This is a genomic window from Ralstonia pickettii, assembly GCF_001699815.1.
GTDB lineage: Bacteria > Pseudomonadota > Gammaproteobacteria > Burkholderiales > Burkholderiaceae > Ralstonia > Ralstonia thomasii.
Genome location: NZ_MCGB01000072.1, coordinates 1 through 56341, shown reverse-complemented (window position 1 = coordinate 56341; position 56341 = coordinate 1). Strand labels below are relative to the sequence as shown.

The 56341-nt window shown below is 63.4% G+C and carries 53 protein-coding genes (1 of these 53 cut by a window edge); 18 read left to right on the top strand and 35 right to left on the bottom strand.

Annotation, left to right across the window (positions count from 1 at the left end):
* The 4 genes from prmC to hemA form a co-directional block, all read right to left on the bottom strand.
* On the bottom strand, positions 1-329 hold the 5' portion of the coding sequence (prmC, locus tag BEK68_RS14630; protein ID WP_012436505.1) for a peptide chain release factor N(5)-glutamine methyltransferase. It extends 574 nt beyond the left edge of the window; only the first 329 of its 903 coding nucleotides appear in the window; the start codon lies at positions 327-329; its stop codon lies beyond the left edge, outside the window.
* Positions 330-426: 97 nt separating this feature from the next.
* Positions 427-795: a hypothetical protein gene (locus tag BEK68_RS14625; RefSeq protein ID WP_004634695.1), complete on the bottom strand. Its 369-nt coding sequence runs from the start codon at positions 793-795 to the stop codon at positions 427-429.
* A gap of 181 nt (positions 796-976) precedes the next feature.
* Positions 977-2059 (bottom strand): peptide chain release factor 1, encoded by a 1083-nt coding sequence (gene prfA, locus BEK68_RS14620; protein WP_012436504.1) that lies wholly within the window; start codon positions 2057-2059, stop codon positions 977-979.
* A 109-nt stretch (positions 2060-2168) separates the two neighbouring features.
* Positions 2169-3476 (bottom strand): glutamyl-tRNA reductase, encoded by a 1308-nt coding sequence (gene hemA / locus BEK68_RS14615; RefSeq protein ID WP_004634699.1) that lies wholly within the window; start codon positions 3474-3476, stop codon positions 2169-2171.
* Positions 3477-3696: 220 nt separating this feature from the next.
* On the opposite strand from hemA, the gene BEK68_RS14610 reads away from it, so the two are divergent.
* Entirely contained in the window at positions 3697-3939 is a 243-nt protein-coding gene (locus BEK68_RS14610; RefSeq protein WP_004634701.1) for a GlsB/YeaQ/YmgE family stress response membrane protein, read from the top strand.
* A 30-nt stretch (positions 3940-3969) separates the two neighbouring features.
* Here the strand turns inward: BEK68_RS14610 and BEK68_RS14605 are convergent, their stop codons facing one another.
* The 5 genes from BEK68_RS14605 to BEK68_RS14585 form a co-directional block, all read right to left on the bottom strand.
* Complete coding sequence (locus BEK68_RS14605) at positions 3970-5928, bottom strand: hybrid sensor histidine kinase/response regulator (RefSeq protein WP_012436503.1); 1959 nt, start codon at positions 5926-5928, stop codon at positions 3970-3972.
* A gap of 25 nt (positions 5929-5953) precedes the next feature.
* Positions 5954-6421 (bottom strand): response regulator, encoded by a 468-nt coding sequence (locus BEK68_RS14600; protein ID WP_024542170.1) that lies wholly within the window; start codon positions 6419-6421, stop codon positions 5954-5956.
* Positions 6422-6447: 26 nt separating this feature from the next.
* A complete protein-coding gene (locus tag BEK68_RS14595) occupies positions 6448-8712 on the bottom strand; it encodes an ATP-binding protein (protein ID WP_249262925.1) in 2265 nt (754 codons plus the stop codon).
* A 625-nt stretch (positions 8713-9337) separates the two neighbouring features.
* A complete protein-coding gene (locus tag BEK68_RS14590) occupies positions 9338-11095 on the bottom strand; it encodes a UvrD-helicase domain-containing protein (RefSeq protein WP_004637242.1) in 1758 nt (585 codons plus the stop codon).
* Positions 11077-13110, bottom strand: coding sequence for an ATP-dependent nuclease (locus tag BEK68_RS14585; protein ID WP_004637239.1), 2034 nt, complete (start codon positions 13108-13110; stop codon positions 11077-11079). Before BEK68_RS14585 ends, BEK68_RS14590 begins: the two co-directional genes overlap by 19 nt.
* 287 nt (positions 13111-13397) lie before the next feature.
* On the opposite strand from BEK68_RS14585, the gene BEK68_RS25770 reads away from it, so the two are divergent.
* Genes BEK68_RS25770 through BEK68_RS14575 form a run of 3 tightly spaced genes read left to right on the top strand, consistent with a single transcriptional unit; the run spans position 13398 to position 14597 of the window.
* Positions 13398-13547, top strand: coding sequence for a hypothetical protein (locus BEK68_RS25770; RefSeq protein ID WP_004637232.1), 150 nt, complete (start codon positions 13398-13400; stop codon positions 13545-13547).
* Between the two features lie 20 nt (positions 13548-13567).
* Positions 13568-14074 carry a superinfection exclusion B family protein gene (locus tag BEK68_RS14580; RefSeq protein WP_004637231.1) on the top strand — a complete coding sequence of 169 codons (507 nt, stop codon included), beginning with the start codon at positions 13568-13570 and terminating at the stop codon, positions 14072-14074.
* Between the two features lie 10 nt (positions 14075-14084).
* The gene (locus BEK68_RS14575) at positions 14085-14597 is read left to right on the top strand and encodes a hypothetical protein (RefSeq protein ID WP_004637229.1); all 513 of its coding nucleotides are present in this window, start codon (positions 14085-14087) and stop codon (positions 14595-14597) included.
* 407 nt (positions 14598-15004) lie between these two features.
* On the opposite strand, the gene BEK68_RS14570 is transcribed toward BEK68_RS14575, so the two are convergent.
* The gene (locus tag BEK68_RS14570) at positions 15005-15502 is read right to left on the bottom strand and encodes a bacteriohemerythrin (RefSeq protein ID WP_004637226.1); all 498 of its coding nucleotides are present in this window, start codon (positions 15500-15502) and stop codon (positions 15005-15007) included.
* Positions 15503-15545: 43 nt separating this feature from the next.
* The gene (locus tag BEK68_RS14565; RefSeq protein ID WP_004637224.1) at positions 15546-16508 is read right to left on the bottom strand and encodes a PDR/VanB family oxidoreductase; all 963 of its coding nucleotides are present in this window, start codon (positions 16506-16508) and stop codon (positions 15546-15548) included.
* 265 nt (positions 16509-16773) lie between these two features.
* Between BEK68_RS14565 and BEK68_RS14560 the strand changes: the two genes are divergently transcribed.
* The 5 genes from BEK68_RS14560 to nadC all read left to right on the top strand — a co-directional run bounded on the left by BEK68_RS14560 (position 16774) and on the right by nadC (position 21971).
* Positions 16774-18120 (top strand): MFS transporter, encoded by a 1347-nt coding sequence (locus tag BEK68_RS14560; protein WP_004637223.1) that lies wholly within the window; start codon positions 16774-16776, stop codon positions 18118-18120.
* A gap of 45 nt (positions 18121-18165) precedes the next feature.
* Positions 18166-19158: a PhnD/SsuA/transferrin family substrate-binding protein gene (locus BEK68_RS14555; RefSeq protein ID WP_004637222.1), complete on the top strand. Its 993-nt coding sequence runs from the start codon at positions 18166-18168 to the stop codon at positions 19156-19158.
* Positions 19159-19263: 105 nt separating this feature from the next.
* Positions 19264-20328, top strand: a complete 1065-nt coding sequence (locus tag BEK68_RS14550; RefSeq protein WP_009241986.1) for a porin — start codon at positions 19264-19266, stop codon at positions 20326-20328.
* 95 nt (positions 20329-20423) lie between these two features.
* Entirely contained in the window at positions 20424-21002 is a 579-nt protein-coding gene (locus tag BEK68_RS14545) for a MarR family winged helix-turn-helix transcriptional regulator (protein WP_004637197.1), read from the top strand.
* A gap of 123 nt (positions 21003-21125) precedes the next feature.
* Positions 21126-21971, top strand: coding sequence for a carboxylating nicotinate-nucleotide diphosphorylase (gene nadC / locus BEK68_RS14540; protein WP_004637196.1), 846 nt, complete (start codon positions 21126-21128; stop codon positions 21969-21971).
* A gap of 90 nt (positions 21972-22061) precedes the next feature.
* Here nadC and BEK68_RS14535 read toward each other — a convergent pair whose 3' ends face one another.
* From BEK68_RS14535 to ychF, 7 genes are all read right to left on the bottom strand, one after another.
* Positions 22062-23237 (bottom strand): Gfo/Idh/MocA family protein, encoded by a 1176-nt coding sequence (locus BEK68_RS14535; protein ID WP_037031343.1) that lies wholly within the window; start codon positions 23235-23237, stop codon positions 22062-22064.
* Between the two features lie 15 nt (positions 23238-23252).
* Entirely contained in the window at positions 23253-24584 is a 1332-nt protein-coding gene (locus tag BEK68_RS14530) for a Rieske 2Fe-2S domain-containing protein (protein WP_004637188.1), read from the bottom strand.
* A 733-nt stretch (positions 24585-25317) separates the two neighbouring features.
* Positions 25318-25695: a hypothetical protein gene (locus tag BEK68_RS14525; RefSeq protein ID WP_004637186.1), complete on the bottom strand. Its 378-nt coding sequence runs from the start codon at positions 25693-25695 to the stop codon at positions 25318-25320.
* Complete coding sequence (locus BEK68_RS14520; protein ID WP_009241987.1) at positions 25692-27287, bottom strand: hypothetical protein; 1596 nt, start codon at positions 27285-27287, stop codon at positions 25692-25694. The genes BEK68_RS14525 and BEK68_RS14520 overlap by 4 nt, the downstream gene beginning before the upstream one ends.
* Before the next feature lie 480 nt (positions 27288-27767).
* Positions 27768-29504, bottom strand: a complete 1737-nt coding sequence (locus tag BEK68_RS14515; protein ID WP_009277673.1) for a hypothetical protein — start codon at positions 29502-29504, stop codon at positions 27768-27770.
* 128 nt (positions 29505-29632) lie between these two features.
* Positions 29633-31054, bottom strand: coding sequence for a hypothetical protein (locus BEK68_RS14510; protein WP_004637182.1), 1422 nt, complete (start codon positions 31052-31054; stop codon positions 29633-29635).
* 79 nt (positions 31055-31133) lie between these two features.
* A complete protein-coding gene (gene ychF, locus BEK68_RS14505) occupies positions 31134-32225 on the bottom strand; it encodes a redox-regulated ATPase YchF (protein ID WP_065851754.1) in 1092 nt (363 codons plus the stop codon).
* 411 nt (positions 32226-32636) lie between these two features.
* Between ychF and BEK68_RS14500 the strand changes: the two genes are divergently transcribed.
* Positions 32637-33014 (top strand): flagellar protein FliT, encoded by a 378-nt coding sequence (locus BEK68_RS14500; RefSeq protein ID WP_004636652.1) that lies wholly within the window; start codon positions 32637-32639, stop codon positions 33012-33014.
* Positions 33015-33045: 31 nt separating this feature from the next.
* Here BEK68_RS14500 and BEK68_RS14495 read toward each other — a convergent pair whose 3' ends face one another.
* The 3 genes from BEK68_RS14495 to BEK68_RS14485 are packed head-to-tail and all read right to left on the bottom strand — an operon-like array spanning position 33046 to position 34282.
* Complete coding sequence (locus BEK68_RS14495; protein WP_012436499.1) at positions 33046-33519, bottom strand: lytic transglycosylase domain-containing protein; 474 nt, start codon at positions 33517-33519, stop codon at positions 33046-33048.
* A gap of 24 nt (positions 33520-33543) precedes the next feature.
* A complete protein-coding gene (locus BEK68_RS14490) occupies positions 33544-33882 on the bottom strand; it encodes a hypothetical protein (protein WP_004636654.1) in 339 nt (112 codons plus the stop codon).
* A 10-nt stretch (positions 33883-33892) separates the two neighbouring features.
* Positions 33893-34282, bottom strand: a complete 390-nt coding sequence (locus BEK68_RS14485; RefSeq protein WP_012436498.1) for a hypothetical protein — start codon at positions 34280-34282, stop codon at positions 33893-33895.
* 365 nt (positions 34283-34647) lie between these two features.
* On the opposite strand from BEK68_RS14485, the gene BEK68_RS14480 reads away from it, so the two are divergent.
* From BEK68_RS14480 to BEK68_RS14460, 5 genes are all read left to right on the top strand, one after another.
* Positions 34648-35943: a UbiH/UbiF family hydroxylase gene (locus BEK68_RS14480; protein WP_012436497.1), complete on the top strand. Its 1296-nt coding sequence runs from the start codon at positions 34648-34650 to the stop codon at positions 35941-35943.
* A 46-nt stretch (positions 35944-35989) separates the two neighbouring features.
* Positions 35990-36736, top strand: a complete 747-nt coding sequence (locus tag BEK68_RS14475; RefSeq protein ID WP_009241994.1) for a DsbC family protein — start codon at positions 35990-35992, stop codon at positions 36734-36736.
* A gap of 78 nt (positions 36737-36814) precedes the next feature.
* On the top strand, positions 36815-37831 hold the full coding sequence (locus BEK68_RS14470) for an MDR family oxidoreductase (RefSeq protein ID WP_004636658.1): 1017 nt from the start codon (positions 36815-36817) through the stop codon (positions 37829-37831).
* A 67-nt stretch (positions 37832-37898) separates the two neighbouring features.
* The gene (locus BEK68_RS14465; RefSeq protein WP_024542169.1) at positions 37899-39761 is read left to right on the top strand and encodes a M61 family metallopeptidase; all 1863 of its coding nucleotides are present in this window, start codon (positions 37899-37901) and stop codon (positions 39759-39761) included.
* A gap of 11 nt (positions 39762-39772) precedes the next feature.
* On the top strand, positions 39773-41989 hold the full coding sequence (locus BEK68_RS14460) for an FUSC family protein (protein ID WP_004636660.1): 2217 nt from the start codon (positions 39773-39775) through the stop codon (positions 41987-41989).
* Between the two features lie 354 nt (positions 41990-42343).
* Here the strand turns inward: BEK68_RS14460 and BEK68_RS14455 are convergent, their stop codons facing one another.
* From BEK68_RS14455 to rpe, 9 genes are all read right to left on the bottom strand, one after another.
* Complete coding sequence (locus BEK68_RS14455; protein ID WP_004636661.1) at positions 42344-43135, bottom strand: uracil-DNA glycosylase; 792 nt, start codon at positions 43133-43135, stop codon at positions 42344-42346.
* Positions 43132-43791 carry a CYTH domain-containing protein gene (locus BEK68_RS14450; RefSeq protein WP_009241997.1) on the bottom strand — a complete coding sequence of 220 codons (660 nt, stop codon included), beginning with the start codon at positions 43789-43791 and terminating at the stop codon, positions 43132-43134. The genes BEK68_RS14455 and BEK68_RS14450 overlap by 4 nt, the downstream gene beginning before the upstream one ends.
* 12 nt (positions 43792-43803) lie before the next feature.
* Positions 43804-44607, bottom strand: coding sequence for an indole-3-glycerol phosphate synthase TrpC (gene trpC, locus BEK68_RS14445; protein WP_004636663.1), 804 nt, complete (start codon positions 44605-44607; stop codon positions 43804-43806).
* A gap of 1 nt (position 44608) precedes the next feature.
* Complete coding sequence (gene trpD / locus BEK68_RS14440; protein WP_012436495.1) at positions 44609-45646, bottom strand: anthranilate phosphoribosyltransferase; 1038 nt, start codon at positions 45644-45646, stop codon at positions 44609-44611.
* Positions 45647-45659: 13 nt separating this feature from the next.
* Complete coding sequence (locus BEK68_RS14435; RefSeq protein WP_004636665.1) at positions 45660-46091, bottom strand: lysozyme inhibitor LprI family protein; 432 nt, start codon at positions 46089-46091, stop codon at positions 45660-45662.
* The gene (locus BEK68_RS14430; RefSeq protein WP_004636666.1) at positions 46091-46660 is read right to left on the bottom strand and encodes an aminodeoxychorismate/anthranilate synthase component II; all 570 of its coding nucleotides are present in this window, start codon (positions 46658-46660) and stop codon (positions 46091-46093) included. Before BEK68_RS14430 ends, BEK68_RS14435 begins: the two co-directional genes overlap by 1 nt.
* 16 nt (positions 46661-46676) lie before the next feature.
* Positions 46677-48209, bottom strand: a complete 1533-nt coding sequence (gene trpE, locus BEK68_RS14425) for an anthranilate synthase component I (RefSeq protein WP_012436494.1) — start codon at positions 48207-48209, stop codon at positions 46677-46679.
* Between the two features lie 386 nt (positions 48210-48595).
* Complete coding sequence (locus BEK68_RS14420; protein ID WP_024542168.1) at positions 48596-49339, bottom strand: phosphoglycolate phosphatase; 744 nt, start codon at positions 49337-49339, stop codon at positions 48596-48598.
* Positions 49339-50064, bottom strand: a complete 726-nt coding sequence (gene rpe / locus BEK68_RS14415; RefSeq protein ID WP_004636669.1) for a ribulose-phosphate 3-epimerase — start codon at positions 50062-50064, stop codon at positions 49339-49341. Before rpe ends, BEK68_RS14420 begins: the two co-directional genes overlap by 1 nt.
* 142 nt (positions 50065-50206) lie before the next feature.
* Here rpe and apaG point away from each other — a divergent pair, with 142 nt between their 5' ends.
* On the top strand, positions 50207-50581 hold the full coding sequence (gene apaG / locus BEK68_RS14410; RefSeq protein WP_012436492.1) for a Co2+/Mg2+ efflux protein ApaG: 375 nt from the start codon (positions 50207-50209) through the stop codon (positions 50579-50581).
* A 7-nt stretch (positions 50582-50588) separates the two neighbouring features.
* Here the strand turns inward: apaG and BEK68_RS14405 are convergent, their stop codons facing one another.
* Positions 50589-50822: a hypothetical protein gene (locus BEK68_RS14405; protein WP_012436491.1), complete on the bottom strand. Its 234-nt coding sequence runs from the start codon at positions 50820-50822 to the stop codon at positions 50589-50591.
* A gap of 74 nt (positions 50823-50896) precedes the next feature.
* On the opposite strand from BEK68_RS14405, the gene mltA reads away from it, so the two are divergent.
* On the top strand, positions 50897-52039 hold the full coding sequence (mltA, locus tag BEK68_RS14400) for a murein transglycosylase A (protein ID WP_012436490.1): 1143 nt from the start codon (positions 50897-50899) through the stop codon (positions 52037-52039).
* A gap of 14 nt (positions 52040-52053) precedes the next feature.
* Here the strand turns inward: mltA and paaK are convergent, their stop codons facing one another.
* From paaK to paaG, 3 genes are all read right to left on the bottom strand, one after another.
* Positions 52054-53358, bottom strand: coding sequence for a phenylacetate--CoA ligase PaaK (gene paaK, locus BEK68_RS14395; protein ID WP_012436489.1), 1305 nt, complete (start codon positions 53356-53358; stop codon positions 52054-52056).
* Positions 53359-53562: 204 nt separating this feature from the next.
* Entirely contained in the window at positions 53563-54030 is a 468-nt protein-coding gene (gene paaI / locus BEK68_RS14390) for a hydroxyphenylacetyl-CoA thioesterase PaaI (protein WP_024542167.1), read from the bottom strand.
* Between the two features lie 4 nt (positions 54031-54034).
* Positions 54035-54823: a 2-(1,2-epoxy-1,2-dihydrophenyl)acetyl-CoA isomerase PaaG gene (gene paaG, locus BEK68_RS14385; protein WP_012436487.1), complete on the bottom strand. Its 789-nt coding sequence runs from the start codon at positions 54821-54823 to the stop codon at positions 54035-54037.
* Positions 54824-54906: 83 nt separating this feature from the next.
* Here paaG and BEK68_RS14380 point away from each other — a divergent pair, with 83 nt between their 5' ends.
* The gene (locus tag BEK68_RS14380) at positions 54907-55683 is read left to right on the top strand and encodes an enoyl-CoA hydratase (protein WP_012436486.1); all 777 of its coding nucleotides are present in this window, start codon (positions 54907-54909) and stop codon (positions 55681-55683) included.
* A 179-nt stretch (positions 55684-55862) separates the two neighbouring features.
* Here BEK68_RS14380 and BEK68_RS25765 read toward each other — a convergent pair.
* Positions 55863-56341: hypothetical protein (locus BEK68_RS25765; protein WP_170816390.1), on the bottom strand; the 479-nt coding region annotated here is incomplete at its 5' end.

The following is a 56341-nucleotide window of genomic DNA, read 5'->3' as shown; positions in this document are numbered from 1 at the left end:
GCCTGTTCGACCAGCAATTCGGTATCAGGGCGCGGGATCAGCACGGCGGGCGTCACCTTGAAGGTGCGGCCGAAGAATTCTCGTTCGCCGAGCAGATACGCCATCGGCTCGCCGGCCAAGCGGCGCGCCGCGAGTTCGCTGATACGCGCGCGCGCGGCCACGTCGATGGCGCAGGTGTCTTGCGTGATGAGTTGCACGCGCGACAGGCCCGTCACGTGCGAGACCAGCATGCGTGCTTCCAGTGCGGGCAGGCCGGCACGGGCCAGCGCTGTCAGCGCATCGGCCACACGAGCCAGGGTTTCGGGCGAAATGACGGGAACAGACGACACGGCAACAGACTGGCAGCGGAGATCGGGCGCACAAAATAACACGGGCCCGGCCGATGTGGCGCGGGCCCGCGAGCGGGGCTGTGCGGTTGAGCGGCGCTTACTGCTTGGTCGCGTCCTTGACCTTGTTGGCCGCTTCCTTGGTGGCGTCAGCGGTTTTGTCTGCTGCAACCTTGGCCGCGTCGGCCGTCTTGTCGGCCGCGGTCTTGGCGGCCTCCTTGGCCTGCGCCAGCGCGCCCGAGGCGGAGACTTGCGCGTCCGAAGCCGCTTGCGACAGTTCCACCTTGGCGGCGTCCGCGGCCTTGGTCACGGCGGTGCCGGCGTTGTCGAGCGCCTGTTTGGCGGCGTCCTTCGATTGCTCCATCGCGCTCTTGGCCGCCTGGTCGGTGGCCTCGTCTTTCTTGCCGCAGGCGGCCAGGCCGAGTGCGAGGGTGGTGGCGACGGTAATAGCCAGCAGTTGGGTACGCATTGCGATTCTCCTAATCGTGATGTTGCCGCGCTTGTTGGTGAGTGCGTGCCGGATGCGACCGGCGATGCACTCGGCGTGATCGAGATCGATTATAGGAACGCGGGACCGTCTCGCCATCGCGCAAAGCTGTATCAAACGCAAGCGGATGTTACGGAGAGCGCGCTTTTTAACGATTGGGCGATCAGGCGTCTTCGCCCAGCGCCGCGAGCTGTTCCGCCTGGTGCTCAGCAGCCAACGCGCCCACGAGTTCATCGATGTCGCCGTCCATGATCGCGTCGATTTTGTACAGCGTCAGGTTGATGCGGTGATCGGTCACGCGGCCTTGCGGGAAGTTGTACGTGCGGATGCGGTCGGACCGGTCGCCCGAGCCGATCAGGCTCTTGCGCGCGCTGGCTTCCTTGGCTTGCGCCTCGCGCTCCTGGCGATCCTTCAGGCGCGCGGCAAGGACTTGCATGGCGCGGTCCTTGTTGCGGTGCTGGCTGCGGTCGTCCTGGCATTCCACCACCAGGCCGGTCGGCAGGTGGGTGATGCGCACGGCGGAATCCGTCTTGTTGATGTGCTGGCCGCCTGCGCCCGACGCGCGGAACGTATCGATGCGCAGATCGGCCGGGTTGATCTGGATGTCGGCCAGCGCATCGGCTTCCGGCATGACCGCCACGGTGCAGGCCGACGTATGGATGCGCCCCTGCGCCTCGGTGGCCGGCACGCGCTGCACGCGGTGGCCGCCAGATTCGAACTTCAGGCGCGAGTACGCGCCTTCGCCCACCAGCCGCGCAATCACTTCCTTGTAGCCGCCAAGGTCTGATGGCGATTCGCTCACGATCTCCACCTGCCAGCGCTGCCGTTCGGCGTAGCGCGTGTACATGCGCAGCAGGTCGCCGGCAAAGAGCGCGGATTCATCGCCGCCCGTGCCTGCGCGGATTTCCACGAAGATGTTGCGGTGGTCGTTCGGGTCTTTTGGCAGCAGCAGACGTTGCAGTTCGCCTTCGAGGGATTCCATCCGCTCGCGCGCGGCACGCAGTTCGTCTTCCGCAAACGCCTTCATGTCCGGATCGGCCGCCAGCTCCTGCGCGGTGGCGATGTCTTCCTCCGCCTGCTTCCATGCGGCAAATTGCGCGACCACGGGCTCCAGCTCGGCGTGTTCGCGCGTGAGCTTGCGATATTGGTCGAGGTTGGCGGTGGCGTCTTCACGCGCAAGCAGCGCGTTGATTTCGACGATGCGCTCGGCCAGTTGGTCGAGCTTGGACAGCATGCTGGGCTTCATTCGGGCAGTCGCGGAGGGAAACGCTGGAAGCGGAGGCGGCGCATGATACCGCGCCAGATGTTGCGCGCCGGGCGTGAAACCATGCGGCGCACGTGCGATGCGCTGGCCGCTAGCGCTCGGAGTGGCTGGACTGGCGGAATAGCGCCGGCAGCAGGTCGATGAGCTGTTCGCGGCCTTCGCCCTGCGCGTGGTTGAGCGCATGCGTCGGGCCGTGGAGGAATTTCTTGGTGAGCGCCTGAGACAGCGCTTCGAGCACCAGCGCCGGATCGTCGCCGCGGGCGAGCATGCGCTGGGCGCGTTCCAGTTCACCTTGGCGCAGCGTTTCAGCCTGGGCGTGCAGATCGCGAATGATCGGCACCACGCTGCGCGCATCGAGCCAGTGCATGAAGTTCAGCACGCGCGTTTCGATGATGGCCTCGGCCTGCGCCACGGCGGCCTGCCGCAGCGCGTTGCCTTCGCGCACGATAGCGCCCAGGTCGTCCACGGTGTAGAGGAACACGTCGGACAGACGTGCGACTTCGGGTTCGATGTCGCGCGGCACCGCCAGGTCGACCATGAACATTGGGCGGTGGCGGCGCTGCTTGATGGCGCGCTCAACGGCGCCCAGGCCGATGATGGGCAGCGTGCTGGCGGTGCACGAGACAACGATGTCGAACTCGGCAAGCTTGGTCGGCAGTTCGGCCAGACGCACGGCGCGGGCGTTCAGGCCCTGGTTCGACAGCGATTCGGCCAGCTTCTCGCCGCGTTCCAGCGTGCGGTTGGCGATCACCACTTCGCGCGGCGTCTGCGCGGCGAAGTGGGTGGCGCACAGCTCGATCATCTCGCCGGCGCCGATGAACAGGACGCGCTGATCAGCGATCGACTCAAAGATGCGCTGCGCCAGGCGAACGGCGGCGGCGGCCATCGACACGGAATGCGCGCCGATCTCTGTCGTGCCGCGCACTTCCTTGGCCACGGCAAAGGTGCGCTGGAACAGCTGATTCAGGTACGTGCCCAAGGCGCCCGCCTCGGTGGCGGTGCGCACGGCGTCTTTCATCTGCCCGAGGATCTGGGTCTCGCCCAGCACCATCGAATCGAGCCCGCTGGCCACGCGAAATGCGTGGCGTACGGCCAGCGACTGGCCGAGCGAATACACATGGGGCGCAAGTTCGCCGGCGTCGATGTTGTGGTGCTGCGCCAGCCAGCGAATGGCATGTTCGTGCGCGGTCTGTTCAGGCAGGTTGCCGTCGGTGGCGCAGTAGATTTCGGTGCGATTGCAGGTGGAGAGAATGGCGGCTTCTGCCGTGCTTCTGAGGTGGGGCAGATGCTGGCGCAGCGTGCCCAGCGCGGGCTTGAGCTGCTCGAGCGGAAACGCCACCTTCTCGCGCAGGGAAAGCGGCGCAGTGTGGTGGTTGATTCCGAGCGTCAGCAACTGCATGTGGGGCGGCCGGTTAAAGAAACGGCACGAATTTTGAGCACTCTGGATTATAACGCCCGGCCCCCGGATCAGCAGGACACAGGTCAAATCTGGTGACGTGTATGGATGAATGTCGGTTATTCGTCACGCGCCGCGCGGGGCACCGCCGTGGCCTTCCGCTGCGTCCTGCGCTAAGGTACGCGTCCAGTTGAATCGCTCAAGGGCAATACGGAGAACAGGCATGGGGTGGATCGGGCCGCTGTGGATCGGGTTGGCGGTGGGCGTGGCGGCGCGTTGGCTGCATCCCGCAGGCAAACGCCTGGGATGGGCGGCTGCGCTGGCGACGGGCGGAATTGGAGCGTTGGTCGGCTACTACAGCGGCCAGTTCGCTCACCTGTATGCCGATGGGCAGATCATGGCGTGGACGGCCGCCGTGGTAGGCGCCATGCTGCTATCTGCAGCATGGGGCCTGTTGCGCCGCTAGGGTGACTGTCCTGCGGCATTCTGGCGCGGCTTATCCCGCGCCCACGCCGGTGGTGCGCGCGTCGCGCGCGGCCAGATAGCCGGCCATCAGCGTTTCCAGCCGCTTGAAGTCCACCGGTTTGGTCAGGTGATCCGTAAAGCCCGCGTCACGACAGCGGGCGATGTCTTCTTCCATGCCGTAACCCGTAATCGCGATCGACGGGGCGGCTTGCCGCTCGGCAAAAACGCGCACCACGTCCAGGCCGCTGCCGTCCGGCAGGCCGATATCGCTGATCAGCAGATCGAACGTGCCGGATTCAGCGGCTTGCATGGCCGTGCGCGCGCCATTGGCCACGGCGACGCTGTGGCCGAGGATCTCCAGCATCTGCGACATGGCTTCGGCCGTATCGGCGTTGTCTTCCACCAGCAGCACGTGCAGGCCGCGCGTCGGTTGGGCGCGTGGCGAGGGCGGCGACGGCGGCGTCTCGGGCTGCACCATCTCGGTGGCCAGCGGCAGCGTGAGCGTGAACGTGGCGCCCTCGTGGCGGCCGGCGCTCTCAGCGATCAATGAACCCTCATGCTTCTGCACCAGCGCATAGGCAATCGCCAGGCCCAGGCCAAGCCCGCCAAAGCGCTGTGTGATCGATGCATCGGCCTGCTCGAACGCCGAGAAGATACGCGGCAGCGCGTCGGGTTCGATGCCGATGCCGTTGTCCTTCACGGCCACGGCCACGGTGGAGGGCGAGGGGTTCCAGACGCGCACCCCGATGGCGCCGCCTTCGGGCGTGAACTTGACGGCGTTGCGCACTAGGTTCCAGATCACCTGCTGGATGCGCGCGCCGTCGGCATACAGCCGACTGCGGCCCGCCTCGAAGCGCGTCTTGAGCGACAGCCGCTTGGCCTGCATGTCGTTGCGCGACATCTCCAGCGTGCTCTCCAGCAGCGGATACAGGTCGACCAGCGCAAAGCTCACGGCCAGCTTGCCGCGCGCAATGCCGGTGATGTCGAGCAGGTCGTCGATCAGGCGTGCTTCCAGTTCGGCGTTGCGGCGCACGACTTCGAGCTGCGCGACCACATAAGCAGGCAGATCCTGGCGCAGTTCCAGCAGATGCACGGCGGTCAGAATTGGCGTGAGCGGCGTGCGCAGCTCGTGCGAGAGCACGGCCAGGAAGTGGTCCTTGGCGTGGTTGGCGGTCTCGGCTTCTTCCTTGGCACGGCGCAGGGCGTCTGCGGCGATGCGCTCTTCCGTGGAGTCGCGGATGATCTTGGAGAAGCCGACCAGTTGCCCCGTCTCGTTGTGGATGGCGGTGACCACGCTGGATGCGTAGAACGGCGTGCCGTCCTTGCGCAGCATCCAGCGGTCGTCGGTGAGGCTGCCTTCGCGGCGCACGCGTTCGAGCTTGCGCTGGAATTCACCTGCCTCGCGCGCGGCCTGCGGATACAGAATCTCCGCCGATTTGCCGAGGATGTCTTCGCGCGCATAACCAAGAATGCTGCGCGACGCCGCATTCCAGGTGCGCACGATGCCCTGCGGGTCGAGCGAGAGCACGGCGTGCTCCTTGAGCGCGTTGATCAGCAGGCGGAAGTGCGTTTCCGCTTCGCGCAGGGCAGCTTCTGCGGCGATGCGCTGGCGGCGTTCGGCTGCTTCGGCCAGCGCCCGCAGCAGCACCACGGGCAGGCGCTGCAGGCGCTGCTTGATGACGTAATCGGTGGCGCCGCGTTTGAGCATGTCCACCGCATGCTCTTCGCCCAGCGCACCCGACACGAAGATGAACGGCGTTTGCGGTGCCATGCGGCGCGCAATGTCGAGCGCCTCCGCCCCCGTGAACTGCGGCAGCATGTAGTCGGCCAGGATGGCGTCGAAGGTTCGCGCGCTCAGTTGGGCGATGAAGTCGGTCTCGTTGTCGACCAGCGTGGTGTCAGCCTGCAGGTTGGCGGTTTCCAGCCGTGCGCGCGTAAGTTCTGCGTCGAGCGGATTGTCTTCGACCAGCAGCAGTTGAAGATTGGGCATGGGGGCGAATGCTCCGGATGGGCCGCTAGCTTACCGGCAGCAACGTGCGGCGTGCCCGGGTGGAGCCGGGCGGCGGTTCATTGAGCACCGCCCAGAATACGCCCAGGTCGGCAATCGCATCGACAAACGCCCGGAACTCCACCGGTTTGACCACGTAGGCGTTGACGCCCAGTTCGTAGCTGCGCAGCAGATCGGTTTCTTCGCGCGACGACGTGAGCATGACCACGGGCAGGCTCTTGAGCGCGGGCGTGGCACGGATCTCGGCCAGCACTTCCAGCCCGTCGACCTTGGGCAGCTTCAAGTCGAGCAGCACCACGGCAGGGTTGCCCGGCACGCGTTGCGCGTACAGGTTGCGCGCGTGCAGGTAGTCCAGCGCTTCAGCGCCGTCGCGGGTGACGACCACATCGTTGGCAAGCTGGCTGCGCTCCAGCGCCAGCAGGGTCAGCTCGAGGTCGTTCGGATTGTCTTCAACGAGCAGGATGGGTTTGAGCATGGTGGCAATGAGCGTGGAAAGAACCATCAGGCATCGCGAGTCACGGGTGTGCGGAGGCCCGCTGCGGATGCCGCCTGCGGGTCCGGCGTGCGCGGCAGCGCGAAGTAGAACGTCGCGCCGCGATCAAGCTCGCCCTCGGCCCAGGTGCGGCCGCCGTGGCGATCGATGATGCGCCGCACATTAGCCAGGCCGATGCCGGTGCCCTCGAACTCGTCCATGCGATGCAGCCGCTGGAACACGCCGAACAGCTTGGCCACGTATTCCATCGAGAAGCCCACGCCGTTGTCGGCAATGCGCACGATGGTTTCGGCGTCGGTCTGTTCGGCGTCGATATGGATGCGCGCCGGGTCACGGCCGCGCGTGTATTTGACTGCGTTGGAGAGCAGGTTGCGCATCGCCAGTTGCAGGAATGCCGGGTCGGCGCGCACCACCGGCAAGGTGGCGATGTCCCATTCAATATGGCGACGTCCCTGATCTGGCGTCAGATCGCGCACGACGCCGCGCACGAGCTGTGCGAGATCGACGTCGGTCAGATGAAGCGCGCCGCGGCCCATCTGCGAAAAGGTCAGCAGATCGTCGACCAGCTTGCCCGCAAAGCGCGACGACTCTGAGATCGTCTGCAGAAAGTGCCGCCCGCGTGCCGAGACGTGCTGGCCCTCCATCTCGTCCAGTAGTTCGGCATAGCCGGCGATGTGGCGCAGCGGCGCGCGCAAGTCGTGCGATACGGAATACGAAAACGCTTCCAGTTCGTGGTTGGCGCGGCGCAGTTCGCTGGCCAACTCCGCGGCTTCTTCCGCGCGGCGCAGCACGATGTTCAGGACGGCGTAGCGGAACTCCGCGGCGGTTTCCACTTCGCTTGTGCGCCACGGGCGCGAAGTGTGCGCGATGCGCTCCTGCCAATGGCGGGTGCGGCCCAGCACGTGCTGGCTGTCGTGGGCGATGGCCGCGTCCGGTGCGTCGCCCGCCCAGCGCACGGTGTGCGGGGTTTCGGGGCGGAACCACAGCACGTAGTGGCGATGCAGTTGCGAAACCTGCACGGCCAGCACGCCACTGGCCTGGGGCAGCAGCGCTGCGCTGTCCGGGTAGGTGGCGGCCACACGGTCGGTGTGGAAGACCTCCCCGGGGTGCGCATTGGCCAGCCATTCGGTCAGGCGCAGGATGCTGGCTTCGTCAGGCGCGGCACCGATGCGCACGCACTCGCCCTGGCGAACGATGGCGGCGCCGCTGGCCGAGGCAAAGCGCAGCAGATCGGCGGGATGTTCGAGCAGGCCTTCGTGGAAATGGTCACGGTCGGCCATCGCGGCCAGCAGGCGCACAAGGATGCGTCGCAGTTCCAGCCGGTGGGCGATCTCGGCGCGATCTTCCTTCGCTTCGATCTGCAGCGACAGAATCTGCGCCAGGTGTTCGCATGCCGTGCGCACTTCAAACGACAACGAACAGGGCGTCGCATGGTGGCGGGCGATCAAGCCCCACAGGTTCCCGCGCACCGTAAGCGCCAGCGTGAGCGACGCCTTCGCGCCCATGCGGCGCATGGTTTCGCGCTGCGCATCGGAAGCCGCGCGCAAGGCCGCGTAGGTCAGATCGGTCGTCCGCCCGGTGGACGGATGCAGCGGGGGCACCAGCCCCACCGGCGTGTCGTCGACGTCTGCCACCAGGCGCAAGGGGTTGTGGCTATACAGATTGCGCAGTTCGGGCGTTATGCCGGCGCCAGACAGGTGCGTACCGACCAGCGTGTCATAGGCCTCGTTGCGCGCTTCAGCGAGCGCTTGCAAGGAGCCATCGCGCTCAATGCGGTAGATCGTGACGCGGCCAAAGTGGGTGAGGTGGTGGACTTCGCGCGCGGCGAGGTCCGTCAGCGCATCGATCGTGCCTACGGCTTGCAGGCTGGCGACAAAGGTGCGCACCAGCGGATACATCGACGCAAACGCGCCGTCGGCCGCATGCATGGCGGGTTCCACCTCCAGGATGAGCGTGCCCTTGTGCCGATGCACCACCGCGTCGAGTGCGTGCCCGTGCGGCGTCAGGAGTGTGCCGATATACAAGGGGTGTCCGTCGATGCTGTGCGTGCCCAGGGCGCGCTCCAGCACCTCGCGCCCCGCCGTGCCGATGACATGGTCAACAGGCGCCTGCAGCGCGGTGGCCAGTGGCGTACCCAGCGCGGCCTCCAGGTTTTCACTCACCTGATGGATGCGCAGATCGGGTTCGGACAGGCACAGCAACACCCCGCGCGACTGGATGGCAGCGTTGCTGCCGATACCGGTCGAGGCGTCGATGTCGTCAATTGCAGACAAGGGCGGAGGCGATTGCGAACTCATGGCGTTGGGCGAGTGCGCCGTCCGAACGGTCCTGGCTGAATGCCAGTCGGGGCGGCGGGCTGCCCCGGGCGGAAGCGGCCTGCCGGGGTTCAGCGTATCTGCCGCGTTTCACGCAACCGGCGTGCCAGCGACGTGAAAATGGCGCAGCGATGGGCCTTGCCGAGCATCGAAGCCGTCTTGTTCACTTGCCCGCGTGTAAAAAAGTGATGCTGGGCCGCCTCAACGTTACAAGGGTGGGGACGGCATTCGTCTGGCGGGCCACCGCTGCGTGCTTGCGCCTCGCCCATGAAAAAAGCCCCGCAATCACTGCGGGGCTTTCTCGTTGGACGTGCGCGGGGTCAGACGTTGAACAACATTAGCAAGTCTACGGGTATATGGACACATCGAATGGCTGAGCAATCAACAACTTAGGTGATTCCTTGTGTCGCTCGTGTGGCCAGTAGATATGGACACTACAAAGCCTGAAGTGTACATCGAGCAGAGGCTTCTCAGAGCCCTTGCGTGGGCCAACCGCGCAGCCGCGGTAGAGCAGGTACATGGGCGGACCTTCGTCGGCGTCAGTGGTGGCCCTCCCTGCCGGTCACGGATCTGCGCCGTGCTGCTATACCTCATAGCAGCGGTCCAGTCCGAACAGCGTGCGCATTCGCTCGTCCTTCGCCGCGGAAGCACCGGTGAGATCGATCACCGCCAGCCTCTGCCGGGCCCTAGAGCAGCAGACGTAGAAGACATTGCGAGACCGCTTTGCGCGCTCTGGTTTCGCCGTCTCATCCGCACCGGACAGGTACTTGTCGAACGAATAGAAGGTCCACGCGGCGCCGGAGTCGTCCAGCACGACCAGCACGGTATCGAACTCGTCTCCCTTCACGCCATGCTTGGTAGCAAACGGCGTGCTGGTCATGAAGAACCGGGCGAAGGCGGCGACCTGCTGGTAGGGAAGCGCGAAGAAGGCCCCGTACAGCGTCGCCTCCAGTTGCTCGCGCTCTTTCGCGGCATCATCCATCTCCGCAGTGAGGATGGGCTGCGTGTTTACAAGCCGGAGGGCCAAGTCATCGGTCAGTGGGAATAGCTGGCGGTCGCGGATCGTCTCAAGCACTTCACGGACTGTGCCGGCAGCTCGCTTTGCCGTCAGGGCATTAAGCGCATCGCGCACGCCAGACTTTGCTGTGCGACTGGCTAGTCGGTGCCCCGCGCCATGGAGCCGGCCCAGCGTCTCGCCGATCTGCCCCTTCTCCCAGGCCAGGGCCAGCGGTTCAACCTTCTCCAAGAAGAACGCAATCCGCCGATCAGAGCCGTCGGTGAGGGCATCCTTGGCAAAGGACCCACGATCCGTGAAGGCCTGAAGCAAGTCAGCAAAACCAGCCTTGCGGGCAATCAGCCGATGGGTGAGGTAAAGCTCGCGTGTTCCTTGGCTTGCCAGGTCCCAGTTCAAGGTGTCGGTCAGCAGGTCGCGTGCGCGTTGAAGACCCGCTTCATCGGCACCAGCCGCAACGCGGATGTACGCTACGTCGCCTTGCGCGTTGTTGCTCCCAGGTATCTGCGTGATGTCGGTCCGGATGTTGTTCAACACATCCATGACGCGCAGCGAGCAACGACGGTTCTCGCGCTTGACGATGACCTCAAGTGGCGCTGCCAGCTCAGCTGGAAGTTCGCCGATCCCCTTGTGTTCTCCATGGTGATAGATGTTCTGCATCTTGTCACCGAAAAATCCGAGCACGAGCTTGTTGCCAGCCAGCGGTAGCATCCGGCAAAGCAGGATGTCGATCACTGCTTCGCTGGTGTCCTGGTACTCGTCGATGAAGATGTAGGGGTAGCGGCTCGCCACGATGCGCGCCAGCTTGTCGTATCTGGTGTAGGCGATGCGCGCGATCGAAAGCAGGTCGTCGTGATAGATCCGACCCTCGAGGAACTTGGAGCCCCGGTCCGAGTACTTCACCTCAAGCCGGGCGGCGACCCTTGCTGCTAGTTCCGCTTGATCAACCCGACGCGAGCTCCCCGTGGGGAGTGCAGCATTGAAATCGAGCAGAGCCTGCCGAAGGGCTTGCTGGTGGGGCTGCAACGTGCTCCATAGGAAGTCATGGATAGTCGAGACACGCACCAAAGAGTTGCCCTGGATGCGGTCAATCACCTGGTCCTTGGCCACATTGGTATAGGTGATGCAGGCGATCTGCTGCCCGTCACGCCTGAGCCGGTCGGCGACCGTCGGTGCACAGAGCTTCTTCAGACCCTCGACGAGAGAGTAAGTCTTGCCCGCGCCGGCACCAGCGTCGAGAACGAAACTGCGACCCTCGGCGAGGCATTCGGCGATGCGCTCGTCCGCTGTCTTTTCGGGCGCGGCCGCGGCTACTGCTTCGCCAACCATTCGAGCCCCTCGCGGATGTACATCGGTGTGGCCCAGCCTTCGTTGGCCAGCAGATCAAGCGCAAAGTCGACCTTCGGCAGACTTACGTTGTAGGCGTCCGCGGTCAGGGCTGCGGCGTCAGCATGAGTGAATGTTTCTCCGGTGGCCAACATCTTGGCTTTGTTGGCGGTCAGCCATGCCGCGTTCGCGTAGACAAAGGCTTCCTCGAAGCTGCGAGCGCACGGTTGGCCGACTGCTTCCGGGACTTGATAGGCAACCCGGACACGTCCAGAGGTCTTTTGTGCTTCGCCAGCCGCCATCAGCACAGGCAAATCAGAACTTCCTGGAAGCCACTGAGACAGGGTTGCATTACTGCTGACATGCCCGTTTGCGACGGGCGCCTTCTTCTTGGTTGTGCCATCGATCGAATCCAAATCGGTGATGACCAGAGCCGGCAACTGCAAGAACTCGATCAGCTTGCGGAAGAGATGTGCGTACGCGCCGCCCACTTCTACCGTGCAGACATAAGTCGAGGTTAGCTTGTCGCGCAGTGCGATATCCAGGGCGGCGATTAGGCGAGGCAGAAGCATGCGCTCGACTTGCCCTTCGATGAACACGAGCTTGTCCGCGAAGAACATGTCGCATCGAGTGGTCGTCAAGTACTTCCGCAGGAACTCCATCGCGGCCTTTTCGGGGTCGGTCGTTGCAGAGCACTCGAAGGACAGCAGGTCCTTGATCTCGACCGTTCCCTTGTTTCGCCGGAAGTAGCGAATCGGCGCGAAGCCGCAGTTGGCCGCCATGTGCGATGAGTGCGTCGTCAGCAGCAGTTGCACGCCGGTCTCACCCGCAGCGGGTGTGAGGAACTCGCTGACCTTCTGGACGAAGACCGCCTGCATCTGAGGATGCATGTGCACCTCGGGCTCCTCAACGACGACCAAGTGGACACGGGGACGATGCTCGAGGTCAGACTCCACGTCCTCACGGAAGGACTTGAGGCACAGAACAATGTAGATGAGGTTCTTGAACCCGAGTCCGTTGTATCGCTCGGGAAGCTCGAAGGCCTGATCAAGCGCTGCCGCGGGTCCCTCGGCTGGTGGCGTCGTTGCGCTGGCCGCCGAGTAGTAGACGCGCGTCGTGTCCTTGAAAAGGCCATCGGCGCTGAGCTCAGCGCGCACAGTTAGCTTGGGGGATTCCGGATGGCCGAACTTCGCCAACCCCTTCATCAGGCCGTCGAAAGCCTTGACGTACTGAGGGCCAAGGATGGTGGACTGGTCCCGCAGCGTCTTCTCGAGTGCCTTGAAATCGTTGGGAGCATCGACTTTGTAGCGGCGCTCGTAGTGCGTGTGGAGCAATGTCGAGAGGCGCGTGGCCTTGCTGCCTTCTTCACGGTCGTCGATGTGGCGCTGAGCGCTGACGACGTCGATGCGGATCAGCCGCTGCAAGATGCCTCGGTCGGGCAGGCGCTCGGCTTCGCTGCCGTCAGGGCTCAACTTGAATTGGTCGAGCTTGTAGTGGTCATGCAGGGTGGCCGCAAGATAATCGAAAAGCGACTGATCGTCGTCCCGGTCCTTCAGGTAGGCCTGCGCCAGTTGCTCGGGATTCGCAGGCGCGAAGCGGATTTCGACCATCACCGAGGCGGACGCATCCTCCAGATCCATCAGCAACTCCCCTGCAATCGCCAAATCTGGGCCCGTGTCGTCGTAGTCGAACTTGAGGCGCAACGACAAGACCGGCAAGTCGGGGAGGGGCGGTGGCGCGGCTACTGCAGCTTCGCCCCCCGCGGGTGCGGCCGCCGCAGGCGGCGCTAGGACGTGCTGCTCAAACTTCTTTAGGGCATCGCGACACCCCAGAGAAAAATCATTGATCGACAGCTGCTTGATCGGCCTTTGCAGGAAGGTCAGCATGGCCTCGATGGCCGAAGTCTTGCCGCTATTGTTGGGGCCGACGAGGATCGTGGTGATGCCTGTCGTGTCCAGCCGCATACGGGCGTACTGCAGCAGCCGGAAGTTCATGATGGCAATTTCGGACAGCTTCACGTCCGGTCTCCCTTTCCCTGCCCAGGCGCCTTTGTCTTGATGCTATTGCCTGGGGGCCCGCGTGGCGGTCCTGCGAAATTGTACGTTCGATCTGCCGCTTGGCAATGCTGTAAGCCTGAATAGGTCCGCAACAGGTTCGCCGCCATCGGCGGCAAAGGACTAGTGCGCAGGGTTGCATTTGTCTGATTTTCTGAGGACGCGGCGTGGACATTGGACTAGCGTCCCATTTTTGACCGGCAGCTCACGTACCATCTCGTAACTAAAACGAAAATGGGGAGAACGCCTCAATGGAACTGCTGATGACCGTTCTGATAGCAAGTCTGTGCGGCTATGCGGGTGCGCACTTTGCCGGGCGGGGCGGTAAACGTGCTGTCATCATTAGCACTGACACAAAAGCAAGTGCATACAGAGAGCTTCTGGATGCGCTGCTAAGGTAATTGACCAGGAAAACGCTGACATGGGCATGATTGGGGACATTGCTGAGGGCATTAAGGCAGTTGGGCAGATTGCCGTAAAGCCACTACTTGCCATCGCACTCGCTAGCGGGGCACTTTTATACGCTCCGGCACACGCTATTGCTGCAACAGGTCTCGCGGACTTTCTCGCGAAGTATCGAATGTGGATTGGATTCGCGTTACTGGCTTCCTGTGCCTATCTGCTCGCGCACGGGCTCGCATGGGTTTTCAATGTAATCGGCTCGTTGCTAGACGATGCGCGGATGCGTAAGGTCAGACGAAAGTGGCTGACAACGCTTACACCGGACGAGAAGGCAGTTCTGATTCCCTACATCCGCGACCAGGCCGCGTCGGTCACTTACAGCCTAAACGACGGCGCCGTGCGAGGGTTGGAGGGAAAGAGGGTACTGTATAGAGCATCATCCGTTTCATATGGACTTGGGTTTCCGTTCAACATGCAACCATGGGCTCGTGAAATTCTCTCGGCGGAGCCTGAGCTTCTGCTGTAGGAAAAATTCGATGAAACGCACAGTTCTGTTCGCGGCAACCGTTCTCGTTGCCACTGTTGCGCAGGCAGCAGACAACGGACTCCCCGCTGACTTCGACCCCGCCAGGCTTATCACCTATGGACGGGCAACTGGCCAACTCCCGAGCGTCCCGACAGCGAAGCCAGGCGATCCGAAACTGGAAGACCTAATTGTCATGCCCGGTTCGCAGGAGAAGGAAGACTCGACGCTGGTTCTCGCACACGGCCTCTCAGCCGGGGCCGCGCCCACGCACGCTACGGTTTTGGATAGCTGCCGGGAGTGGGTCGCACAGTCGAACACCGACCAAGGCCGCTTGGTTGAAATGGGATACGCCACGGGCTTTATGAATGCTGTTGAGGTGTACGGGCCGAAGATCAGGACTGTCACCATCGGAGAGATCGCGGATTCTTTCACGCGCGTTTGTCGTGAACACCCGGAAGTGCCGCCGCAACTCGCAGCGCTTGGCGTCATCATCGAGTTTCAGGCCGACAAGCCGACGAGGTAAGCACAAGCCGCTGCTGTCCAGCTGAACAACCCACATTCGGAAAGCCAATGAAGATGTCGGTGACCTCGACCTAGCCCTTTTGCAACGTGCGTCAGGAAGCCGTGAAGGTGGATTTGTTGGACCTGATCACTAGTGCTGGTCAGGCCGCAACGTACCTACTTTTGAAGGGTATCCGCATTTCGTGGTTGATTTCGCCTTGTGCGGTGCAATGTATCGTGCGACATGGGCGAATGAGGGTCGCCGAACGGCCAGAAGCAGCCAACCATACGCATTTGCCGAACGGCCGAAGTAGCATTACGTTCGGCCGCTGGCACCACTTAAATGTATCGCCGGCCGACGAAGGACTAAACAGCTCCACGTCCGCGCAGTGCGCTGCCCTCGAAGTGGGGGTGAGCCCGTGAGCCAATTCAGGCGAGCGTGCGGCGCAACACGATGGGCTTTCCGCCCATGGTCTGTTTTGTCATCCAGGCTGCCAGCGCGGAATCCAGGTAGTCGGCATGAATCGGGAACCAGTCAAAGAGAGCCATCCCCAAGCTTCGAACCACGTCGGCGCCGGCCTCTCCTAGCGCCACGGCTTGCTTGACGTCACCGACCGATTTGAGCACAGCCGCATGCTCGGCGAGGTGGCAGTCCCGCGGAGGGAAGTTGGTGGAGCGCATCCATTCATCTTCCTGCTCAAAATGGCTGATCGCGTGCTGCTCGAATCGTTCGATTGCATCGGCGGCGCTCGCATCCGAGCAGGTCACCAGTTTCAGTGCAAGCGTGTGAAACTCCTCGTGCACGTCGTCCATGGGCGTGAACCCGAGGAGACGCATATCGGACCAGGCGAGACTGTTGTCGCTGGCCGGCGTCGGCGCACTGGTATCCCGTGTGGTTGGGGCGCGGGAGGGAGTCTGGTCGCTCATGGTCAAGTCCTCGTGTTGGGTTCGTGCGTTGCGGCGGGATGTATCAGAGGTCCAGAACCAGTTCGCCCGATTTTGCACGCGATACGCAGACCATGATCTGCGTGGCTTTCTCGTCGTCCCGCAGCACCATGTCTCGATGATCCGCCTCGCCCGAGCACAGCGCGGTCCGGCAGGATCCGCAGGTGCCGCTTTCGCATGAGCTTGCAACGTGCACATTTTCTGCGCGCAGCACATCAAGGATCGATCGATCAGCCGGGATGTCCAGCGGCGTACCGGTGCGCTTGAGCCGAACGATGAACGGCGTGTTCACTTGCGCGTTCGCGTTATTGGCGCCAAAGCTCTCAAAGTGAACCGTGCCAGGCGGCCAGTGCCCCGTCATGTCGCGCACCGTGTCCATTAGCATCTGCGGCCCGCAGCAGTAGATGTGTGCGGCCTTGGGGCGCTCGAACAGGGTCCAGAAGTCGAATGATTTGGTGGGGTCGCCGAGATCGTGGTGAATTTTCACCCTCGAGCGCCATTGGTCGCTGCTGAGTTCGTCCAGGAACGCTGTACCTTCCGGGTCGCGAGCCAGGTAGTACAGCTTGAAATCCCGCAATCCTTCCGCCTTCAGTTGGCGCGCCATCGAGAGCATCGGCGTGATGCCAATGCCACCCGCGACAAGAATGAACGATTTCGCGCGCTCGTCGAGCGGAAATTCGTTTCGCGGCAGGGATACGTCAATCAGATCACCGGTGGACGTGCCGTCGATCAGGCTCATGGAGCCGCCGCGACCATTGCTGTCGCGCTTGACCGCGATGACGTAGCGATGACTTTCCTGCGAATCGTTGCAGAGGGAATAGCTGCGGCGCATGCCATTGGGCACCACGACGGTCAGATTCGATCCGGCTTCGAATGGCGGAAGAGGCGCGCCCTGCGGATCGGTCAGTTCAAAGCGCCAGATGTCGCGCGCAATCTTTTCCTTCTCCGCGATCGTCAGCCGCAGAAAACCGGTGTCCTGGGTAGTCATGCCTGTCTCCGTCTACTTGTCTACTTGTTTCGTTTTCATTTCAGCGGGTGGTTCGTATCATATTACTAGAGATCTAATTTGGCAAGCGACGTAATCGCCGGTTGAATTTCCGGGTTCGGTATAAACCCTCACTTGTCAGAGGCACCAAGGCCTCGTAGTCTCATAACTAGACGTCTAATTAAATAGTCGGCAACGAGAAGCAGACACCGTCCAGCGCGGGGGTCTGACTGATCGAGTCGACAAAACGCCCCCAAGAGACAACGAAATGAATGACTCCACGTTGAGCTACGCGGATGCGCCCCCGCATCTGAGCGACGATTCCGTAGCCGTAGAGGCGACCTATCGAAAGATCACACTCAGGCTGATGAGTTTCCTGTTCCTCTGCTGGGTGCTGAACTATCTCGATCGCGTCAATATCAGCTTCGCGCAACTGCAGTTGAAGCAGGACCTGGGACTCAGCGATGCCGCATACGGGCTCGGCGTGAGCCTGTTCTTCATCGGCTACATCCTGCTCGAAGTGCCGAGCACGTTGCTACTCAGGCGCATCGGCGCACGCAAGACCGTAACGCGGATCATGCTGTTGTGGGGCACCATTTCCACAGCAATGGCCTTCATGAATGCCCCCTGGCAGTTCTATCTCGCCCGGACGCTGCTTGGCGCGGCGGAGGCGGGCTTCTGGCCGGGGATCATTCTCTATCTCTCGTTCTGGTATCCCGCGCAGCGTCGCGCTCGTATCACGTCGCGATTCCTGCTGGCGATTGCCGTCGCCGGCATCATCGGCGGCCCGCTTTCTGGCCTGATTCTCCAGAATTTCACGGATGTCTGGGGCTTCCGCAACTGGCAGTGGCTGTTGTTCATTGAGGGCCTGCCGGCTGTGCTTGCAGGTGTTTTTGCCTGGTTCTATTTGGTCGATAAACCGCAGGATGCGAAGTGGCTGACTGCCGCACAGAAGCGCATTATCGTGGCCGCCCTGGAGGAAGAACACCGCCAGAAACCAGACAGCGCGCCGAGCCGCCTGATGGTTGCGCTGCGCGACCCACGCGTCTATGTGATCGCAGCAGGCTGGGCCACGGTACCCATCTGCGGCACGATCCTGAACTATTGGACGCCAACCATCATCAAGCAGACGGGCATCTCCAACATGCTGGAGATCGGCTTCCTGTCGGCGTTGCCTTACATCGTCGGCGCCGTTGCCATGCTGCTGATTGCACGCAGCTCCGATATGCGGCTTGAGCGTCGCTGGCACTTCTTTCTGTCCACGACGGCGGGTGCCGCGGGCGCAACGCTGTTGACGATGCTGACCCACAACCCGGCCGCTGCGATCGTGTGCCTGAGCCTCGTTTCGGTGAGCTACTTCGCCGCCGCGGCCATCATCTGGACCATTCCGCCGAACTACCTCAAGGGCGAGGCGGCCGCGGGCGGGATCGGCGTCATCAGCAGTCTCGGCCAGGTCGGTGCCTTCTTCGCCCCGATCGTGCTCGGCTGGGTAAAGACCGTGACGGGCAGTTTCTCGGCCGGCATCCTGCTGGTTGCCGTGCTCGTCTTCGCTGGCGGTATTGCGGTCCTCTTCGGCGTGCCACGTCAGCAACAGGCGCCGAAATCCGGTGTGTGAGAACGCACGCAACGGATTGATTTCGATTGTTTGAAAGGAACATCAATGAGCAAGCTTAAACTCTCCATCGCCGTGGGCAACTATGACCGGATGCGTCCGCTGATCGACGGCGGCGTCCAGATTGACGGCGTGGATCCCGTGTTCATGCTGCAGGACCCGGAAGAAATTTTCTTCCGTGCTTTCCGCCACGCAGACTACGACATTTGCGAGCTCTCGCTCAGTAGCTATTCGGTCAAGACGGCCGCAGGTACCTCGCCGTACATCGCCGTGCCGGTGTTCCCGTCGCGCGCGTTCCGCCACAGCTCGATTTACGTGCGTGCCGATCGTGGCATCAACCGGCCGGAAGACCTGAAAGGCAAGCGCATCGGCGTGCCGGAATACCAGCTCACGGCCAACGTGTGGGTCCGCATGTTCCTCGAAGAGGAGTATGGCGTGAAAGCGTCGGACATTCGCTGGGTGCGCGGCGGTTACGAAGATCCGACGCGCGTGGAGAAGATCTCGCTGAAGCTGCCGGAGGGCGTCATACTTGAAAACGCACCGGAAGGGAAGACGATCTCGAACCTGCTGGCCGAGGGGGAGATCGACGGTGTGATCGGGCCGCGTGCACCGTCGTGTTTCGACCGTGGGCATCCGCAGGTCAAGTACCTCTTCGACGACCCGCAAAAGAGCGCGGCGGAATGGTACGAGCGCCGCAAGCTGTTCCCGATCATGCACACGCTCGGCATCCGGAAGACGCTGGCCGAGCAGCATCCGTGGCTGCCCGGCGCCATGGCGAAGGCGTTCGAGCATTCGAAGGAAGTGGCGCTCGCGCGTTTGAGCGATACGTCGGCCACCAAGGTCACGCTTCCGTTCATCGAAGACCAGCTGCGCAATGCGCGCCGCCTGATGGGCCACGATTTCTGGTCATATGGATTCGCTAACAACGAGCACGTGATCGACCGTTTCCTGGCGCAGCATCACGCTGAAGGGCTGTCGAGCCGGCGTCTTCAGCCGGCTGAGTTGTTTCATCCAGCCAGCCTGGAAAGCTTCAAGATCTGATTCCCGCAGCGGGCATTGATGCCCGTCGCGCATCTGCCTCCCGCCAGATGCGCGGGGAACACCAGGAAGCGGGACAGCCCCTCTTAGAACTACGAAATCAAAATAATGACGAGACAAATCATCGCGCGTGCCGGTGGCGCGCTTCTGGCGCTCGCCGGTACGGCAGCCCATGCACAAAGTTCGGTCACCCTTTACGGCATCGTTGATACGGGTGTGGAGTACGTCAACCGGGTGGCGCAAGGTGCCAGCAAGGGCTCGGTGGTACGCGAGCAGTCTGGCAATCTCGCCGGATCGCGCTGGGGGCTGAAGGGATCGGAGGATCTTGGCGGCGGCTACAAGGCAATGATGACGCTGGAGGGCGGATTCAACTCGGATACAGGCACGCTCGGACAGAGCGGGCGGCTCTTCGGCCGCAAGGCCTTCGTTGGTCTCGCCACGCCAAGCGGCACGCTGACGCTGGGGCGTCACCAGAACCTGCTCTATGAGTTGATGTTCAAGTATGACCCGCTGACGTTCAACCCAAGCTACTCCGCACAGAGCATGGACAGCCAGTTCGTGAATCGCGCGGACAATTCGGTGCGCTATGGCTTGAATCTGGGCGGTGTGACGTTTGCAGCGTTGTACAGTGCGGGCTTCGACGCGGCCATTCAGAATGGCGGCGAGGTGCCGGGTGCTTCGAAGGTGGGGCGCGAAATGAGCGCTGCGATCCTGTACGACCAGGGTCCGTTTAGCGTCGGCGTGACCTATGATCAATTGCAGGGCACGTCGATCGCCACGCAAAGCAATACCCAGCAGCGCACGCTGCTGGGCCTGTCGTACCAGATCGGACCGGTCAAGGCACTGGCAGGTCTGCGCTGGTTGAATACGCGCAACACGGATGCGCCGCCGAGTTCCTGGCTGTACTGGGGTGGCATGACCTGGCAGGTGAACGCGCCGCTGTCGATTTCGGCCAGCGTCTACCACACGCACTTCCGCGAATCTAACGGCGGGCCGACGATGGGGGCATTGCTGGTCGACTACGCATTATCCAAGCGCACAGACGTGTATGCGGAGGGCGCGTACGTTGCCAACCGGTCAACGACCAATGTTGGCATTCGCGGTACCGGCGTGGACGTTGTGGCGGGCATGAACCAGGCGGGTGTGACGGTCGGTATTCGCCATCTCTTCTGAATTTTCAGGGCCTCGGTGCGCGGCCGCCAGGCGGCACGCGCACTGTTGAACGCTATGATGTGAACCATTTTGGTTACGGTCACGGCGAGGAAAGCATGGTAGCAACACGTTCTTCTGGCAAGGCAAAGGCTTCCAAAGAGGATCCCATCCTGCGGCATTGGCACGAGGCCGTCCCGGATGATCGTCTTGCCCACTTGGTCAAGGACGCAGCCCGCGCGATGGTGCGTGGGCTGCAGATGCGCCTGGCGCAGCACGAGGTCTCATTTGGCCACTGGGCGTTCTTGCGCATCCTGTGGGTCACCGACGGGCTGACGCAGAAAGAACTCAGCGACGAGGCCGGCACGACCACGCCAACCACTTTCAGCGCGGTGTCCGCGATGGAAAAGCTTGGATACGTCGAGCGTCACTATGCCCCGGGCAATCGCAAGAACACGCACGTGTATCTCACGGCTCGCGGCCGTAGCCTGAAGAACAAGCTCGTTCCACTGGCTGAAGAGGTCAACGAGATCAGCGTCAGGGGCCTGAAGGCAACGGAGATCAACATTGCGCGCAAGGTGCTCCTGACGATCATCGAAAACATGGCGCGCGACGAAGCCGAGACGGATGATCCGGCGCTGCGGATTCCGTCCACGCGGGAAATGGGTAGCCTGATCGCCTCGCGCGGCGAGGAGTAAGAACGTCTCAGATCCGTGCGGCCAGGTTTTCCTTCTCCACATATTCAGTCGATTGGCGGCGGCGCCTCCGTGCGGCAGCTGCCGATCTCAGGCAGTTTCTCCGCTCAATATCGGATCTTTCAAATGGATGTAGCAACCCGCGCGGCAATGACGCGCAATGTCTGCGACGCGCTCGCGGAAGATGTTGGCAATATCGACTGGACTTCCCAGCTCGTTGACCCTGCGGCCTCGGCCGAGGCGGTTCTCACGGTGCGCGAAGCTGCGCTGTTGTGCGGCAGGCCATGGTTTGAGGAAACCCTGCGGCGGTACGAGCCGGGCATCACGATCAGGTGGTTCGTTGGCGAAGGCGAATGGATGCGCGAAGGGCAGGCGGTGTGCCAGATCGCCGGGCCGGCGCGCAGCATTCTGACTGCGGAGCGCACGGCGCTCAATTTCATTCAACTGCTGTCGGGTGTGGCCACGGCGACGCACGCCCTGGTGGAGATCGTAAAGGGCACCAGGGCGCGGATTCTCGATACCCGAAAGACCCTGCCCGGACTGCGTCTGGCGCAGAAGTATGCGGTGCGCATCGGTGGTGGCGAGAACCATCGCCGGGGGCTGTATGACGGCATCCTGATCAAGGAGAACCACGTCGCAGCGGGTGGTGGCATTGCGCCGACGGTGCGCGCTGCTCAGGTAATTGGTGCGGGCGTGCCGGTGCAGGTCGAGGTCGAGACGCTGGATGAACTGGCACAAGCGCTCTCCGCAGACGCCGGCGCAATCCTTCTCGATAATTTCTCGCTGGAACAGATGCGGGAGGCGGTGCGCATCAACAACGGGCGCGCCAGCCTGGAGGTGTCAGGCGGCGTGACGAAGGAAACGCTGCGTGCCATTGCGGAAACGGGCGTGGACCGCATTTCCGTTGGCGGACTCACAAAGCACGTCAGGGCAGTGGATTTCTCGCTGCGGGTTGAGGCGCTAGGCGCGTAGTGTTGGCTCGGGAAGTCATCGTCGGCTGCCCGCCGCGCCACACAAAAAGAAGTCCTCGCTGTGCGAGGGCTTCTTATTTTCTCACGAGGATCAGAGCGACACGTCTTTGCCGGTTTCGCTCGACTCCAGGATGGCGATGCAAATCTCCAGCGTGCCCTTTGCCCACTCGCCGTTATGAAGAGGCGCCTGCCCAGCGATGATGGCTTCGTAGAGTTCGTCAATCACTTCGCCGCGCGGCACGGTGGGGAGGGAAAGCGGCAGCGTCTCCCGTTGGTGATCACCGTACACGATGATGGAATCGGGCAGGGGGCGCAGGTCGGCGTGTTCGCACGCCACGATCACCGGGCCGAAATGCTGATGGTGGCGTGCCGCCTCCACTGCCGCGGTCGAGGGCGGCTTGTATGCGGCGCCGCCATACGTACCGGCCGCCTTGAGCTGTGCTTCATCATTGGATGAGGCGATGGTCGCCAGCCGCCTCCGGGCGGCGCCGTAGGCGTCGGGACTTGCCTGGTCACCCATCTCGCCGATCCAGCTCATCCACTCGTCGCTGTTGAAGTGGCCATACCCGCTGTACGACAGCGAAGCATAGGCGCCATTCTCGAACCAGATCAGTGCCGAATACGCGCCTTCGGTGGGGCGCTTCGAATCCCACCGGCCGACGCTTGCGCGCAGGCGCGTCGCGCGCGAGCCCGCGAGCATCCGCACGATGTCGACCTGGTGCGCCGCCTGGCTGAATACGGCACCGCCACCTTCGGCCGTCATGAGTTCTTCCGAGCGGCGCGGCCGGTATAGATAATCCGTGTAGTTGAACGCCTGGATCATCTTCACCGCACCGAAATCGCCCGAACGGATCAGGTCGCGCGTACGGAGATACGGCGTATCGAAGCTGTGGCAGTGTCCGACGATTAGATGCACGTTTGCCGCCCAGCACGCGGCGATCATGCGATCGCAGTCGGCCGCTTTGAGCGCCATCGGCTTCTCGACCAGTACGTGTTTGCCGTTGGCTGCGGCAATCTCAGTGTGCTGCGCGTGAAACTGATGGGGGCTGGCCACGTAGATGACTTCCACATCGGGGTCGCCGGCCAGGTCCCGCACGTCTGCGTAGGTCCGTGCGCCGAAATCGGCGGCGAACTGCTGCCGTGCTTCCTCGCGCGGGTCGCATGCGGCGACGAGTTGAACCCTCGGGTCCTGCAGGAAGGTGGGCAGCATCAGCGAAAAGGCGCGCCCCAGTCCTGCCACCCCGATGCGCAAACGGCGCTGTTCCATGGCCGGCTTCATCGCTTATTGCCTGACCTGATAGTCGGTCGCGAGCGCAGCGGGCTCGTCTTCCGGCAGGGCATGCTTCGCGCTGACATAACGGGCGGCGTACGCACGCCAGTCGGTCTCCTTCGGCACCACTGCCTGATACGAACAGACCGTCTGCGGGATCGCCTTCGCGCCGGTACCGATGGCTTCGGCGTCCTGCTCGAATTCCGCGAGGGCATCGAGCATGCGGCGACGGAACTCGACAATGGCGAGATCGCTCGCGCCCAGACGCTCGTCCGAACGATTGGCGATCGGACCCATCGTGACCCACATGGCGATGTCCTGGTTCGGGAAGCCCGTGATGCCGGTGAAATTGCCAGCCTTCATGGCCTGCCGGTCTTGCCAGAAGCGGTTCTCGTGATTGCGCAGCGGACGGTAGCGCTCGTCCAGATCCGGGCCGATCTGTTGATGGAGGAACTTGCGCCAGGTTTCGGTTTCCGGGGTCGTCGCGGGATCGCCCCACGCGATGAAGTAGAACGCCGTATTCGTGTCGTCCATCGGCACGTTGATGTTGGCGACGTTATACAGGTTGTTGGGCGGAATCAGCACGATGCCGGGTGCAACGAACACCGTCGAGCGCACGTAGTCGTGCGTGTTGGCGTTGAAGATTGGGCGGCGCAGCGCAGCATAGCGGAACCCATATTCGGTGCGCTCGACCTGCAGGCGCGGTGCCTTGTCGGTGGACGGACGCAGCCAGTTTTTCGACGTTGCCTCGCCCCCGCCGACGCGGGCCGGCACGAAATCGGACGAGTGCAGGCTCGAGCTATGTGCGGAGTCAATCGCGCCCTCAAGGATCTGGGCCCAATTGCACGGCAGCAGCGCCTTCGCGATGCTGACTCGGGTGTCCTCGGTCGGAGCCCAGGCGGGGGCGACGAATTCGGGAATGGTGTCCTGCGGACCCATGTACGCCCAGATCATGCCGCCCCATTCCTTCGAGGGATACGCCTTGTGCTTGACCTTCTCGGTCATGCCGCTGGCGGCCGGCTCGGACACCATTTCCAGCACATTGCCCAGCACGTCGAACTTCCAGCCGTGGTACAGGCAGCGCAGGCCACCGTCTTCGTTACGACCGTACACAAGCGATGCTCGGCGGTGCGGGCAATACTCGCCCATCACACCGACGCGCCCCTCGTTGTCGCGGAACACGACCAGGTCTTCACCAAAAACGCGAGCCTTGACCGGCGCGCCGTCCGGTTCGCTGACTTCTTCAATCAGGCAAACAGGGGTCCAGTGCTGGCGCATCAGCTTCCCCATCGGGGCATCGCCTTCTACTCGGCACAACAGTTCATTCTCTTCATGGGTCAGCATATCTGTCTCCAGGCGGTGGGTCGCCTTCCTCAACTGGCGTTGGCCAATTATATTAGATATCTAGTTACGCTAACAAGAAAATTTGATTGAGATCAACCCGAATAGGGGTCGCGTGGGCGAGTGCAGCGTTCGGCATGAGATGAGCCCAGTTGGGGTGGGCAGCGTCTGGTGGAGCGGTGGTGGAAGCTGCGGCTGCTGGCGGGTGGCGTGATGCGGAAAACAACGCTGCGAATGATGGGATCTAATTCGTCACATATGAGTTGTGAGCAAAACGAAGCTTGGCCGTCGTGAGCGCTGGCGAAGTTGTAGAAGTCCCAGCCTCGCAGTTGGTTGCAGCGATGAAGGAGTTTAAGCGTCCGTATTCCACGGCTTCCCGTCAGGATTTCCGCCTGCTAAGTCTTCTTGCCCAGCGGCCGTTGCAACTCGGCATTGGGCTGTCTTGTAGGCCCGTCGCATTTGGAGGAACCACTGTATCTCGCTGAGCTTCGGGCCATTCTTGGGCGGCCTGTTCTAGCGCATATCCCTGGAGTGGTTTGGCGCGACTAGACTAATTTCGATGGCCGATCAACTGGGGATTACAGTCATTCGATCCACAGAAGGCATACGGCAGAGAAGGGTCGAACTGGGACGGTCGATCCCATCGTGAAATCGCACTTCCGACTGCAAGATTTTTGCACTGCAGCATACAATCAGGACATCAACCAGCAAATGCGGATACCCCTTTTGAATAGGCTCATTGCACCGGGACGAGTCTGCCGAGCTTTAGGAGTCGGTTCTCTTCCGCCAATTGCTTGGCCTTGGCGCGCAGGTCGTAGAGCTCGTGCAGCAGAGCCACCTCTCTGTCGAGGGACTGGTCCAGTCGCCTCGTCAGATCTTCGATGTCCTTGCGCATACCAGGCATAGGATCTGAGGCGACTTTGGCTTCAGCCTGCTGTTTGGCGGCCGCATTGATCGCCGCGATAAGTTCGGCGTAGGCAGGCCTGGACTTCTTGATGCTGCCCCGGCCGCTGCCGGCCTCTAGGGCCACAGCATCATTGCTGATCGGCTCGCCACGTGCCTTCAGACGCTCGAGTGCGGTGAAGTATTTGTCGACTTGGACCTTGGCGCTCATACAGCTTCCGAGAGGCGTTTGCGAGCTTTAAGAAGCACTTGCAGGTGATCGGCTTCCAGGCGGTGCTCAACGCCGCCCGCTTCTGTGCTGGCCAGCGTGGCGACAACCGTCTCCTGCGTCTTGATCAACAGACCCAGACGTTTTTCAAACACCACCGCGTTGGTGCAGTCTTTCTCCAGGCAGTCCCAAGGAATGGGCTCCAGCGGTGTGCGATTGCAGTCCTCCACGGCGATGCAACCGCCCAGAACGGTTTCGCGATAGGCCAGCTTGCCATCACGAAACAGTTTCAGTGTCTCTTCCTTGGATCGGCTGGATACAGTTTGCTGCATTCGGACCGCGCCCCGTCCACCCACTTCGCCGATGAGGTCTTCGTCCGAGAACAGCAAGGCTAAGCTGTAAGCGAGGAAGCTCGATTCCGACTTGGCGGCGTTCCAATCATGGCTAAAGTGCTCCTTGTCGAAGACGAGGTTGACTGCCCGGCAGAACCCATCGCTGTAGTACGCGCGCATCTCATCGGTGATGTGCTGCAGCTGTCCTTTGAGCGCCGGCAGGCTCACCATGCCCGAGCGATGGGCATAAACCGACAGGCTGCGCCGGTATTGGTGAAAGGCCAGCGGCCACGGTTTGCCGACCTCCATGCCCTCACGCAGCCAGTTCCGCTGCAACTCCATTGCGTTGAGTTCGTCGATGTCGGCTTGCGTAATGAGGGGGCAAATCTCAGGGAACAACTGGCCGTGCAGACGTCTGTAAATGCTCGAAAGACTCTGCTTCTTGTAAGGATTGGCCGTCGAACAGAACAGTAAGGCGGCGTCATCGTTTGCTGGATCACCATCTTTCAGTACCTCCAAGATGACCGAGGCGATTCTTTGAGCGAGCAAGATTGCCCGATGGCCCTCGCGGCTTGTGATCCAACTGGCGCGCTTCTTTCTGCCACCGTTGAGCTTGTGACTGTATCCGTTGACCACGTGGTGCACCGTGTCACGGTGTTTCGCCTCCTCCAGAACTCCTTTGAGCGGCAGGATCTGCGCTTCCGCTACTCGCATGCCGGTGAAGGCGATTACGATGCACATCAGCCTAAGTTGGACTACGGCGATCTCGCCGGCGACGAATCCGCGCATGCTTCCCGTCTTCCATCCCCTGTTCCGCATAGCCTCCAGCATCCCTTGGAGTTGCATTTCGCGTTGCATATATCGCTGCTTGTCGGTCAGGCAGCTTGAGGCACTGAGCGTGCACGTGCGCTCTTGCCGGTAAGCATCCAGTAGAGTATCTAGGTCAGACTCGATCTCATCCAGACGGTCCAGCAGGCTAGATAAGATCGCGCAGTAGATGCGGGATGGGATGATGGGCGTTTGGCGGTCTTTCGCCTCTCCTGGGGCAGATTCCTTGATGACCTCAACCAGTTGCTTCAAGCGGATTTCGAGCCCAATCTTGAGGAAGTCACGGTGGCGCCACAGTGTCCGAAGCAAGGCTCGCACGGTGTTGGCGTAGCTGCTGTTCAATTCCGCCGATTCCTCGCTGAGCACCTGAGGGTTGCAGAACAACTCGAACAGCGAAATTCCCCGGCTGACGGCACCTTGAGTGAGTCTGTTCATCGTACGGCCCGCCTGCAGTATCGTTCTCAGGGCTCTTTGCCGCCCAGCATCCATGTGCAACCACAGCAGCGCCTTTTGCTGCTCGCTAATCAGCGCAGTAAGGTTCGGTCTGCCGATTTCTGGTGAACCCGATAGGGGCTGTGCATCTAAGAAGGTGTGTGAGTACGAGGTTTGTCCACCGTCTGTACTCATGGACCGCAGATCCCAGCTTCTGTCTCCGTAGCGGCTGAGAGGCTGCCCGTTTGGATCCAGCGTCACGACCATCTGAGGATCGAAGTAGGGCTCCACGTGGGGAGCTTGTGGTATTCCGCCCGAAACTCCAGGAACACCGTCCGGCGCCCAATCGCGATCGCGGTCGGCCTCCCTTCCCCGCAAAGAGTTAGACGAGGTAGTTGCCGATGTCGTCAGATCGCTTCTTTGCATGGACTCGTCCCGCAGGCAGGTTTCGGTGAGGTTGAGGGTGAGCGCAGTGTCTAGCGATCAGGCCAGGGCGGAAGACTGCGCTAGCAGGCCCAGCAAGTGAAGTTGTTGGAGCTTGCTCGCCCAGTATCGGCTGAGCTTGCCTTCCTTCAGGACGGCTGCCCGAGCACGCTCATGAGCCTCGGGATTGATGCGCCTGATCTCGTCGAGTAGGGCACCGATGCGCTCGCTTACGACGGTATAGACTAGTTCAGCCACGCCTGAATCACCGAGTCTTGGTGCCAAGCGTTCCAGTACCGATCGGCAAGACATCAACTTGAGGCAATCCTCTTCGTCGGCGTGGACGTGGAACTTGTTGCAGAAGAAGCATCCTTCGGTCTTCTTGCAATCGGGCTCTACCAGCGGGTTCTCACCCAGCGCCTCGGGATGGCCGTGGTCTTCGCAGCCTCCGGCGGGGATCGCGGTGAACGGGGTGACTGGCTTGGACGACGTGGCGTCAGCCTCCGAGCGGGTCAGGACCACTGAGGTCAGTGAGGCCAGGAACGGAGCCATTTCAGACCTCGCCTCGACATCCGTGATCTTGCTGTATCTGCGGATGGCCGTGCTTACCGAGTGCCCCATCATGTCGGCCGCCACCTTGGGATTGTGTTCCTTGGCAACCTTGCCGGCTTTATGGGCACGCAACTGCTGCATCGTCACTTGCGGTAACTTGATGCCGACGGCGCTGAACCTGCTACGCAATGCAGAGGTGAAGTTCGGCGGCAGCGAGATGATCCCTAAAGGCCGCGCTTGAGGCGACGAGGGGTAGATGCACTGAATGAACATCGGCCCGATTTCAGGGCTCCCGAGTCTCAGACGTAGAGCTTCCCGGAGCCGCAGGTAAGACCGCATGCGGGTCACGGTGGTGGAGGTCAGATGAACCGGCGCCTCCTTTCCTCCGGCCCGGAACTTGATGACCTTGTGGCGCAGGTTGAGCTTTTCGGGGTTATCCAGTTGCTCTCGTAAGTCCTCGGGCTCTTCGTAAGACTGAATTGGGGCGAGGTTGGCGCCGGAGTCGCCGACGCACAATGCAGCGTACGCCATGCAACCAAGTTCCATGGCACGCTCGATGTGGATGCCTTCTGCGATGGGAACCGCGAGTTCTCGCCCCTCCGACTGCCAACGGAGATCGCCGAGAGACGAGTTGCCGTTGTAGTCCTGTGTGTCGAGAACGATCCGAGCCACCGAATCGAATACCCCTTGCACGCAAGCCATGAAGGCAGCCACGTCTTCGGTTTTAGGAGTTCTAACACCGTCACCGTGGATGTACTTGATGGCCTCGATCTCGTTGCCGTATTCCCGGTCGTGGATCACCGCCATCATCTTGATGGCGTCGACATCCATCATCGACGCCGCAGATACGCTGATGCGATTTTCTGTCTGGTTTGCCTGCATGCGCTGCCGCAGGTAGCTGTGGTGCTTTTTCAGAGCCTCCAGAGCGAGATCCGGGTCGCTCAGGATGGATTCAAACCGCCTATGGTGAATCGGGCGATCAGTCCAGTTCAAGAATCGGGACATGCCGTTGGCCAACTCGTCACTCACCGACCTCGGTCTGGCGTTGTCGAAGCAGAAGCGCTTGGACAGGCGTTCAATGGCTTTAGGCATGTCTTTGACGCGCTGCGTAGACAGGCTCGCTGGGTTGAACCGATATCTTTTGCCGTATACCTCACGCTCAAGGTAGCACCAGAGATAAGCATGGGTCTGGACTCCATTTGCCGTCTGCAGAATCGTGCTCTGGGGCACATAGAGATCGGGCATGGCCCCTTCTAATGGGAATGCCAAGCGAGGCAGACCACTAGGGTAGCCGCCGCCCGTGCTAATCCAGTCAGGTTCATGCATGGTGGTATCCCGCCCGTCCGTTCTTGTCGCTATAGACCTTCGCACCGTTAGGCTGAGCGAATGAGGTCGAGTAGATTGTGGTTCCAGTCAGCCTCGGCCTTTTCGAGGAGTTCAGTGTGCTGGCGGTAGTCGATGTACAGATCCGTCGTGGTTGGCCTTTTGTGCCACATGAGTTTACGGAGTTGGTCTCGAGTCCAGATGTAACGCTGGCGCGTGTCTTGGTTCCTCATGACCGCGTCGACCCAGTTGACTCCAAAGGTGGCCCGCAGGTCATGGAACTGATAGTGGAAGGCCGGGATCGTCTTGCGGATCTCAGGGATCACGTAGTCCGTGATGAAGGACCGGAGGTTCTGTCCAGTCGGAGACGAGCGCTTCAGCGGCGGTTCGGCGGAATCCCAAAGGGCGTTGCGATCAGCCTTGGATTCGTAATGGGGGCCACCTTGACTGGACAGGAACAGATAGTTCATTGGGTCCTGCTTGAGGTTGGACTTCTCACGTCTAGACCCGGCACGGTCAGAGACAGCGTAGATATGTAGCCATTCGTAGAGGTCCTTCTGCACCGACAGGTGCACATCCGGCACATCGCCTTTGGTGTCGATACCTGTCCCTGGTCCGCATTGCAGCTTGAACGGCCACTGGTTGATTTGGCTCGGCGGCGTCGCGAAATCGCCCCAACGCAGTGTCAGGACGGTCTGGATCCGCGCGCCGGTCAGGAGCGCGGTGTAGTGCATCAGCTCGTAGTCGCGATTGCCGAGCAGCTTCAGCGCTTTGACCAGTGTCTTCTGCTCATGCCGGGAGAGTGGCAGCAGCTTTCCGCCGTCATCGATCCGGCGATCCCATGCGTAGTCCCGCTTCGGAACCCTGATGGATACGTCGGTCGCCGTCACCTCCTTGATCTGCTTGAAACCCTTGCTGTCGCGGTATTCAAGGCCGACTGTCCGATCAACCCATGGGGCGTTCTGAGGGCGGAAGCCCAGTCGTTCACTCTCCATTAGAAACCGGTAGAAGCCCACCACCGTCTGCATGCGGCTACTGGCCGTGCTGTGTTTGATTGCGCCGCTGTTAATCAGACCTTGGAGGTGGGTCTTGTAGTGGTAGGTTGGGCGCAGGTATTTGTCGACCGCGGAGAAGTCGTCCCACTGGAGCCCAAATTCATCGAGGAACTGCTTGTAGGCCCGCAGCCCTTGCGCAACGGGATTGAGCGAGGACACCTTGTGGGGTCTGGCCCGCGCACGATCTAACAACCACAGGCAGGCAGGGGCCCACGGTGATCCGTCGGCATTGAGCACCAGAGGGAAGTGCGGGAACGTCTCCCATTTCACTGTCTTGGAGGCACGCAACTCGCGCCAATACTTGACCCGTTCCCCTTTTACCTGATGGTCTACGGGGATGCGTCCAGGTGCCGGTTCATCAGCAACCTGGGTATTCCGGAAGATAGGGAGCGTGTAGACAGATGGCGTTTGAGACATGAGAGGCGCCGCACGGAAGCACAGGGAGTGTGTCCATGCAGGCGCCTTCTGTCAAACGTGTATCCGGGGAGTAAACCTGTTAATGGAACAGGAAGTGCAGCACGTCGCCGTCCTTGACGATGTATTCCTTACCTTCGGCGCGCATCTTGCCGGCTTCCTTGGCACCCTGTTCGCCCTTGTACTGGATGAAATCGTCGTACGAAATGGTCTGGGCGCGGATGAAGCCGCGTTCGAAGTCGGTGTGGATGGCCGCTGCGGCGCGGGGCGCCGTGTCGCCGATGTGGATCGTCCAGGCGCGCACTTCCTTCACACCGGCGGTGAAGTAGGTTTGCAGGCCCAGCAGCTTGAAGGCCGCGCGGATCACGCGGTTCAGGCCGGGTTCGTCCATGCCGATGTCGGCAAGGAATTCGGCCTTGTCGGCGTCATCCAGATCCGCGATTTCGGCTTCGATGGCGGCGCACACAGCCACCACCGGCGAATTCGTCTGCGCGGCGTAGTTGCGCACGGCATCCAGATGCGGGTTGTTCTCGAAGCCGTCTTCGCGCACGTTGGCAACGTACATGGTCGGCTTCGCGGTGATCAGGCACAGCGGCTTGATGGTTGCCCATTCGTCGTCGGTCAGGTTCAGGCCGCGCACGGGCTTGGCTTCGTCCAGCACCTTCTGCGCTTTTTCCAGCACGGCGACCAGCTTGGCGGCTTCCTTGTCGTTGCCCGACTTGGCGGCCTTGGTGTAGCGCTGCAGCGCCTTTTCCACCGTAGCCAGGTCAGCGAGGGCCAGTTCGGTGTTGATGACCTCGATGTCGGCGATCGGGTCGACCTTGCCGGCGACGTGGATCACGTTTTCATCTTCGAAACAGCGCACCACGTGCGTGATGGCATCCGTCTCGCGAATGTTGGCCAGGAACTGGTTGCCCAGCCCCTCACCCTTGGAGGCGCCCGCCACCAGGCCCGCAATGTCGACGAACTCGACCACTGCCGGCAGCACCCGCTCGGGCTTGACGATGTCGGCCAGTGCCTGCAGACGGGCGTCCGGCACTTCCACCACGCCGACGTTGGGCTCGATCGTGCAGAACGGGTAGTTCTCGGCGGCGATGCCGGCTTTGGTCAGGGCATTGAACAGGGTCGACTTACCGACGTTCGGCAGACCGACGATGCCGCATTGGAGGCTCATGGTGAAAAAGGCTCTAAATCAAGGGGTTGCGTGACGCGGGAGGAGGCGGCAGCACAGTGGAATCCGGGCTGTGCGCGTCGTTCACGGAAAGGCGTGATTGTAACCGCTCTAGGTGGGGCCCCGCCCCGGAATGAAAGCGCATTTGGTCGTGCAAGGCGCTAGGCGGCTCGCGGTGTGAAGGCGTTACGGCCCCGTTACGCGTTACGTTCCAGAAACGTAACAACTTCGCCCCGAGTGGCCGTTTTTCGAGTCTGCGATGCCCGCCGCCGGACGCTCTCCGTATCCTCCGAACCCAAGCCAGCAAAGGCTTTGGCGGCATTTCTGGGCGGGTGGGAAACGGCTCGGCACCGGCCAGGCATGCCTATTGCACTAGCTTGCTGCAAACAACAACGTTTGACTCTGGAGCACAGCATGTCCTGGACTGTCGCCACCGCCGCCCGCCCGATCCATACGGTTTCCGACAGCGCCGGCCTGTTTGCCTGCTACGAGGCCATCGCCAGCCTGTCCGAAGACATGGTGGATGCTGCAGAACGCGGCGACTGGGACGAAGTGAGCTTGCTGGAGCGCGAATGCGCGGCGCACATGGAGCGCTTGGGCCACGGTCTGCGCCCGGCCTTGTCGCACGAAGAAATACAGCGCAAGCGCGACCTGATGATGCGCATTCTGGCCAACGACGCCCGTGTGCGTGCGCTGGTCTGCCCGCGTCAGGATGAGCTGATGCGCCTGGTCAGCGGCGAGCGCCGTGCCATCGGCGCACGTCAGGCATACGCCGCCGTCTCGTACTACTGAGCGGCAGCCTGGTTCCAGGGCCGGACCCGATTCAGCGGTCGGCCCGCAATTCCCCCCACGACATCAGCACCCGCTGGATGCTGCGCGCATAGGCGTCGCGGTGGGCAGGCGTTTCCGAGTGATACGCGCCGATGGCCCGCCATGTATTTCCATGGCGGACCATCTTCTGCTTGAGCAGCCAGGCCGCTACGAACACGTTGACGCAGGCGTCGGTCAGTGCACGGCGCGGCACGCCGTAGCGCGCCAGCGTGCTGAAGTGGATTGAATTGATCTGCGCCTGGCCGATGTCGACCGAGCCATCTGCGTTGCGGTGGATGGCGCCCGCATCACCCTTCGATTCAAACCACACGATGGCGCGCAGCACCGTCGGGTTGACGCCCTGATAGGTACCGGCCTGCTCAAAGCAATCGCCCGAGGCGGCGTGCGCAGCAACGCTGGAGGCGGCCAGCACAAGCGCCGCGCCAAGGCGGCTGCAGTTCAAGCGAAGAGGGCGGGCGAGGGGCATGACGGCTCCGGCGGAGATCGTGGATTACTTCTGCAGGGCCACTTCAAGCTGTCGCTCGATCCCGGCCAGATACGTGTGCGATGCCTCCGACACCACCATGCGCGGCACCGGCTCGGTCGCCTTGCGCCACTGCGTCGTCACAACCTTGCGCTTGCTGCCACGCGTGTGGGCGGCAGGCGCAGGCTCGATTTCGGCGCCGCCGCCCGGCGGCAGCATCGCCAGCGAGGGCAGGGGCGGATAGACCCGGTCGGGCGCCGCGGCCGTCGCCGGCATCAGTGCATCGGGCGGCGCGGCAAAAGCCGAGGCGGCCGGTACCGTCAGCAGGCCGACGGTGAGCGGGAAGAGCAGATGGGTCATACGCATGAAGGTCCTCTTAATCCTGCGTGCGGATCGTCACGCTATAGGGCTGGCTGGCGCTGACGGTCAGGTTTTCCAGGCGGACATAGCCGGCGCGCTGCGCGGGCACGCCGTTCCATAGCGCCTGGTTCAGATAGCGGAAATCCTGTGCCAGCGCGGCCACCTGGATCGTCGCCGACCGTTTTTGTGCAGCGGCGAGCGCGCCAGCCTTGGTCAGCACAGCGGTCAGTTGCGGATCATGCGCGCCCAGCGCATCGGGCGGGATGGCGAAGGTCATGACTTCGCCGGTGGGCGCGGTGCGGGCCACCGGGGCGGGCGTCTGGGCAGGCATTTGCGCACAGCCGGCCAGTGCCAGCAGCGCGGCCAGCATCAGAGATGCGGCGGAGCGTTCGGAGAAAGTCCACATGGCGATGGGAAATGCGTGGATCGGACCCGCACTGTATCGGCGGCTCACGCCCTTCAAAACGTCGAATTACCCGCCTTTTATCGTCCATCCTGGCGGATGACTTGAGTGCATGGCTCGAGGTGTAAATGACGTCACTTTTGGGGTCTGCGGGCAGGCGACGTGCTTGGCACACATGCGGCGTACCTGACACATATGCGTACCAAATATGCTCCGGACGCAGCAACGATCTGAAGTGATTTTTTTGCCTCTTTTGGAGACGGTAGGCGTAAACACCGAGCCGATCTGCGGCGGTGCCCCATATCCGTCGCGACACATTTGCGCGGTCACAAGGGCGCAGCACCCCCCGCCGCTATAATCGGCGCACCATGAATACACCCGCGTTTTCCTCTTCCAAGGCGGCTCACAAGGAGGCTGCGCCTTACCACGTGGCCGTGGTGGGCGGTGGCATCGTCGGGCGCGCCTGCGCGCTCCGGCTGGCGCAGATCGGCTTGCGCATCGCGCATATCGCAACGCCCGCCCCAGTGTCCGCAGCCGCCGGGCCGGACGCCTGGGATGCACGCGTCTACGCGTTCTCGTCCAGCTCGCAGGCGCTGCTGGAGCAGTTGCGCATCTGGCCGGCCCTCGACATGACGCGCGTGCAGCCTGTGCACGACATGCGCATCTTCGGCGACGCCGCCGCCGCACGCGGCGAACACGCCCATCCCGACCTGCACTTTTCCGCCTACGCAGCCGGCACGCCGCAACTGGCGTGGATTGCCGAATCCTCGCTGGTCGAGCGTGCGCTGGAAACGGCGCTGCGCTTCGCCCACACGGTGCAGACCTTCCCGCACGCCGCCACCGGCTTCGAAATGCAAGCCGATGCCGTGCGCCTGACGCTGGCCGACGGGCAGACGATCCGCGCGGAATGCGTGATCGGCGCCGATGGCAAGAATTCGTGGGTGCGCCAGCAGGCCGGCATCCAGGCCGAAGCGAAGCCGTACCGGCAGCTCGGCGTGGTTGCCAACTTCCAGGCCGAGCGCTGGCATCAGGACACCGCGTGGCAATGGTTCCTCGGTGCATCCGCCGAGCAGGCCGCCGAAGCGGATGACGCCGCGCCGGTACGCGGCGAGATCCTCGCGATGCTGCCGCTGCCCGATCGACGCGTGTCGATGGTGTGGTCGGCCAGTGAAGATCACGCCCGCGAACTGCTTGCGCTGTCGCCCGAGGCGCTGTGCCGCGCGGTCGAGGCCGCGGCGGGTGGCGCCATCGCCGCCCGCTTCGGGCGCTTGTCGAACATCACGCCTGCGCAGGGCTTCCCGCTCGTGCTGCAACACGCCAGCCGGGCGGTCGCGCCACGTGTGGCGCTGGTGGGCGATGCAGCGCATGTGATTCATCCGCTGGCCGGGCAGGGCATGAACCTCGGGCTTAGGGATGTGTCGGAAATTGGCCGTGTGATGGCGGAACGTGAAACCATGCGCGATCATGGCGATCTGAGGTTGCTGCGCCGCTACGAGCGTGCCCGCCGCGAAGACCTCCTTTCGCTCACGGCCGCCACCGATGGTCTGCACAAACTGTTCGCCCTGCCGGGCGCGCTGCCTCGCACGGTACGCAACGCGGGGATGCGCATGGTGGGCATGACGCCATTTATCAAACGCTTGTTGATCAGGCACGCACTCGGCTGAGGCACTCTCAGCGGATTTGTGGTTTTTCGGGGTTCCAGGAGTCGTTATGTCGTTTCGTATTCGGGTGGCGGCCATCGCCTCTGCGGTGGCAGTGGCAGCCATTGGCGCGGGCTATGTATTGAGCGCCGGTGCCGCCGAGCCCGCATTGGACAAGGTGAAGGCCACGGTGCAGAAGGCCCTGGGCCCGAACGTGGAGATCAAGAGCGTCACCAAGTCGCCGCTGGCCGGCCTGTACGAGATCAACCTCGGCAGCCAGGTCGTCTACAGCGATGCCACCGGCCGCTACGTGCTCAACGGCGATCTGCTGGACACGCAGACCGCCACGAACCTCACGCAGGAGCGCCTGGCCGAGCTGAACCGCGTCAAGTGGTCCGACCTGCCGCTGGACCGCGCCGTGAAGTGGGTCAAGGGCAACGGTGCACGCAAGATCGCCGTGTTCTCCGATCCGAACTGCCCGTACTGCCACAAGCTGGAGCAGATGCTCACGCAGGTCGACAACGTCACCGTCTACACCTTCCTGTTCCCGATCCTGTCGGAAGACTCGAACACCAAGGCCAAGCAGATCTGGTGTTCGGCCGACCGCGCCAAGGCCTGGCGCGACTGGATGACCGCCAAGACCGCCCCGGGCGGCGCCGGCACCTGCGATACACCGCTGGAAGCCAACCTGAAGCTTGGCCAGCAACTGAACGTGACCGGCACGCCGGCCATCATCTTCCCGGACGGCTCGCGGGCCCCGGGCCTGATCGATGCAGCCACGCTGGAGCGTAAGTTCGCCGCGCTCAAGAAGTCATAATTCACGCGAAGGAAGCGCCGGTCGATCCGGCGCTTTTTCTTTGGGCGCTTGCATTCAACTCACCTTTGGAGACTTGGTATGTCGTTTCGCGCGCTGATGCTGGAAAAGCAGGATGGCGGGCCGCTGGCCCACATCGTCGACCTCGATGACGCGGCGTTGTCCGCACCCGAAGCGCTGGCCAACGAGGTGACCGCCGGCGATGTGCTGATCCGCGTGGACTGGTCGACCATCAATTACAAGGACGGCCTGGCCATCACCGGCAAAGGCCCGGTCGTGCGCAAATGGCCGATGGTGGCCGGCATCGACGGCGCGGGTGTCGTGCTCGATTCCTCGCATCCGGACTGGAGGACGGGCGATGCGGTCGTGCTCAACGGCTGGGGCGTCGGCGAGACGCATTGGGGGTGCCTCGCCCAGCAGGCGCGGCTTTCGGGCAATTGGCTGGTGGCATTGCCGGCGGGGCTCGACGCGCGGCAGGCCATGGCGATCGGCACGGCCGGCTACACGGCGATGCTGTCGGTGCTGGCGTTGGAGCGTGCCGGCGTGAAACCGGGCGACGGCGAGGTCCTGGTGACGGGCGCATCGGGCGGCGTGGGCTCGATCGCCATCGCGCTGCTCGGCAAGCTGGGCTACCGCGTGGTGGCGTCCACCGGCAAGACGAGCGAGGCCGATTTCCTGCAGGCGCTGGGCGCGACGGAGGTGATCGACCGCGCCGAGCTTTCCGCCCCCGGCAAGCCGTTGCAGAAGGAACGCTGGGCGGCGGTGGTCGATTCGGTGGGCTCGCACACGCTGGCGAACGCGTGCGCACAGGTGCGCTATGGCGGTGTGGTCACGGCGTGCGGGCTTGCGCAGGGGATGGATTTTCCGGCCACGGTCGCACCGTTCATCCTGCGTGGCGTGACCCTGTGCGGGATCGACAGCGTGATGGCGCCACGCGCGCTGCGCCAGACCGCGTGGCAGCGTCTGGCCGCCGATCTGCTGCCCGATCGCCTGGCCGCCATCACGCGCGAGGTGACGCTTTCCGAGGCCATCGACGCAGCCCACGACATCATGGCCGGCAAGATGCGCGGGCGCGTCGTGGTCGACGTCAACCGATAGGCTGGCAGGCCGGTTTGCGGACGATTTGGCTTCGGCGGCGTGGGACGGCAACGCTACAATGTCCGCCATGAAGCCGATCCGCTACACCATTGCCCCCGCCGCGCCCGAGGCGCACGTTTTCACCGTCACCGTCACGGTTGACGCGCCCGACAGCCAAGGCCAGCGCTTTTCGCTGCCGGCGTGGATTCCGGGCAGCTACATGATCCGCGAGTTCGCGCGCAACATCGTGCGGATCGAGGCATCGTCGGCGGACAGGCCGGTGCGCCTGTCCAAGGTCGACAAGCACACGTGGTGGGCCGCCCCGTGCACCGGGCCGCTGACGGTTTCATACGACGTCTATGCGTGGGACTTGTCGGTGCGCGCCGCGCACCTGGACGCCACGCGCGGCTTCTTCAATGGCACGTCGGTATTCCTGCGTGTGGAAGGCGCGGATGACCAGCGTTGCCTGGTCGACATCCAGCCGCCGGCCGGAGAGGCCTACCGCGGCTGGCGCGTGGCGACCGCGCTGCGCGAGGCCACTGGACGCGTCCAGGGCAAGGCTGGCGCCAAGCGCCACGGCTTCGGCTGGTACGAAGCAGCGGACTACGACGAACTGATCGACCACCCGGTTGAGATGGGCACGTTCGAGCTGGTGTCGTTCGAGGCCTGCGGCGCGCAGCACGACGCCGTCTTTACCGGCCGCGTACCGAATCTCGATCTGGAACGCATCGCCCGCGATTTCAAGCGCATCTGCGAAGCGCAGATCCGCCTGTTCGAGCCGCACACCGCCACGGCGCCGTTCCTCGACAGCAACCGCCGCTACGTCTTCATGACGATGGTCACCACCGACGGCTACGGCGGCCTCGAGCATCGCGCCAGCACCGCGCTGATGTGCGCGCGCGGCGATTTGCCCGTAGCCGGCCGCGATGAGACCACCGAGGGCTATCGCACCTTCCTTGGCCTCGTTAGCCACGAGTATTTCCACACCTGGAACGTCAAGCGCATCAAGCCGGCCACCTTCGTGCCGTACGCGCTCGACCGCGAGGTCCACACACCGTTGCTGTGGCTGTTTGAAGGGTTCACCAGCTATTACGACGACCTGATGCTGGTGCGCTCGGGCCTGATCTCCGAAGCGCAATATCTGGAGATGCTCGGCAAGACATGGAACGGCGTGCTGCGCGGCAGCGGCCGCCTCAAGCAGAGCGTGGCAGAAAGCTCGTTCGACGCCTGGACGAAGTACTACCGCCAGGACGAGAACGCCCCCAACGCCATCGTCAGCTATTACACCAAGGGCTCGCTGGTGGCGCTGGCGCTGGACCTCACGATCCGCACGCAGACCCACGGCGAACGTTCGCTCGATGACGTGATGCGCGCTCTGTGGGTGACGTACGGCCGCGATTTCTACGCCGCCGGCCACGCGCAGCGCGGCGTGACCGAAGCGGGGCTCATCACCCTGATGGAAGAAACCACCGGTGTGCGCCTGCGCACGCTGGTGCGCCAGTTGAGCGAAGGCCGCGACGACCCACCGCTGCCTGCGCTCTTCAAGGCGATGGGCGTGAGCGCCACGCGCAAGGCCGCCGATACGGCGCTCGCGCTGGGCGTCAAGACCGCCGCCGAGAACGGCTTCGTCAAGCTGCAGCAGGTCTTCGACGGCAGCCCGGCGCAGCGCGCCGGATTGTCTGCCGGCGATCTGATCGTCGCGGTGGACGGCCTGCGTGTTCCGGCCGGCCAGCTCGACAAGACGCTCACGCGCTATCGCGCCGGCGATACCGTGCCGGTGCACGTGTTCCGCCGCGACGAACTGATGACGCTGAAGGTAACGCTCGCCGCCGATGCGACGCCGCAGTTCACGCTGGCGCTGGCAGCAGAGCCCTCGCCGCTGCGCTCGGCCTGGCTGGGCAAACGGGCAGCGGCGCGCAGCACGCGCGCGTCACGCGGCAAGTCAGCCTGACACGTAGCCCGATGGACTACGTACACGATCCACGCACCTTCCTCTACAGCCATTACGTCTCGCGCGGCATCCGTACTGCCACCGGCGTGATCGGTCTGACACTGCTCGCGCTGCTGGTGATGGACCTGCAGGGCGCGATGGTGGTGTCGATCGGTGCGCTGTGCACGAGCCTCATGGATTTGCCCAGCCCGCTGCGGCACAAGTTCAACGAGATGATGGCGTGCGTGCTGCTGACGACCGCCGTCACCTTTCTCGTGGCGGTGGTGACGCCGTACGCGATCCTGCCGGTGGTGATCGTGGTGGTGAGCTTCCTCGCGGGACTCATGGTGGCGTACGGCAACAAGACAATGCCGCTGCAGTTCGCGGCGCTGTTCGTCATGACGCTCACGTTCACCGAGGAATTCGCCTTCCGCGAAGCGGTGGAGCACACGCTGCAGTTCTTCCTCGGCGCCATCGGCTACATGGCGTTTGCGATGGCGGTGGCGTGGGGCCAGCGCCGCCGCATCAAAGAGCAGGTGCTGGCCGAATGCCTGTACGAACTGGCCGTGTACGTGGAGTGCAAAGCCGGCTTCTACGACGCCTCCAAGGATTTCGACGAGCAGTTCAACGCGCTCGTGCGCCAGCAGATTGCCGTGGCTGACAAGCAGCAGGTGGCGCGCGATTTCGTCTTTCGCGACAACCGCACCACGAGCGACGGCCGCCTCGTGCAGATTCACATGCGGATGCTCGATATCTACGAGTATCTGCTGTCGTCCAACACCGACTACCCGCTGCTGCGCCAGTGGCTGGCCGACGCCGAGGTGATGCGCCTGCTGCGCGACGTGATCGAACGCTTGCGCATGGACATCGAAGGCGTCGCCTATGCCGTCGGCCGCGACCGGCCGTCACCCACGCCGGTGTCGTACGACCAGGAGGTGGCCGCCATTGAAGGCGCGCTGCACGAGCTGCAGCACAACCATCACGGCGTGCCGATCGAGGCGATTGCCGCGCTCGAAGAATCGGTGGCCACGGTGCGGGGCGCAATCCGCCTCATGGCGCAGTTGCACGCCGCCACCGCTACGCCGGTCGAGCTGTCGCAGGTGCTGCTGCGTCCCGACATGACGCCGTTTCTCACGCGCCAGAAGTACGAGCTGCGGCTGGTGCTGGAAGAGTTGACGTGGCGTTCGCCGGTGCTGCGCTTTGCGCTGCGCATTTCCATGGCCGTGGCGGCCGGGCTGTGGATTGCCGACCATCTCCCATATAGCTCGCACGGCTACTGGGTCTTGCTGACCATCGTCGTGATTCTCAAGCCGACGTTCAGCATGACGCGCCAGCGCAACTTCGACCGGGTGCTGGGTACGCTCATCGGTTGCGTCATTGCCGCCGTGATCCTGCGGTACACGCATTCGACGTGGATCCTGATGGGCGTGCTGTACCTGTCCACCGCCGCCAGCGCCGCGTTCGTTACCGTGCGCTACCGCTACACGGCCATTGCGGCGTGCGTGCAGGTGCTCATCCAGATCAACCTGCTGCTGCCCGGCAGCAAGGGCGCCATCGGTGAACGGCTGGTCGATACGCTGATCGGCGCGGCCATCGCCACGGCCTTCAGCTACGTCCTGCCAAGCTGGGAATACCGCAACCTTCCCAAGCTGGTGGACGACGTGCTGCGCACCAACCGCCGCTTTATCGAAGCCGCGCGCGACTTGCTGCTCGGCTCGCTCAAGGATGACTTCGTCTACCGCGTGCAGCGCAAGCAGTTCATGGAGTCGCTCACGGGGCTCATCGCCGCCTTCGCGCGCATGCTCGACGAGCCCAAGAGCCGGCACCGTGCCGTCGACAACCTGAACCGCTTCATCGTGCAGAACTACCTCGTGGCGGCGCACGTTGCCGCGGTGCGCATCCTTGTGCGGCAACGGGCGCAGGAGCTAGACGAAGCCGATACGCGGGCGCTGGTCGAGCAAACGGCTGAGGCCGCACTCGAAAGCCTGGCGCGCGCCCAGGAGCGCTTTGACCAGGCCGTGCAAGAGGGCGGCTGGGGCGTGCGCCCTCGCGACACACAGGAGCTGGGCGCAGCCGACTTCGCCGATCAGTCGGCACGCTCGCGCATGGTCGATGCGGCCGCCGAATCCGAATCGCTGTCGGCGATGCACCTGCTAGAGCGGCGTCTGCAGGCGCTGCGGGCTGACACGTCCAAAATCGCATTGCGTTGTGGTGCGCTCGGACGCGCGCTGCGTATTTCGAAGGACTAGGCGCGGCCGGCGGCTGAAAGGCTCCGCGCCGGCGGCGGGATCTTCCACCGCGACTGCGCTGAGCCCCCGACCCTGGACGACGGGGCTCAGAGAGCCGACGTCCAGCTTCAGACCGTCGACTTCCAGTATCCGAGCGTCAAAGGTTAGCCTCAGAGGGCCGAAGTCGAGTCTCGGAGGGCCGACGATGGATCTTGAAGACTCAAACTCGAGCCGAAAAAGGTCGAATTTGACCCTCGGAGAGTCGAAGTCGAGTCTCGGAGATTCAACGTTGAGTTCCGGAGCGCCGAACGCGGCATCCAGACGGTCGAAGCCGACACTTCACGGCTCGTCGATGGGCCGCCTGGCCCGCGCCGTTCAAGCGGCCTGCGGTTTCAGCCAGTCGATGGTCGGTTGGCGCTGCGCCGCCAGCCAATCATTCGCCGTCTTGAAATGCCCGCATCCCAAGAACCCGCGATGCGCCGACAGCGGCGACGGGTGCGGCGCCTCCAGCACCAGATGCCCGTCCGACAGCAGCGCGCGCTTGGCCTGCGCGTGGCTGCCCCACAGCATGAACACGCGCTTGTGGCCGACGCGTGCGAGTTGCTCCAGCAGGCAATCGGTGATGCGCTCCCAGCCGCGCTTGGCGTGGCTCGCAGCCTGGCCTTGTTCGACGGTGAGCACCGTGTTCAGCAGCAGCACGCCTTGCTGTGCCCAGCCCTCCAGGTTGCCGGAGGTGCCTGGCAGCTTGCAGCCGAACTCCGCTTCGATTTCCTTGTAGATGTTGCGCAGGCTTGGCGGCACGCGCACACCCGCCGGCACTGAAAACGCCAGCCCATGCGCCTGCGGAATCTCGCGGCCATCCACGGTGCCTGTGCCGTGATACGGGTCCTGGCCGAGGATGACGACGCGTACATCGTCCACCGAAGTCAGGTGCAGCGCGCGGAAGACATCCGTCGGGAAGATCGGCTTGCCCGCTGCGCGCTCGCCATCGACAAAGGCACATAGTTCAGGCCAATTGGTCTGCGCGATGCAGGGCGTGAGGACCGCCTTCCAGTCGGCGGGGAGGGCGTCGAACTGCTGGGCCAGCGGGATGAAACTCACGTCGGCCGCGTCCACCGCGGGTTCATCGAAGAGGGCGGCTTGCGCCGGATTGGCGCGTCGCGTCATGTCTGGCCCCCGACGGCTTTCTCGCGCAACTGGTAGCCGCGTTGCGCCTTGCTGATGTCGAGCGGCGTGAGGCCCGGCACGGCGGCACGCAGCGTTTGCGTCCAGGCGTGCAGGCGCTCTGCAATCGCGTCTTCGCCGAGCGTGCTGTCGTCTGCCGGTTTCCACTCCAGTTCCAGTTCGTCGATCGGCTCGCGCGCCTGCGTGCCGGGGATGAGGATGGCGCCGGCGTCCAGTGCAATCTCGATCTCGCCGCCCTCGGCACCCACGTGCCACAGGCGGCGCGTGAAGTCGGTGCGGAACAGCGGGGCGAGCGCAGCGGCGTGTGGCCGAACATAGTCGGCGGCTTCGGCGGCGTTGTTGGCGACGAAGGCATCGACGGACAGTGCATCGTTCTGCAGCGGCACCTCCCATTCGTGGCGGGCGCTCAAACCGGACGTACTCACTGCTGCGGTCTTCAGCGTCTGCAGCCATTGACTGCCCTGACGGCGCACGCGCAGCGCGGCGCGGTTGCGCGCCAGCGCCTGGTCGCGCGTGTCGTAGTAGACGTTCGCCAATTCCACCGAGCCGGCCGCCTGCGCATTGGCGTCCAGCCAGCCGACCAGTGCGTCGTGCGCGCCGGCCGATACGGCCAGCTTCAGTTCAATCTCGCGGGCCATTGTGTCTGGCGCTCAGGCAAACAGGCGGGCCAGTTCGGCGCCCGGGTCGTCTGCACGCATGAAGGCTTCGCCGACGAGGAACGCGTTGACGGCTGCGGCGCGCATCTTGCGCACATCGTCCGGCGTGAGGATGCCGGATTCCGTGACGACGATGCGATCGTCCGGCATGTGCTTGAGCAGGCCGAGCGTGGTGTCGAGCGTGGTTTCGAACGTGCGCAGGTTGCGGTTGTTCACACCCACCAGCGGTGTTTGCAGGCGCAGCGCGCGGTCCAGCTCATGGCCGTCGTGCACTTCCACGAGCACGTCCATGCCGAGTTCCAGCGCGCACGCTTCGAGTTCTTCCATCAGGCCCTGGTCCAGCGCGGCGACGATCAGCAGGATGCAGTCCGCACCCCACGAGCGCGCTTCGTACACCTGATACAGATCGACCATGAAATCCTTGCGCAGCACCGGCAGCGTGCAGGCGGCGCGCGCCTCGCGCAGGTAATCGGCGTGGCCCTGGAAGAACTGTTCGTCGGTCAGGACGGACAGACACGCGGCGCCGTGCTCGGCATAGCTGCGGGCGATGTCGGCTGGCTTGAAGTTCGGGCGCAGCACACCTTTGGACGGCGACGCCTTTTTCACTTCGGCGATGACCGCTGCGTTGCCGGCGGCGATCTTGTCGCGCATTGCCCTGGCAAAGCCGCGGGCCCTGAGCGTGCTGTCGCTGCGGTTGGCTTCGGCTTCGGCGCGCACGCTGGGCAGGTCTCGGTGCTTGCGCGCGGCGGCCACTTCTTCGGCCTTCACGGCCAGGATTTTCTGGAGGATGTCGGACATATCAGGCTTTGAACTGGTTGGTGACGCGCACGAGTTCGTCGAGCTTGGCGCGCGCGGCGCCCGAGGCGATGGCTTCGCGGGCCAGCTTCATGCCGTCGCCGATCGAGCCGGCGATGTTGGCTGCATACAGCGCCGCGCCCGCGTTGAGCGAGACGATCTCGCGCGGCGTGCCCGGCTTGTTTTCCAGCGCTTCGATCAGCATGGCTTTGGACTCGTCGGCGTCGGCCACCTTCAGGCTGCGGTTGGAGACCATCTGCAGCCCGAAGTCTTCCGGATGGATTTCGTATTCGGTCACCACGCCGTCCTTCAGTTCGCCGACCAGCGTGGCAGCACCCAGCGAGACCTCGTCCATGCCGTCCTTGCCGTAGACGACCACGGCGTGCTTGGCGCCCAGCCGCTGCATCACACGCACCTGGATGCCGACCAGGTCCGGATGGAACACGCCCATGAGGATGTTCGGCGCGCCGGCCGGGTTGGTCAGGGGCCCGAGGATGTTGAAGATCGTGCGCACGCCCAGCTCCTTGCGGATCGGGGCGACGTTCTTCATGGCCGGGTGGTGGTTGGGCGCGAACATGAAACCGATGCCGGCCGTCTCGATCGATTCGGCCACCTGTTCGGGCGTGAGCATGATGTTCACGCCCAGCGCTTCGAGCACATCGGCACTGCCCGACTTGGAGCTGACGCCGCGTCCGCCATGTTTGGCGATGCGCGCGCCTGCGGCGGCCGCCACGAACATCGAAGCGGTGGAGATGTTGAAGGTGTTGGCGCCGTCGCCGCCCGTGCCGACGATGTCAACAAAGTGATCGGACACCTCAGCCGGCACATCGACCTTGGTGGCGAATTCGCGCATGACGGTGGCAGCGGCCGCGATCTCGCCGATGGTCTCTTTCTTGACGCGCAGCCCCATGGTGAGGGCGGCCGCCATGACGGGCGACATCTCGCCGCGCATGATGAGCCGCATCAGGTGCAGCATTTCGTCGTGGAAGATCTCGCGGTGCTCGATGCAGCGCGTCAGCGCTTCTTGCGGAGTGATGGACATGGTCGTTCCGTATTCAGTTGGGCGCTGCCGGAGCCGCAACCGGGGTGGCCGGCTGTGCGGCGTCGCGCAAGGCGCCGATGCGCTCACGCGAGAGATCGGCCTCGCACGCGGCTTCTGCCAGGTCGGCATCGGGCGCATTGCGGGCCAGGCGGCGTTGCAGGTCACATTCGGCCTGCCGGTAGAGTTGGTGTGCGCGCACGGTGCGGTCGAAAGCCATGGCGGCGCCACGGTCCGTGCCCTTGTTGGCAGCCATGCGGGCGCGTAGCGCGGTGCGGCGTGTCGATTCGGCCGAGGCCAGTTCCGTTTGCGCCGCCTTGCGTGCGGTCTGCACGCATTGGGCGACGTTGCCGGCCTCAGGCTGGGCGGCCCGGCAGGCTTCCAGCGTACCGGCCATCGCCGGCAGGCTTGCGATCATCGCCAGCGCCACCGCGCACGCGCGGCGCATCAGACGCGTTCCTTCAGGAAGTTGGCGAGCAGCGCGTGGCCGTGTTCCGACAGGATCGATTCCGGGTGGAACTGCACGCCTTCCACCGGCAGCGTCTTATGGCGCACGCCCATGATTTCGCCGTCTTCGGTCCAGGCTGTCACTTCCAGGCAGTCCGGCAGCGTTTCGCGCTCGATCGCGAGTGAGTGATAGCGCGTCACCTTGAAATGCCGCGGCAGGTTGGCGAATACGCCCACGCCGGTGTTTTCGATGGTGCTGACCTTGCCGTGCATCACCTTCTGCGCGCGGATCACGCGCCCGCCAAACGCGTCGGCAATGGCCTGGTGCCCGAGGCACACGCCCAGGATGGGCACGCGCCCCGCAAAGTGCTTGAGCGCCGGAACGAGGATGCCGGCTTCCGTCGGCGTGCACGGGCCGGGCGACAGGCAGATGCGCTCCGGGTTCAGCTTTTCGATCTCTTCGATCGTGATCTCGTCGTTGCGATAGGTGCGCACGTCCTGGCCGAGTTCGCCAAAGTACTGGACGATGTTGTAGGTAAAGGAGTCGTAGTTGTCGAGCATCAGCAGCATGGTGGTCTCCTTAACCTCAGAAATCGGCGTCGAGGCCGTCTTGCACTTGCTCGGCGGCACGCAGCACGGCGCGCGCCTTGTGTTCGGTCTCTCTCCATTCGGCATCCGGGTCGGAATCGGCCACCACCCCGGCGGCGGCCTGCACATAGAGGTTGCCGTCCTTGACGATGCCGGTGCGGATGGCGATCGCCAGATCCATCTCGCCCGAGAACGAGAGATAGCCCACCGCGCCGCCGTAGATGCCGCGCTTGACGGGCTCCAGCTCGTCGATGATCTCCATTGCGCGCACTTTAGGTGCACCCGACAGCGTGCCGGCCGGGAAGGTCGCGCGCAGTACGTCCATGTTCGTCATGCCGGGCTTGAGGCGGCCTTCGACCGAGCTGACGATGTGCTGCACGTGGGAATACTTCTCGATGACCATCTGGTCCGTCACCTTGACCGAGCCGATCTCGGCAATGCGGCCGATGTCGTTGCGCGCGAGGTCGATCAGCATGACGTGCTCGGCGATCTCTTTCGGATCGTTGAGCAGCTCGGTGGCGAGTTCCGCATCGCGCTCGGGCGTGCTGCCGCGCGGGCGCGTGCCGGCCAGCGGACGGATCGTGACGATGCGGGCGGATTCGTCGGCGCCGTTGCCGTTATTTTCAGCAACCGGGACACGACGCTCTTCCTGGCGCACCAGGATTTCCGGCGATGCCCCGACGATCTGCATGTCGCCGAAGTTGTAGAAGTACATGTACGGCGACGGGTTCAGCGAGCGCAGCGCGCGGTACAGCGACAGCGGCGCATCGCGGAACGGCTTGACCAGCCGCTGGCCGATCTGCACCTGCATCATGTCGCCGGCGGCGATGTATTCCTTGGCCTTGAGCACGGCGGTGATGTAGTCCGCCTTGTCGAACTCCCGAATGGTGTCGGTACGCACCGACGCTGACGTCACCGGCACATCCACCGGCTGGTGCAGCTTCGTACGCAACGCGCGCAGGCGCTGCTTGGCGCGTGAATAGGCTTCGGGCTTGGACGGGTCGGCGTAGACGATCAGGTAGAGCTTGCCGGACAGGTTGTCGATCACGGCCAACTCTTCGCACAGCATGAGTTGGATGTCGGGCAGTTGCAGATCGTCGGGCGGGGCGGTGTCAGCCAGTCGCGGCTCGATGAAGCGCACGGCGTCGTAGCCGAAGTAGCCGGCCAGGCCGCCGCAAAACCGCGGCAGGCCCGGGCGCAGCGCCACTTTCTGACGGCGCTCGAACGCGGCAATAAAGTCCAGCGGGTTGCCTTCGTTCGTCTCCACCACCTTGCCGTCGGTGACGACTTCCGTGCGATTGCCCTTCGCGCGCAGCAAGGTGTGCGCATGCAGGCCGATGAAGGAGTAACGCCCGAAGCGCTCGCCGCCCACTACCGATTCCAGCAGGAACGTGTGCGTGCCGCGGTCGTGCGATTGCGCCAGCTTCAGATACAGCGACAGCGGCGTCTCCAGGTCGGCCAATGCCTCGGCAATCAGCGGAATACGGTTGTAGCCCTGGTCGGCCAGCGATTTGAATTCGAGTTCGGTCATGAGCGGTCAGGTCGATTCAGCAGGCGGGGCGGTTGCGCGCCCACCGACATGCGTTCGGTCCACGGCAAACGCAAGAGCGTCGATGGTGCCGTCGGAACGTTAGCAGAACATCAGGGATGGGAACGCGCGAACGTCGTAAAAGCGACCGTGCGATCCCGCAAGGGTCGTCCGCAGCCGATAGCGGGTCAGCGGAAGACCGGCGGGCGGTCAGCGTTTGGGGCAGGAGATGCGGGGGTGGTTTGGGCGGCGCGTTCGTGGCGCGCCAGAGTGCCGAAACCGAGGAAGAACGATCAGCAGCCGTGCAAACGCTTACGCCCGGACGAGGGCGTGCCAGGGCCGCCAGGGCCAGGCCCCCCGGTCACCACCAGCGTCGACGCGTTTGCGATTCAGGAACATGGATCGTCAGTTGAAGCGGCAGAGACGGCGTTGTGTGGCTCCGCATAGGGCCGGATCAACTCGGCTGCCGCAAAAAGTGTGTCGACTATAGCATCGGCCCCGGCGCCCTGTATAGGCTGGCCGTGGTTATAGCCATACGGTACCGCCAGCACGCGCATGCCGGCGGCACGGGCCGCGCGGGCGTCGTTTTCCGAGTCGCCAATGGCCACGATTTCAACCGGGGCCACGCCAAACGCCTCCGCCACCCGCAGCATGGGGTACGGATCGGGCTTGCGATACTGGAAGGCGTCGCCCGGGTAGACGAGGTCGAAATACGTGTTCAGGCCGAGCTGCGCCAGGAGCGGCTGCGTGAAATCGCGTGGCTTATTCGTCACGCACGCGAGAGCGATGCCCATGTCGCGCAGTGCAGCCAGCCCTTCGCGCACGCCGTCATAGACGTTCACGTGCTGTCCGTTGATGGCGATGTAGGCGCGCTGGTACAACTCCAGCCCCTCCGCAAAGCGGCTGTTGGCCTGGGCGGGCGGCAAGCGTGCATCAAGCGCGCGCCGCACGAGGTTTTCCGAGCCTTTGCCGACGTAACTGACCACTTCCTCGGCTGGCATGTCCGGCGCGGCGCCAAGCGCCCCCAGCATCGCATTGATGGCGGCGTGGAAGTCGCCCGCCGTGTCGACCATCGTCCCGTCTAGGTCGATGATGACAGCGCGGACGGGGCCGGCGGGTAGCACGCCCGTCATCATGCCAGGGGGGCCAGCGCTTGGCGCAGCGCGCCCACGGTGCCGCGGTAGCCGCCATCCGCGTCCGGCTTGCCGAACACGGCCGAACCCGCGACGAAGGTGTCTGCGCCGGCCTTGGCAATCTCGGCAATGTTGTCTGCCTTCACGCCGCCGTCGATCTCAAGGAGGATCTTGCGGCCGGTCTTGTCCTGGTATGCGTCGAGCTTTTGGCGCACGGCACGCAGCTTGTTCAGCGCTTCCGGAATGAACGATTGGCCGCCAAAGCCGGGGTTGACCGACATGATCAGCACCATGTCCAGGCGGTCCATTACATGGTCCAGGTAGTGCAGCGGGGTGGCCGGATTGAACACCAGGCCGGCCTTGCAGCCGTTGTCGCGGATCAGCGCCAGCGAGCGGTCGATGTGCTCGGACGCTTCCGGGTGGAAGGTGATCAGGTCGGCGCCGGCCTTTGCGAAGTCCGGGATGATGCGATCGACCGGGCTGACCATCAGATGCACGTCGATCGGCACCGGCTTGCCGTCCTTTTGTGCGTGCGGGCGGATCGCCTCGCAAACCAGCGGCCCGACGGTCAGGTTCGGCACGTAGTGGTTGTCCATCACATCGAAGTGGATCCAGTCCGCGCCCGATTCGAGCACGCGGCGCACTTCTTCGCCCAGGCGGGCAAAGTCGGCGGAGAGGATGGACGGGGCGATGCGGAAACCGGACGGATCGATGGCTGCAGACATGATGGGAGACGGATAAGGCGCGTGAGCTCGCACGCGAAAGCGCAAGGAAGGGCGCTATTTTAGCCGGATCGGACGTCCGCTCGCGCCTTGCCGGTGCCACGGCCATGCCGCACAATGGGCGCCATTCTTATTGTGGATTGTCATGCCAAGCTACGAACTCACCGTCCAGGTCCGGACGCGCTATCTGCCGGAGCAATCCGAGCCGGAGCAGGGCAGCTACGCCTTCGCCTACACCATCACCATCCGCAATACCGGCGACGTGCCGAGCCAGCTCATTTCACGCCACTGGGTGATTACCGACGCCGAAGAGCAGGTCCAGGAAGTGAACGGCCTCGGCGTGGTCGGCCATCAGCCGCTGCTCCCGCCGGGTGAATCCTTCGAGTACACGAGCTGGGCGACCATCAAGACGCCCGTGGGCACGATGCGCGGCGAATATTTCTGCGTGGCCGAAGACGGCCACCGTTTCGAGGCGCCCATCCCCGAATTTGCGCTGGTGATGCCGCGCATGCTGCACTGATCGGGAATCAGGGCGCGTCGGAATTGGCGGCTTGAGAATCTTTTGGCGCTGCGTCGGTCGATTGCGAAGGCTTGGCAGCGTCGCCGTGGCGCGACGGATGCTCGGGCGGGGCACGCAGCGGGCGTGGATGCTTCTTGGCGCCCGACATTGTCCAGATCACGATGAAGATCAGCAGGAACAGCGCCACGCCGGCCTCCAGGCCGAACAGCATCATCGGATGGTTTTCAAAGAATTGGCTCATGGTCGATGGCGGGAAGCTCGGGTGCGAGGCATTGTAGCCAAGCCCGCGGCCGCACCGGACAGGATGAAACACGCATGACAGCAGCAACCTTGGACGCATTGACACAAGCCCGCACCGGCACCTGTCGCCGCTGGGGCGGACTGGCCGCTGTTCTGGTCGTGGCCTTGCTTGCCGCTTGTACGAGCGGGCCCCCGCCCCGCGTCGAAACGCCGCAAGCGCCAACAGGCTCGCTCGGCGGGCATCTGGCCCCCGCCACCTGGGCTGATGTGTCCGGCTGGACCGCCGATGACCTCGCCTCCGCCTGGCCCGCGCTGCAATCGAACTGCCAGGCGATGAAGCGCCGCACCGATTGGTCGCGCGTGTGCTCCGCTGGCCTGATGGTCGATGCCGGTGATCCGATTGCCATGCGCGTGTTTTTTGAAGACAACTTCACGCCGTATCGGGTCGTGAAGGACGACGGCACCGACAGCGGCCTCATCACCGGTTACTACGAACCGCTGCTGCGTGGCTCGCGCACCCGCCACGGCGCCTATCAGACGCCGCTGTACCGCATGCCTGCCGCGTGGCGCGGCAAGACGCTGCCGGCGCGCGCGCAGTTGATCCGCAGTCCGGCGCTTCAGGGGCAAGAAGTTGTCTGGGTGGACGACCCGGTCGAAGCGGCGTTCCTGCAGATCCAGGGCTCGGGACAGGTTCAGCTGGAAGAGGGGGGCATCATGCGCCTGGGCGTGGGGGGCACGAACAACCAGCCGTTCCGTTCGTTTGCGCGCTGGCTGCTCGACATGGGCGAAATCACGCCGATGCAGGCCACCATGCAAGGGATCAAGGCGTGGGCCCGCGCCAATCCGAGCCGCGTGGAAGAGATGCTCAACATCAACCCGCGCTACGTGTTCTTTGCCGAAACGCCGGGCAACACGGGCGGCCCGATCGGCAAGCTGGGCGTGCCGCTCACGGACGAACGCTCGATCGCCGTCGACCCGACCTACATTCCGCTGGGCTCGCCGGTGTTCCTGTCGACGACCAAGCCGCTATCGACCGATCCGATCCAGAAGCTCGTGTTTGCGCAGGACGTGGGTTCGGCCATTCGCGGGGCTGTGCGCGCCGACTATTACTTCGGCCATGGCGATGCCGCTGGCGACCTCGCGGGCCGCATGAAGCAGGCCGGTCGGCTGTGGGTGCTGGTGCCGAAGGGGGGCAGCATCGGCGTTGCTGCCCGGTAACACGCTGCAAGACGCTAGGTGCGCCGCAAGTCCACCACGCGGCGCGCCTTGCCGACCGACCGCTCGATTCCGCCGCTGGCCAGTGTCTCGATCGCGGCGGTCACGCCGATCAACGACTTGATGTCGCGCGCCAGGTGGCTGCTCGCCGATTTTGCCGCGTCAGCCGGCGCGCCTAGCGCCGCCTCGATCCGCACCGTCAGTGTATCCAGCGGTCCTTCCTTGCCGAGCACGCATTGATAGTGCGGTGATAGCGCCGCGTGCTTCAGGATCAATTCCTCGATCTGCGATGGGAACACGTTCACACCGCGCACGATCATCATGTCGTCGCAGCGGCCGGTGATTTTCTCCATGCGGCGCAAGCCCGGACGCGCCGTGCCGGGCAATAGGCGCGTCAGATCGCGCGTGCGATAGCGCACCACCGGCATCGCTTCCTTGGTCAGCGACGTGAACACCAGTTCGCCGAATTCGCCGTCGGGCAGCACCTCGCCGGTGTCCGGATCAATGATCTCCGGATAGAAGTGGTCTTCCCAGATGGTCGGGCCGTCCTTGGTTTCGGCGCATTCGCTGGCCACGCCAGGCCCCATCACCTCCGACAGGCCGTAGATATCGACCGCTGAAAGCCCCATGCGCGCTTCGATGGCGCTGCGCATTTCGGGTGTCCATGGCTCGGCGCCGAAGATGCCGATCTGCAGGCTCGACGCGGCCGGGTCCATGCCTTGGCGTTCGAACTCGTCGGCAATGGCCAGCATGTAGCTGGGCGTCACCATGATGATTTGCGGCTGAAAATCGTGGATGAGTTGCACTTGCCGCTCGGTTTGCCCACCGCCAAACGGGATGGCCGTCAGCCCCGCGCGCTCCACGCCGTAATGCGCGCCCAGGCCGCCGGTGAAAAGCCCGTAGCCGTAGCTCACGTGGACCTTGTCGCCGCGCCGTGCCCCCGCCGCCCGGATCGAGCGCGCCACCAAGCCGGCCCATGTATCGATATCCGCCAGCGTGTAGCCGACCACCGTGGGTTTGCCGGTCGTACCCGACGACGCGTGGATGCGCGCGATCCGATCCTGCGGCACCGCAAACATGCCGAACGGATAGTTGTCGCGCAGATCGGTCTTGGTTGTGAACGGAAACTTCGCCAGATCGGCAAGCGACTGCAAATCTGACGGATGCACACCCGCCGCGTCGAACTTCGCCCGATAGGCGGGCACGTTCTCATACGCGTGCGCGAGGCTGCGCTTCAGGCGTTCAAGCTGCAGTGCCTGGATGGCGTCGCGGCTGGCGGTCTCGATCGGATCGAGCGGCAGGTCGGTCGAGCGGGGGCGCATGCGGGTCTCCTCGGGACGCCGTCGTGCGAACCTGCTCACGATCCTACTGCGCGTCCCGATCTTGGCCCTGCGATGCTCACCGTACCCATGTACGGTTGCGCTTCTCGGGCCAACCTCGGGCCGCTCGATACGGATCGTGAACAGGTTCTGAGGCGTCCTCTAATGGTGATGCGGTTTTGTGAACGGCTTTATATAGAGGTCGAACTAGGGTTCTGGGCTGCCAGGGACCGGAATGACCTGGCCGCGAATCTGCGCAGATTTGCCGCGAAACATGGCGACCACCTCGCCGGCCTGGTTTGTCACGCGTACGTCGTAGATGCCGTGTCGGCCGGACAAGACCTGCTCGGTTGCCTCTGCTGTGAGGGTGTCGCCGCCGTGCGCCGGGCGCAGGAAGTCGACGCCGCACCCAGCCGCCACCGTGTTGTGGTTATGGCTGTTGCAGGCAAACGCGAAAGCCGAATCGGCCAGCGTGAAGATCAATCCGCCATGACAGGTGCGATGCCCGTTGAGGAATTCAGGCCGCACCGCCATCGACAGCCGGGCATAGCCGGGCGCGACCGCCTCCACGCGCATGCCGAGCCAGCGGGTGCAGGCATCAGCGTCGAACATGCTTTTGCAGGCCGCTTCAGCCAGCGCCTGCGCATCGTGGAGGGTCGTTTCCGTCACGCTGATGTCCTTATTCGCCGGTGAAATGGGCCACGCGCTTGTTCAGAAAGGCGTCCACGCCTTCTGCATAGTCGCGGGAATTGCCGAGTTCGCGCTGCAGGTCGCGCTCGAGATCCAGTTGGGCGTCCAACGACTGTGTGGGCGCCGCATGCATGGCGCGCTTGATGGCCGCCAGCGCCCGGGTGGGTTGCTTGGCCAGATGGTCGGCCATGCAATTCACTTCGGTCATCAGGATCTTGGCATCGTGATAAACGCCCCAGATCAAGCCCCAGGCGAGCGCAGTCTTGGCGTCGAGCTTCTCGCCAAGCATCGCCAGCCCCATCGACCGCGCCACACCGATGCGCTGCGGCAGGAACCACGTCCCGCCCGAATCCGGCAGCAGCCCGATCTTTACAAACGCCTGGAGGAAGCATGCATTCTCGGCGGCCATCACGATGTCGCACGCCAGCGCCAGGTTTGCGCCGGCGCCGGCGGCCACGCCATTCACGGCGGCAATCACGGGCAGGGGCATGGCGCGCAGACGGCGCACCAGCGGGTTGAATTGCTCGTCGATGAGCTGGCCCAGGTCGGTCATCTGCCCGGGCGTGAAATTGAGTTCGGAGAGATCCTGCCCTGCGCAGAAGCCGCGTCCCGCTCCGGTCAGGATCAAAGCGCGGGCGCGCTGGCGCTCCACCTTGTCCAGCGCTTCGCGCAGTTCCCGGTGCATGCCGGCCGTGAAGCTGTTGAGCTGATCGGGCCGGTTCAGCGTGATGGTTGCCACGTGTTCATGCCAGTCAAGCAGAATGGTCGGGCTGGTCATCTTGTCTCCTCCTCGGTCATCGGTTCATTGATTAACCGACCGGTTGGTCGGCTAATATTACATCCATTCCAACTGGAGCTTCCATGTCCTACGAAAACATTCTGGTCGAAACGCGCGGTCGCGTCGGTCTCATTACGCTCAATCGTCCGAAGGCACTCAACGCCCTCAACGATGCGCTCATGGACGAACTCGGTGGCGCGTTGCTCGCCTTCGATGCCGACGCCAACATTGGCGCCATCGTCATTACCGGCAGTGAAAAGGCGTTCGCCGCCGGCGCGGATATCGGCGCCATGGCCGATTACGACTTCGCTACCGTCTACAAGAACGAATACATCACGCGCAACTGGGAAACCATTCGCCGCATCCGCAAGCCGGTGATCGCCGCGGTGGCCGGCTACGCGCTCGGTGGCGGCTGTGAACTGGCCATGATGTGCGACATCATCCTCGCCGCCGATACCGCCAAGTTCGGCCAGCCGGAAATCAAGCTCGGCACCATGCCCGGCGCAGGCGGCACGCAACGCCTGCCGCGCGCCGTCTCCAAGGCCAAGGCCATGGACCTCTGCTTGACTGCCCGCATGATGGGCGCGGAGGAAGCCGAGCGCGCCGGCCTAGTCTCGCGCGTCATCCCCGCCGACAAGCTGCTCGACGAAGCCATTCAGGCCGCAGAAACCATTGCCGGCTTCTCGCTGCCCACGGTCATGATGATCAAAGAGTCGATCAACGCGGCCTACGAGACTTCGCTCAGCGAGGGCGTGCATCTGGAGCGCCGCCTGTTCCACGCCACATTCGCTACAGAAGACCAGAAAGAAGGCATGCGCGCCTTCGTCGAAAAGCGTGCAGCGGCGTTCAAGCACCAATAAGGACGGCGTAGCAGGGTGACTTCGGGAATACCCGAGTAACGGTATCGGGTATCCCAGGCCTGCTTTTGCGAGTCCTTTTGGGGCCGCAATCCCATATGCAGACGGGGCTGGCGGCTATTCTTCACGAACACGTCATCAGCCCGTCATGACAAAGGTGTTGCCAAGCTCCGGGAACCCGCCTATAGTTCGCCCCTCGCTGCAAAACACAGCGCCGAAACGCAGGTGACGGTGGTGGTGTTGAGTGGTGGAGAAGCAGGTTTAGAGCGGGTTTGCGGTCGATTGGGTGGTTGGCGATTGGCTGGAGATTCGGTGGTGGTTGGCAGCGCGTTGGTGGATAAAAATTCTTCGACGAGTTGTTGACAGCGACAAAAAAGCTCTGCATAATCTCGTTTCTCTGCTGCAGACAACGCAGCGACGCGATAAACAAAGTTGATCGCGAAGTTCTTTAACAAGCAAACAGCCGATAAGTGTGGGCGCTTAATACTGGGTGCGGCGGATTTCGATCCGCTAGCTAACAAGTAATAAAGTGCTCGCACAGAAGTAAGGTTTGAACGAAAGTTCAAGTCAGATTCTGAGAGTGAGCGACCGCTCGTAAAGAGCGAAAACAGCAGATTGAACTGAAGAGTTTGATCCTGGCTCAGATTGAACGCTGGCGGCA

Bases quoted from the DNA above. Each gene is read 5' to 3' on its own strand.
- BEK68_RS14625 (WP_004634695.1), bottom strand. From the start codon at position 795: ATGCGTACCCAACTGCTGGCTATTACCGTCGCCACCACCCTCGCACTC.
- prfA (WP_012436504.1), bottom strand. From the start codon at position 2,059: ATGAAGCCCAGCATGCTGTCCAAGCTCGACCAACTGGCCGAGCGCATC.
- hemA (WP_004634699.1), bottom strand. From the start codon at position 3,476: ATGCAGTTGCTGACGCTCGGAATCAACCACCACACTGCGCCGCTTTCC.
- BEK68_RS14610 (WP_004634701.1), top strand. From the start codon at position 3,697: ATGGGGTGGATCGGGCCGCTGTGGATCGGGTTGGCGGTGGGCGTGGCG.
- BEK68_RS14605 (WP_012436503.1), bottom strand. From the start codon at position 5,928: ATGCCCAATCTTCAACTGCTGCTGGTCGAAGACAATCCGCTCGACGCA.
- BEK68_RS14600 (WP_024542170.1), bottom strand. From the start codon at position 6,421: ATGCTCAAACCCATCCTGCTCGTTGAAGACAATCCGAACGACCTCGAG.
- BEK68_RS14590 (WP_004637242.1), bottom strand. From the start codon at position 11,095: ATGGTTGGCGAAGCAGTAGCCGCGGCCGCGCCCGAAAAGACAGCGGAC.
- BEK68_RS25770 (WP_004637232.1), top strand. From the start codon at position 13,398: ATGGAACTGCTGATGACCGTTCTGATAGCAAGTCTGTGCGGCTATGCG.
- BEK68_RS14580 (WP_004637231.1), top strand. From the start codon at position 13,568: ATGGGCATGATTGGGGACATTGCTGAGGGCATTAAGGCAGTTGGGCAG.
- BEK68_RS14575 (WP_004637229.1), top strand. From the start codon at position 14,085: ATGAAACGCACAGTTCTGTTCGCGGCAACCGTTCTCGTTGCCACTGTT.
- BEK68_RS14570 (WP_004637226.1), bottom strand. From the start codon at position 15,502: ATGAGCGACCAGACTCCCTCCCGCGCCCCAACCACACGGGATACCAGT.
- BEK68_RS14565 (WP_004637224.1), bottom strand. From the start codon at position 16,508: ATGACTACCCAGGACACCGGTTTTCTGCGGCTGACGATCGCGGAGAAG.
- BEK68_RS14560 (WP_004637223.1), top strand. From the start codon at position 16,774: ATGAATGACTCCACGTTGAGCTACGCGGATGCGCCCCCGCATCTGAGC.
- BEK68_RS14555 (WP_004637222.1), top strand. From the start codon at position 18,166: ATGAGCAAGCTTAAACTCTCCATCGCCGTGGGCAACTATGACCGGATG.
- BEK68_RS14550 (WP_009241986.1), top strand. From the start codon at position 19,264: ATGACGAGACAAATCATCGCGCGTGCCGGTGGCGCGCTTCTGGCGCTC.
- BEK68_RS14545 (WP_004637197.1), top strand. From the start codon at position 20,424: ATGGTAGCAACACGTTCTTCTGGCAAGGCAAAGGCTTCCAAAGAGGAT.
- nadC (WP_004637196.1), top strand. From the start codon at position 21,126: ATGGATGTAGCAACCCGCGCGGCAATGACGCGCAATGTCTGCGACGCG.
- BEK68_RS14535 (WP_037031343.1), bottom strand. From the start codon at position 23,237: ATGGAACAGCGCCGTTTGCGCATCGGGGTGGCAGGACTGGGGCGCGCC.
- BEK68_RS14530 (WP_004637188.1), bottom strand. From the start codon at position 24,584: ATGCTGACCCATGAAGAGAATGAACTGTTGTGCCGAGTAGAAGGCGAT.
- BEK68_RS14525 (WP_004637186.1), bottom strand. From the start codon at position 25,695: ATGAGCGCCAAGGTCCAAGTCGACAAATACTTCACCGCACTCGAGCGT.
- BEK68_RS14520 (WP_009241987.1), bottom strand. From the start codon at position 27,287: ATGAACAGACTCACTCAAGGTGCCGTCAGCCGGGGAATTTCGCTGTTC.
- BEK68_RS14515 (WP_009277673.1), bottom strand. From the start codon at position 29,504: ATGCCCGATCTCTATGTGCCCCAGAGCACGATTCTGCAGACGGCAAAT.
- BEK68_RS14510 (WP_004637182.1), bottom strand. From the start codon at position 31,054: ATGTCTCAAACGCCATCTGTCTACACGCTCCCTATCTTCCGGAATACC.
- ychF (WP_065851754.1), bottom strand. From the start codon at position 32,225: ATGAGCCTCCAATGCGGCATCGTCGGTCTGCCGAACGTCGGTAAGTCG.
- BEK68_RS14500 (WP_004636652.1), top strand. From the start codon at position 32,637: ATGTCCTGGACTGTCGCCACCGCCGCCCGCCCGATCCATACGGTTTCC.
- BEK68_RS14495 (WP_012436499.1), bottom strand. From the start codon at position 33,519: ATGCCCCTCGCCCGCCCTCTTCGCTTGAACTGCAGCCGCCTTGGCGCG.
- BEK68_RS14490 (WP_004636654.1), bottom strand. From the start codon at position 33,882: ATGCGTATGACCCATCTGCTCTTCCCGCTCACCGTCGGCCTGCTGACG.
- BEK68_RS14485 (WP_012436498.1), bottom strand. From the start codon at position 34,282: ATGTGGACTTTCTCCGAACGCTCCGCCGCATCTCTGATGCTGGCCGCG.
- BEK68_RS14480 (WP_012436497.1), top strand. From the start codon at position 34,648: ATGAATACACCCGCGTTTTCCTCTTCCAAGGCGGCTCACAAGGAGGCT.
- BEK68_RS14475 (WP_009241994.1), top strand. From the start codon at position 35,990: ATGTCGTTTCGTATTCGGGTGGCGGCCATCGCCTCTGCGGTGGCAGTG.
- BEK68_RS14470 (WP_004636658.1), top strand. From the start codon at position 36,815: ATGTCGTTTCGCGCGCTGATGCTGGAAAAGCAGGATGGCGGGCCGCTG.
- BEK68_RS14465 (WP_024542169.1), top strand. From the start codon at position 37,899: ATGAAGCCGATCCGCTACACCATTGCCCCCGCCGCGCCCGAGGCGCAC.
- BEK68_RS14460 (WP_004636660.1), top strand. From the start codon at position 39,773: ATGGACTACGTACACGATCCACGCACCTTCCTCTACAGCCATTACGTC.
- BEK68_RS14455 (WP_004636661.1), bottom strand. From the start codon at position 43,135: ATGACGCGACGCGCCAATCCGGCGCAAGCCGCCCTCTTCGATGAACCC.
- BEK68_RS14450 (WP_009241997.1), bottom strand. From the start codon at position 43,791: ATGGCCCGCGAGATTGAACTGAAGCTGGCCGTATCGGCCGGCGCGCAC.
- trpC (WP_004636663.1), bottom strand. From the start codon at position 44,607: ATGTCCGACATCCTCCAGAAAATCCTGGCCGTGAAGGCCGAAGAAGTG.
- trpD (WP_012436495.1), bottom strand. From the start codon at position 45,646: ATGTCCATCACTCCGCAAGAAGCGCTGACGCGCTGCATCGAGCACCGC.
- BEK68_RS14435 (WP_004636665.1), bottom strand. From the start codon at position 46,091: ATGCGCCGCGCGTGCGCGGTGGCGCTGGCGATGATCGCAAGCCTGCCG.
- BEK68_RS14430 (WP_004636666.1), bottom strand. From the start codon at position 46,660: ATGCTGCTGATGCTCGACAACTACGACTCCTTTACCTACAACATCGTC.
- trpE (WP_012436494.1), bottom strand. From the start codon at position 48,209: ATGACCGAACTCGAATTCAAATCGCTGGCCGACCAGGGCTACAACCGT.
- BEK68_RS14420 (WP_024542168.1), bottom strand. From the start codon at position 49,339: ATGACGGGCGTGCTACCCGCCGGCCCCGTCCGCGCTGTCATCATCGAC.
- rpe (WP_004636669.1), bottom strand. From the start codon at position 50,064: ATGTCTGCAGCCATCGATCCGTCCGGTTTCCGCATCGCCCCGTCCATC.
- apaG (WP_012436492.1), top strand. From the start codon at position 50,207: ATGCCAAGCTACGAACTCACCGTCCAGGTCCGGACGCGCTATCTGCCG.
- BEK68_RS14405 (WP_012436491.1), bottom strand. From the start codon at position 50,822: ATGAGCCAATTCTTTGAAAACCATCCGATGATGCTGTTCGGCCTGGAG.
- mltA (WP_012436490.1), top strand. From the start codon at position 50,897: ATGACAGCAGCAACCTTGGACGCATTGACACAAGCCCGCACCGGCACC.
- paaK (WP_012436489.1), bottom strand. From the start codon at position 53,358: ATGCGCCCCCGCTCGACCGACCTGCCGCTCGATCCGATCGAGACCGCC.
- paaG (WP_012436487.1), bottom strand. From the start codon at position 54,823: ATGACCAGCCCGACCATTCTGCTTGACTGGCATGAACACGTGGCAACC.
- BEK68_RS14380 (WP_012436486.1), top strand. From the start codon at position 54,907: ATGTCCTACGAAAACATTCTGGTCGAAACGCGCGGTCGCGTCGGTCTC.